Raw genomic sequence first — 57,671 nt, 5'->3', positions numbered from 1 at the left:
CCATTAAAATTGTAGAATTATCATATTCATTTAACGACTTCATACTTTCTAATAAATCTGTCGCTGATTTAGAATCAAGTGCTCCAGTCGGCTCGTCCCCAAATATCATACTAGGACTTGTAACGATCGCACGCGATGCTGCGCAGCGCTGCTTCTGTCCACCAGATACTTGGTATGGGAACTGGCTTAAAATATGATCAATACCGAATTTCTTTGAGATTTCAAGAACGCGGCGATCAATCTCACTCGCTTTCACCTTCGATAATGCAAGAGGTAACGCAATATTCTCTTTCACCGTTAACGTATCTAATAAGTTATAATCTTGGAAGATGAAACCTAAATGATCACGGCGGAATAACGCCAGCTTATCATCATTCATCTTCACGATATCTTTTCCATCAATTAAAATCTCACCGTTCGTCGCATTATCAATTGTAGAAAGAACATTTAAAAGAGTCGTCTTACCCGAACCAGAAGGCCCCATAATTCCAACGAACTCCCCTTCTTTTACTTGTAAGTTAATACCTTTTAAAGCTGCAAATTTATTCCCACCTGTGTCATATACTTTTTCAATATTTTTTGCTTCTAACACTGTTTTCATCTCGACATCCCTCATTTCTTCTATTCTCTATTTTCAACTATATATACTCTCTACTCTTGCCACTATCGATGTTTCTTACACAAACATGACAGTTATGTAAGGCACATAAGTAAAGACATCAGAATTTAACCTAATGTACTAAAGTACTTTGTTACTATAACATTGGGATATCATGCCATCCATTCATTCTCCTTACATGAACATTACATTTTTGTAAGGTAAAAAACTACCTACAAAGTTGTGCACGAAATGTCGGATGGAGCTATTTCATTCCTGATATTCTATATACAAAGGAGGTCATATAATGGATTCACTTAAAAATATGAATGCGGCAATGCAGTATATTGAAGACAACCTTACACACGAAATTGATTTTAAAGAAGTCGCAAAAATAGCTTTCTGCTCCGAATATCATTTCAAAAGAATGTTTTCTTTTCTAGCTGGCATATCACTATCAGAATATATTCGCTGTAGACGTCTTACCCTTGCTGCCTTTGAACTAACAGATAGCAATGCAAAAGTCATTGATGTTGCTATAAAATATGGATACAACTCACCAGATTCATTTACACGTGCATTTCAAAATTTGCACGGAATAACGCCTTCAGAAGCTCGAAGTACTAGTCGTTCTTTGAAAGCTTATTCACCAATGACCTTCCAACTATCCATTCAAGGGGGAAATGAAATGAACTATCGAATTGAAGAAAAAGGGCCATTTCAAATCATTGGTATACAAAAACGAGTACCGATTGTTTTTAACGGTGTAAACGAAGAAATTGCTTCTATGTGGAAAAGTTTAGACAGCCAATCAATCGAAACATTAAAGTCCCTTTCAAATATTGAACCTACCGGAATTATTAGTGCTTCTACGAATTTTTCTGAAGGAAGAATGGAGGAAAAAGGCGAACTCGATCACTATATTGGAGTAGCCACAACGAAAGATTGTCCAAAGCAATTCAAACAACTTGAAGTCGCAGCTTCAACATGGGCTATATTTGAAGCTGTCGGTCCATTTCCTGATGCATTACAAAATATGTGGGGACGTATTTATTCCGAATGGTTCCCTTCTTCGAATTATGAACTAGCGGAAGGACCCGAAATATTATGGAATGAAAGTAAAGACGTATCCTCACCAAATTTCAGAAGCGAGATATGGGTACCTGTTTTAAAAAAGTAATATAAAGTTCTAAAATTTTTCAAAATAAAGAAGCTGCTCTTCCTCTTTAAAGGAAAAGCAGCTTTTTATTTTATACTTCTTCTCGACTCGTTCTTATACAAGAAAATAGTAATCATCGCAAGCACTATAATAACTACCAAAGTAAATACTCTATAGTTCGAGATCGTAGCAGTACCGATTAACAAGGCAGGTATAACAGCCGTAATTAAGCCACCAAACATACCGACAAACGATCCTACACTTTGTTTTACTATTTGAGTTTCTGATACCCAATCATAATAACCAAATCGATTATTAATAAAAATCCCCCATACTGCCGAAAAGAATGAATATGTTATCGGTGTTATTACGATTAAAAGAGAACTCCAAACATCTAGTTTTAACCCTATTATTAGTAATACGGCACTAATAAGTGATGCAGGTATACTTAATGAAAGATTCATAAGAATTTTACTGTCATAAATCATCTTTGGCGCTATAGGCAACGACTTAATAATCCATACATTTTTTCCTTCTAATGACAATGATACACATGTTGTACACGTCATCGAAATCGCTGCTGCAATAGCAAACGGCGCAACCTTTTGCAACAGGGCCTCAATTCCAGGATACGCTATTAATTGACTTGGTCCTACTACAACTATAGCTAGTGCGAAAGCTAGCGCCATCACAACTCCCATTCCGCTATTTACCACATACACTGTAGAAGAAAAGAAACGCTTCAGTTCTTTTTTATACAATGCGGCCAATACACTTTCTTTTCTCATGCTATGAATTTCATAATTTGAAAGCATATGATAAGTGGTAATCTCTGTATTTATTTGCTTATATTTTAACGAAAGGATTTTTACAAAAAGATAATACCAAATAACCGATATCCCAACGAATAGGATGAAAGCTACAATATCAGCATTAACAATTGCTTTTTGAAACATGTTAGCTAATGGATACACTTTAGTTAGTTGCTCTGAAATAATTGCACCTATTCCGTTCATATCATTAAGACTATATTGAGCATTTCCGCTTTTTAGCATAAAGAAACCGAATGTAATAATTACTATAAAACTTAAAGTCGTAGTTATTTTATTCGTATTTTTAAATTTAGAAGCGATTGCCGTAATAGCAGCTCCAAAAATCGCTGCTATTGTTGTTGGAATTAAAGATGCTATAAACATACTGATGAACCACATAAAGTAAAAAGAGACTGATGGCCTCTCATGTATGCCATAAACAACTCCCATTGGTAGCATGATTATGATTGAAAAGATCGTATTCAGCAAATATAAATACAAAAACCTACTTGTAATAACCGTACTTACACGAATCGGTAATGACATTAAAAGATCGTAATCCTTAAAAGCAAAAATCTCTCCATTTGCCTTAAATATAGTGAAAAACAACGTCAATACACTGCTAATAACTAGTGCATAAACTGGGATAATTTCACTTATTCCTAGTCTCACCAATCCATATGCCGAGGCCCCACAATATAGCATTAACATGACACCAACTAAGGCAATAGATGCTGACAGTAAAATCTTATTCTGCTTCTTCTTTTTATCTTTTTCGTATTTAAAAGTATTTAAACCAAGCTGCGTTATCAAGCGGATTTTTAAAAGACCTAGACTACTAATATTCATTAGCAAGCTCCTTCATAAAGAGCTCTTCCAATGATCCTTCCTTTATTAAAGAATTCACTTCCCCTGAAAGTGCTAATTTCCCTCTATTAATCATCGCTATTTTATTACATAACTTCTCCGCCACATCTAAAACATGCGTAGAAAAGAAAATCGCACTTCCCTTTTCACAAAGCTCCTTCATAATACCTTTCAACACTACAGCAGCCTTTGGATCAAGACCAACGAAAGGTTCATCTAAAACTAATAATTTCGGTTTATGCAAAACCGCTGATATAATCGCCACTTTTTGTTTCATACCATGTGAATAAGAAGATATTAAATCACCTAGGTACGGTGTAATCTCAAAAGCATCTCCATACTTTTGTATCTCCTTTTCCCGATCTTTTGCAGACACTTTAAACACATCCGCAACAAAGTTTAAATATTGAATTCCTGTTAATTGCTCATATAAATCTGGATTATCGGGAATATACGCCACTACTCTCTTACATGCAATCGGATCCTTTTTCACTGAATATCCATCAACAAAAATTTCACCCTCTTCAAAATCTATAACTCCAACTAACGACTTAATTGTTGTACTTTTCCCCGCACCGTTATGCCCAATAAATCCAAAGATATCTCCTGCTTGAACAGTAATATTTAACTGATCTACTGCTTTTTTGCCACCTTTGTATGTCTTGCTAAAATTTATAATTTCTAACATGTGATTTCCCCCAAACTATCTCTCGGATAAAAAACAAAATATTCAGATTATCAAGCTTTTAATTTTACTCAGCAAGTTTTGTTTGTTATCCTCACTGAGTATTAGAACCTGTTAACACATAAAAACTATAAATATATAATTTGATTAGTGTAGTTCAATCGCTTATTGCTTACAATTGCATTTCTTTTTTATAAATAACATATGACTTTATCGTTGATATGAAGATGCATACTAATATTATTCCAATCCCCACAAAGATATTGAATGGATCTGGAAGTAACGCTCCCGCATATATACAAAGTGCACCTATTACAAATACCTTCGAAGCAAATCTGTGTGTTTTTCTCCAAACTACAGGATTTTCTAAGGTCCAGTCCATTCGAATGCCTACTAAACCATTTGGCTTCGTTTGTTGCATGTGATTACCTAGTACAAGAAACAACGTTCCAAGTCCGAAATTAAAGGCGATTGAGCCTGAAGCAATATAATTAGACGCTGCTAATAACGCAAATATGTTACAGCCGAATCCTATAAAAAGAATGGCATAGTTAATTGCAGAAAGGACTTTAGCATGCTGTTTATACTTATCTTTTGTTACATCAATATACCCCATAGCTAGCCATATCAAATACAGCAACACCATACTACCTATTGAAAATGAACTCGCTTCTACTTTAGAAAAATATCCATCTACCATTCCTGCAGCATTATAATCACGTGGAATTTGTTTCGGTAAATAAGGCCATACAATGTACCAGCCAATTGCAATTGCAATAATTAAACTCCATGGTAATACGTGTCTTTTCATCCTCTCTCCCCCATAAATTTTATATTAAGCCCCTATCTCTTTCTTATAAGCAACATAGGAATATCCCATCGTTAGTCCTACTGCACCAATAATAATTCCAGCCATTACGAAAGATTTCCATGCTACCGGCGCGAAAACACTTAAAATCATAATGATTCCTAATGCAACAAACACCTTTCCACTAAAACGGTGTGTTTTTCTCCATACTTCTTCGTTACTTAACGTCCACGGTGTTTTTATGCCTACAAAGTAATTTGGTTTACATTGTGGTAAATAGTTTCCGATAACTATGAATAGAATACCAACTAATAATTCAGGCATGCGATTAATGAATAAGTTATATCCTAATCCACTTGTAATAATATCTATATTTCCTACAAATAGTAGCAATAGTATCCCGTTATTCATCATCATAAAAGCTTTAGAAAATTTCTCGTAATTTGCTTTCCTTGGATCAATCTTTGGTATCACATTTAGAAATACATATAACGCAATCATAATTCCAACCATAGAAATCATTCCATATAATTTAGAAGAATAACCATCTACCTTACCACCACTCCAATGTGTCGCGATTGTATCCGGCAAATGTGGCCAAGCAAACGCCCAAGCTATACAAGTTATAAGAATTAATATAATTGCAAAAAGATGCTTTTTCATTTCCCCTCTTCCCCCTTATTTGTAAATGTAAACACCCAAGTCAATAAATCTTGAAAGACAGTTGTGTTCAAAGAGTACACAACGAATTGCCCTCTTTTTTCATCTTGAATAAGTTCAGCATTTTTAAGTGCATTTAAGTGGTGTGAAATACTTGGCTTTGTCATGTTGAACTGTTCAGCAATTTCCCCAGCTGTTAAATCGCCTTCTTTTAATAAGTCTAAAATTTTTCGCCTTGTCGGGTCTGCTAATGCTTTAAATGCTTGATTCAATGTCTTTCTTCCTTTCGATAATTAGACATTTAGATATTTATCTAAATGTTAAAATATTTTCAGTTAATTGTCAATTGTATCCTAGCCCTTTTTACTTTTTCCACTTTTGACCTATATTGTTTACTAGCTTATATTTCAACATAATGAAAAGACGAGAAACACATGATACACTATAGCTACAATTGTTTTTTTAGGAGGAATATACATATGTATAAAATTTTAATCGTTGAAGACGATCCAAATATTTCATCATTACTACAATCTCACATTCAAAAATATGGCTATGATGCTGTTGTTGCGGAGAACTTCGATGATATTATGGAATCGTTTAACGCTGTGAAACCACATCTTGTTTTACTTGATGTAAACTTACCGAAATTCGATGGATTCTACTGGTGCCGTCAAATTCGCCATGAATCTACTTGTCCAATTATTTTCATTTCGGCACGCGCAGGTGAAATGGAGCAAATTATGGCGATTGAAAGCGGTGCGGATGATTACATTACAAAACCGTTCCACTATGACGTTGTAATGGCAAAAATTAAAGGGCAATTACGCCGTATTTACGGTGATTATGCACCAAATATTTCTGAGCGTATCGTTGAAGTTGAAGGACTAAAACTATTCCCTGAGCGTCCAGAAATTCATTTCGGCGCTGAGCAAGTTCTTTTAACGAAGAAAGAAGCAATTTTAGCAGAAATGTTGTTATCTAAATTTCCTCGTACAGCGAGTCGTGAAGATTTACTAGCCGCTCTTTGGGACGACGAAAGCTTCGTTGAGGAAAATACATTAAACGTAAACATCACGCGTCTTCGTAAAAAGTTCAATGAGCTTGGTATTGAAAATGCTATTGAAACAGTACGTGGACTTGGGTATCGTTTTAACGCAACTTGGAGTGAATAAGCATGAAACTATTTTTACGTGATCATTTTGCATTTTTCCTACTATATGTATTAAACTTCGGAATCATTTTCGTTCTTTATGATGCAGTAGACGGATTTCAAAATAATAAGTTTTACTTCATCGTTTTAAGTTTATACTTATTCATCTGTTTCCTCGCTTATCGTTACGTTCGTAACCGTAGAATGTATCACAGATTAAGTGAACCACCAGAGAAACTGGAAGATGCGTTTATTGAAAGAGCGACTGCTCCTATGCCACACGGTGTAAACGAGCTCGTTCGTACGCAATATCGTCTATTCCAAAAAGACCTACAAACATTCGAAGTAAAACAGCAAGAACACCAATTATTTATTAACCATTGGGTACATCAAATGAAAACGCCTGTTTCTGTTATGCAGCTTATGGTGCTTGAAATGGAAGATGAGCATTTAATCCCTAAATTCAAAAAAGAGCTAGAGCGATTAAATCAAGGGCTCGATATGGCTTTATACATGGCAAGATTAAATAACTTCCATGAGGACTTCCATGTTGAGACGATTTCATTAAAAGATGCTGTAACAAAAAATATTAACGGATTAAAAGAACTATTCATTCGAAACGGAGTCTTCCCCGTTTTAGAAGTTCATTCAGATTTAAAAGTTGCTTCTGATGCGAAATGGCTAAAGTTCATTATTTATCAGTTAATGACAAATGCAGTTCGCTACTCTGGTGAGCGCGGAAAGAAAGTTTTCTTATCAGCTTACCGAAACGGAAAAGATATTATTTTAGAAGTTCGCGATGAAGGTGTTGGTATTCCGCAAGAAGATATTCGAAGAGTATTTGAACCGTTTTACACTGGGAAAAATGGTCGCGCATTCGGAGAATCTACTGGTATGGGACTTTATATTGTAAGTAAAATTTGTGATTATTTAGGTCACTCTGTGAAACTAGACTCTGAAGTTGGTAAAGGAACGACGATTAAAATCATCTTCCACAACGCTGCAAATAATCAAGCAGAAAATACGGAGAAGGTGACCGAAGCATGATCGTAACATATGCTAGCAAAATGTATGAGATCTCACTCTCATACATTTTTTGCAATAAAACTACATATCAGCCTTCTATCGGGAGGTACTTATTATGACATTTTGGCAATTCGCATTCAAAAACGTAACGCGCAACTCAAGAGCTTATTTTGCTTACTTTATAAGCAGTTCCTTTTCCATTGCTGTTTTCTTTTCATTCGCTGTTTATTTGTTTCATCCAAAATTACAAAATTCCACTATGATCTCTGAAATTTCAGGATTAATGATTTTTTCAGAAGTTGTTATTGTTTTGTTCTCGTTCTTTTTTTTACTCTATTCAATCGGATCGTTTTTAAAGGTTCGTAAAAAGCAATTTGGGATTTTAACTGTTTTAGGTATATCAAAAAAGCAATTACATCGACTCGTTTTCACTGAAAATATGCTAATTGGTATTTTATCTATCTTTTTCGGTATGCAGTTTGGATTTGTATTTTCACAATTTTTCTTATTAGTGACAGCGAAAATTACACACCTACCAGGGATATATTTATATATACCTACGAATGCTTTCATTTTAACAACGATTGTGTTTCTTGGTCTCTTTATCGCTGTATCTGCATTCACACCAATGCTTATTCGAACAAAAAAAGCAGTGCACCTTTTAAAAACAAACAATGTAAAACAAAAAGAAAGAAAACCATCCATATCCATTTCTCTATTTGGTGCTATCTGTTTATTAGGTGGCTATATTTTAGCTGTAAACCCTAAATATTTTTTCTCAATAAACCCGCAAGTAGGCGTTATATATATGGTTTCAAGTATTTTTGTGATTCCAGCACTTGTTACAATTGGGACATATTTTTTCTTTTCTCAAATTAGTTTCTTACTTATTTATATTTTAAAGAAAAGAAGAAATTTTTATATGAAACGTATTAATATGCTTTGGATTTCGGATTTAGCAAGTCGTATTCGCACGAATATCAATATGCTTTTTATTGTAGCGATGCTATCTACAATAGCCTTCACAATGATTACATTTCTATATGGATTTGGAAAGTTTACAAAGCTAGATGTTACGAGAAGTACACCTTTTCCATTTTCTTATTTTTCATATGACGCAAATCCTTTTGCTAACAAGCATTTAACTTGGCTTGAACAGCAGTTACAAAAAGAAAATTTCTCTTATAAAAAGATAGAAGCTGATTTATATGAAACACCACTGAAAGAAGATGAAGGTATAACGGCTTACAATGACGTCTATGCAATGAAACAAAGTGACTATAATAAACTTGCAGCTTCCCTACGAATGAAACAACTATTCATGAGCGATAACGAAGCATATGTCTTAAGCGATAGCGCTTATTTCACCTTATTTAGCCAATTTGAGCCAAGCTTCAATAGAAAATCCATTACACTTTCTAGCACAAATACGATATTACAAGTAAAGGGCTATGAACAAGCAGGGGCCATTCCATCTAACTTTTCATATCAAACTTTAATTTTACCTGATGTTGTTGTAAACAACTTACCAAGTACAACAAAGCATATATCAGCGTACAATTATAACGTACAAAATTGGGAAAAGACGTATAAAATTGCTAATGATTTTATGAAAAAAATACAAAAAGATCGACAGGAATTCCAATACGAAGGCCCCCTTATCCGCCCCTATGAATCAGCAGACTCATTATATAGAATCACATCAGGAAGTGCTGCATACTTCCTAATCGGGACATTCTTAGGTGTCATTTTCTTTATTGGAGCAGGTAGCGTTCTTTACTTCAGAATGTATACAGATTTAACAAACGAACAAGAAAAATATGTAGCAATTTCAAAAATTGGTGTAACAAATGCAGAGATGAAACGATCTGCAACCATTCAACTTAGCATTTTATTTTTCGTTCCATATGTTATGGCATCCATTCATACAATGTTCGCAACAAAAATGCTTCAAGATGTAATTGATTTATCACTATTCAAAGAAATTTCAGCCGTTCTTATTATTTTTGGCATAGTTGAAATCGTCTTTTTCTTATTCATTCGTTCCTTTTACATGCAAAAGTTATCAGAGTATACGAATGGTTAAGTTTTATGAATATATTAGTACAGGAAAAGGGTATCTCTTATATCCTTTTCTTCTTCACTCTATTAGGAGGTTTAGGTGAATGACATTTTGGCAGTTTGCCTTTAAAAACGTAACAAGGAACGCCAGAGCTTATTTCGCCTATTTTGTAAGCAGTGCGTTTTCCATTGCAATTTTCTTCTCGTTTGCAGTTTATTTATTTCATCCTAAATTGCATATGACAGGCGTGAATGCTGCTCTGAACATATTAATGACAATCTCAGAAGTTGTCATTGTATTCTTTTCATTTTTCTTTTTACTATATTCAATCGGTACTTTCTTAAAAGTACGAAAAAAACAGTTCGGGATTTTAACAGTACTTGGCATATCTCCAAAGCAGTTAAAGAGGCTTGTATTTCTAGAAAACATGTTAATTGGTGGCCTATCAATATTTTTCGGCATTCAATTTGGCCTTGTCTTTTCACAGTTCTTTTTATTAGTTACCGCCAAAATTACGCATGTGCCTGGTTTATATTTATATTGGTGGCCTACAGGTGCTATCATTTTAACTATAATTATCTTTCTTGGACTCTTCATTCTCGTATCATCTTTTACACCGATGCTAATCCGTACGAGAAAAGCTGTACGTCTTTTAAAAGAAGGAACAAAACAAAAAGAAAGAAAAGCATCTGTACTCATCTCTCTCTTTGGTGCGATATGTTTAATATCTGGATATGTTTTAGCAGCAAACCCGCTATATTTTATTTCACTAGGAGATATCGCTGGGCTTTTGTACGCTGCCTCCTGTATATTTGTCATCCCATCACTTGCTGCAGCTGGGACATATTTTTTCTTCTCACAAATTAGCTTCTTACTCATTCGCATATTAAAGACGAGAAGAAAATTTTATATGAAACGTATTAATATGCTTTGGATTTCTGATTTAGCAACCCGTATTCGGACGAATATTAACATGCTCTTTATTGTGACGATGTTATCGACACTCGCTTTCACAATGATTACATTCTTATATGGGTTTGGGAAATTCACAAAGTTTGATGAAATAAGGCAAAACCCTTTCCCGTTTACTTATTTATCACATACTGAAAATACGTTAGCTGATGAACATTTAAATTGGTTAGAACAAAAATTTAACGAAGAGCATTTTACTTATAAGAAATTTAAAACGGATATATATGAAGTATCTTCGGCGGAAGAAAGCCCGCAGCTCTATTATGCAATTAAACAAAGTGACTATAATATACTGGCTAAGGCGTTAAATTGGGAAACTCTCACAGTGAATAAAGACGAGTCTTATATATTAATTAAAGATTTAGATGCTCAAGTCATTGGAACGCTTCATAATAAGGAAAAGAAAAACACTCTTACACTTACTCAAAACTCTTTACCATTGCAGGTTAAAGACTATACAAGTTATAGCCCGTTCCCAATTGGTTTAGTACCTCAATTAATCGTACTATCTGATGAAAATGTAGAAGCATTATCATCTATTTCGAAACAAATGAGTGTATATAGCTTCAAAGTTATGGATTGGGAAAAAGCATATAATATTGGTTCAGCATTTATAACAAAAATCGCTAACGACAATGCGGCGATTCAAGCAGAACATCCACCGTTCCACGCAAGTGAAGCAAGTGACTCTTTATACAACAAGAAACTAAATGTTGCTTCCTTTTTCTTAATCGGAACTTTCCTTGGCGTTATTTTCTTTATTGGTGCTGGCAGTGTTCTTTACTTCCGAATGTATACAGATTTAACAAATGAGCAAGAAAAATATATAACGATTACAAAAATTGGTTTAACAGAAACTGAGATGAAGCAATCTGCTACAATCCAACTTGCTATTTTATTCTTCGTCCCTTACATTATGGCATCCATCCATACGATGTTTGCGACAAAGATGCTACAAGATGTATTAAATCTCTCGTTCTTCGCTGAAATTACAGTCGTGCTTATGATTTTTGGAACGGTTGAAATTCTCTTTTTCCTTTTAATTCGTTCCTTTTATATGCAAAAGTTATCACAACATATTAAGTTTTAATAATAGAAAGGTGATTATTATGGAAGAGGTATTACACATAAAAAACGTCTCAAAAGTGTATGAAGGAAAAGTCCCTCATACTGCTTTAAAAAATATAAATTTACACGTAGATAAAGGTGAATTCGTTGCGATTATGGGACCATCCGGAAGTGGGAAATCCACATTTTTAAACGTTATTTCGACTATCGATTCACCTACTTCTGGAGAAGTCGTTATTAACGGAAAACAACCGCATACATTCCGTAGAGAAAAGTTAGCTATTTTCCGCCGCCAAGAGTTAGGTTTTGTTTTCCAGAACTTTAACTTATTAGATACACTAACAATTGGTGAAAATATCGTATTACCTTTAACGCTAGATAATGTTCCTTTAAAAGAAATGGACGAAAAACTCGATAACATTTCAAAAAAGCTTGGAATTGATCATATTTTGGACAAACGTATTTTTGAAGTTTCTGGAGGACAAGCACAGCGTACTGCAGTAGCACGTGCCGTTATTCATAACCCTTCTCTTTTACTAGCTGATGAACCGACAGGAAACTTGGACTCAAAAGCAGCAATTGATGTAATGGAGCTATTTACGAAATTAAATAAAGAAGAGGATGCCACAATTTTAATGGTTACTCATGATCCGTTTGCAGCAAGTTATTGTAACCGCGTTATTTTCATTAAAGATGGTGGGCTTTACAATGAATTACACCGCGGACTATATCGCGAGAAATTTTATCAAGAAATATTAGATGTTTTAGCATTATTAGGAGGAAGGCGTGGATGACGTTTTGGCAATTTGCATTTAAAAATGTCTCGCGTAATTCTAAAGCATATTTTGCTTATTTTGTAAGTAGTGCTTTTTCTATTATGGTTTTCTTTTCATTTGCTGTTTATACGTATCATCCGCGCCTACAAAATGTTCAGAGCTATCAAGAACGAGATACCCTGATGAACTTAGCTGGTTCAGCACAGTTTGTCATTGTCTTGTTCTCATTCTTCTTCCTGCTTTATTCACTTGGAACATTTTTAAATGTAAGGAAGCAACAATTCGGGGTATTAACCGTTCTTGGTATATCAAAAAAACAATTAAAGCGACTTTTATTTACTGAAAACATGATAATTGGAATACTGGCTATTTTTGTTGGTATACAAGGCGGGCTTGTGTTTTCTAACTTTTTCTTACTAGTTACTTCTAAATTAACAGGTGCGAAAGGCCTCTACTTATATTGGCCTACAAAGGCAATTATCGTTACAACATTAACTTTTATTATTTTATTTTTCATCGTTTCTACATTTACACCGATGTTCATTCGTACTCGTAAAACAATTCGACTAATTAAAGTTACTAAAAAAGAAACGGAAGAAAAAAGACCATCAATAATAATCTCGTTGTTTGCCTTAACTTGTTTAGGACTATGCTATTATATTGCTGGTTATCCGCAAGGCTATGTAACGGAAAAAAATGTACAAAATGGATCTGTATTCTTTATCATATTATCTATTTTGCCACTCGTAGTAATCGGGACATATTTTTTCTTTTCACAAACATTTCTTCTCTTCATCTTCATTTTAAAAAAAAGAAGAAAGTTTTATATGAAACAAATAAATATGTTATGGATTTCAGATTTAGTTGCTCGTACTCGTAGTAATATTAATGTACTTTTTATCGTTTCTATGTTGTCTGCACTTGCATTTACAATTATTATTGGGCTGTTTGCTGCTAATAACAATACAAAGGCATCAGTATTAGAGCGATATCCTGTCCCCTTTACGTATACATCAGAAAGTGAGAATCCCCTAGAACAAAAGCACATTACTACAATTGAAACTGAGCTTACAAATGCTAATTTTCAATACAATAAGTATAAGTTTACAGTTTTAAAAGATACAGCTTTAAAAGATACAGCTTTAAAAGAAGAGATTGCGCTTATGAAAATGAGTGATTATAACTCGATTGCTAAGCAATTACAGAGACCAGAAATAGCTCTTGATTCTACACAAGTTTATATTATTTCTCGTCATTCACCAGCGCTCTTAAATCTTGTATCAAATCCATTTGCAAAACAAGATACAATTGCAATCGGATCTAATAAAAAAGAATTTCATATTAAAGGATTTATTAATAAAGGGATAGAACCATCCTTTGCATTCCCCCATTTAATTGTTGTACAAGATTATGTTTTTGACAATATGATTCCTCATATTGAAACGACCGTAATCTATAACTACTTCGTAGAAAACTGGGAAAATGCAATGGTTCCAACAAAAAATATGTTACGTGCTATTGGTGATGATGCACGTGAGTTCTACGAAAAACATAAAGAAAAGAAAGCGCAAGTTCCTTTCTACATATATACGGCTACTGATGAACTAGTTCACGGTAAAGAAGATGCAATTGCTAATTTCTTTATTTGGGCATTTCTCGGCTTTATTTTCTTTATCGGAGCAGCTAGCGTTTTATACTTCCGTATGTATAACGACTTAACGACTGAAAAACAAAAGTACATTACGATTACAAAACTCGGCTTAACAGAATCGGAAATGTTTCGTTCTGCAACGATTCAGTTAGGAATTTTATTTTTCATTCCTTATATAGTTGCTGGTATTCATACAATATTTGCGATTAAGTTTTTACAAAGCATGTTTTCTTTCTCTTTATTAAAAGAATTAATCATTATACTTACGTTGTTCGGGATTATCGAGATCATTTTCTTCTTCTTAATCCGTTCTCTGTACATTAGTAAATTATCACAGCATATAAAAATATGAATAAAATGGCCTTGTGCATATTGCACAAGGCCATTTTCAATAGTTTTTAAATAATTAGCAGCAATATCCACCATAGCCGCCGCCATAACCGCCGTAACCACCATAACCGCCGCCTCCGCCGAAGCAGCTAGCACCGATAATGATTAATAAAATAAACAATACGATTAGAAGCGCAAAACCGCCTCCGCAGCCACGTCTGCGATCGAAATCATCACATCTGCGGTCGCAATCATCATGTCTGTGTTCACACTTTTCGCCCATTATTCTATTCCTCCTTTAGTATCATTCATAACAAGTTCTTCTTGCTCTAAATGAGGGGATTCCATTTATATTATGTTTTCAGGGCAAATCGGAAGCTTGGCACTCCTAAAAACGGGCTTGTTTCATGAAAAGAGCCCCAACACAAAAAGAGGATACCTTTAAATAGGCACCCCCTTCTTCTAAACAAACATATTAAGTAAAAGCGCAAAGCCGAATGCAATAAATGATAACAATGTCTCCAGCACCGTCCACGTTTTAAACGTTTCTTTTACTGTCAAACCTAAATACTCTTTTACAAGCCAGAATCCTGCATCATTTACGTGAGAAAACATTAATGAACCTGCACCGGTTGCAATAACGAGTAATTCTAAATTTACACCAGACATGTGCTGAATAACCGGTGAAACAATTCCAGCTGCTGTCGTTAATGCTACAGTAGCTGAACCTGTTGCAATTCGGATTAATCCCGCTACCATGAACGCTAAGACGATTGGTGATAATGAAATATGTTCTGCCATTTGAGCGATGGCTGTTCCAACGCCGCTTTCAATTAATATTTGTTTAAATCCACCGCCTGCACCAATTATTAAAATAATGGAACCGACAGGTAGTAAACTTTCATCTGTTAATTTTTTAATCATCTTTTTATTAATTCCTTGTTTTATACCAAGCAAATAAAACGCTGCGAAACATGAAATAAGTAAAGCGATTACCGGACTTCCTACAAATACTAAAAATTCAGTTATTTTTTTCGGTAATGAAATATATGGTGCGACTACTGATAAAATCATTAAAACTACTGGTAATAAAATGATAAAGAATGAAGCTTTACGACTTGGCAAATCAGTAGATACTGTCGTAACTCGAACAAGCTCCGGTTCATTTTCAGGTATAACCCTCTTATGTACCCACTTTGCAAATATCGGTCCTGCGATAATGGATGTTGGTAACGCGATAATTAATGAATACAATAATACCTTCCCTAAATTCGCATTATAAATACCAATTGCTGTCATCGCACCTGGATGCGGAGGCACTAGCCCGTGTACAATCGATAATCCGGCAATAACAGGTAACGCAATTAACAATATATTTTGTTTCGTTGTTTTTCGAATTGAAATAACAAGTGGTAATAAAATGACGATTCCCACTTCAAAAAACACTGGAATACCTATAACAAATCCGGCGAATAACATTGCCCAAGGTAATTTTTTCACCCCGAAGAATCGAATGAAGAAATCCGCTACTTGCATGCCAGCCCCTGAATCGGACATCATTTTCCCTAAAATTGTTCCGAGAGCCAAAATACCAACTAAATGCCCTAGTACACTACCAACACCAGTTTCATAGGCAGTAACAATTTTGGTCAAGTTCAATCCAGACATAATAGCTAAAAATAGACTAGCAACTGTTAAACTAATAAACGCATGCCATTTCCACCATGATACCCCTAAAATAACAATTGCGATCGCAATTAACGTGACGATTAATAAGTATATATCCATATCCCATTCCCCTTCGATATGAAATTTTTTTACAAAAAAAGAGGGAATTGGTCCCTCTTCACTTTTTACACATCATAATTTACAACGTAATGCTGCATTTCCGTATTGTAGTAGCCTTCACTATATTCAATTACTTCGCCAACTTCATCGTAAGAATAGCGCATACGTTTTAATAACGCTGTTCCCTCTTTTTCTCCTAACGCTTCTGCAACGAAATTAGGCGCAAATCCAACAGCGAATTCATCTCTGAAGTTTTCTAAATGTATACCACGGCCCTCGACTAGATCATAAAGCGATTGTAAGTCAAAGTCCGCTAAGTCTGTACTTGCCATTTGTGCTGAGAAATAGTGCGTATAATGAATGTACGGAGTATCATTTAAAGCATATAGACGCTCAATACGAAAACTCTCTTTACCAAACAAACGAAATGGTACTGTTCCTTCTTCATTATGAACCACTTCTGCCTTTAGCAATTTCTTTTGTACTTTATAGCCTTCTTCCACTAACACTTCTGTAAATTTCTTTCCCTTTGAAAGCTTTGTCGCAGAAGTATTTCGAATGACTTTCGTTCCTTTACCACTTTTCTTTTCTAAATATCCTTCTTGAACGAGTTCTTTAATTGCGTTTCGCACTGTAATTTTACTCACTTTGAACTCTTCTTCTAATTGTGGTTCAGAAGGAATATTTGTATGAATGGCATAAACACCATGTAATATTCGATCACGAATAATATTTTTAATTTGTAAATATAATGGACCTCTTTTTCTCGTTACGTTCACCGTTACACCCACTACCTTTCTACATCACCTACTGATGCCGTCATTGCCCGAAGTATATCTTTCTCTGATGACATTGGCGTATCACCGACGATTGTATGTGCAAGCATTCCAGCTGCTGACGCAAATGAAACAGCTTTCTCTGGTGCAAACTCTTCTATCTCGCCATGAATAATTCCGCTCGTATAAGCATCTCCAGCACCTATTCTATCATATACAGAAAACGTAAGTGTTTTGGCAAAAGTGAACGTCCCATCTTTACATATGAATCCGCGAAGTGAGTGTGTATTATCGCTATTAATAGAACGATGTGTCCCAGAAATTGTAGCGATATTATATATTTCAGCGACTTTTGGAATAAGATCAACAAGCTGTGCTTCTCGCTCCGTCTCTTCCGTTTTCATTCCAAGAACGAACATTGCATCTTTTTCGTTCATCATTACAATATCAGCTAGCCCTAACATTTCTTCATAATGCGGTTTCGCCTGTTTATATCCATCTTCTCCCCAAAGCGATGGACGATAATTGCAATCAAAGACAACAGTGCCTCCATTTTCTTTAACTGCCTTCGCCAAAGATTTCATATGATGGCGCACAGTATCATTCATCGCAAGGGTAATCCCGCAAAAATGAACGATATCAATTTCTTTTGCGATTTCTTCAAATTGGTACATCTCTTCACATGCCGTATTGAAACTACTTTCTAATCGGTTCGAATATGTAACGCGGCTTGCGCGTGCTCCAAATCCATTTTCTAAAAAGTACATACCAACATATTTACCGCCTCTTGAAATAAACGGTGCTTGAATGCCTAGTTTTTGAATGTGCGATACCGCCGCATCTCCAACCGAATTTTCCGGTAAAGTTGAAATAAGAAGCCCTTCATGCCCTAGATGAGAAAGTGCTGCTGCAACGTTCACACCTGTACCTGAAAATGAGTAATTTAATGAGTTTGCTTGCGATAGCAATTCATACCCTGGCACTTGCAGGCGCATCATAACTTCACCGAATGCTGCAATTTTCTTACGCATATTGATCAACTAACTTCTTCACGACCGCTAGTAATTCACGAACATCTTCTGTTTTCGTATTGCCAGTTTCTTTATCAATAATAGAAGAGTACACATGCGGGATAACTTGCTCTACGTTTGCTTCTAATGCAATACGTACAATTGTTTCAAAGTTTTCTTTATCAATTCCGCCCGTTGGCTCTAATGCAAATCCTTCTTCCGCACATGCTTTCGCAACAGCGCGATATTCTTCTTCATGCGCTAAACCTTTCATTGGGAAGTATTTCAATGAATTCCCGCCCATATCACGTACAAGTGCGATCGCTGTTTTAATTGGAACGATTGCTTTTTCTTCTCCAGCTGCACTAATTGGACCAGTAGAAATATTTACGTACCCTACTTTTCCTGTTGGTGATACTAAACTATTAATCCAGCTATCTTTTCCGCCAAGATTTGCACGTGTTGCTCCAACTGAAGGGAACACTTGGTTAATATGGCTACCTGGATAATGCTTCGCAATTTCAGCTACAACTGCTGCTTGGCGATTATCTCCTGCTCCTAGTCCGATTGATACAGCGTCATCAATTTCTTTTCCGTATGCTTTCATCGCAGTTACTGCTTCTTCTACTGTTGGATAATCTTTTGATAACACTCCAACGACTACATAACCTTCTGCTGCCTCAAAGATATCTTTCGCATTTCGGGTATTGTTCGCTAATACATTTAATGCTACGCGGCCTTTATAAAAACGTTTTTGAATGTTTGTCATTTTAGTTTCCCCCTACAATTTCTCTCATTTTTTCTTCAATTACATGTATGTCATCACCTTGAAGTGGGCGTGGATCAATATCAAAGAATCCTTGTCTTACTCCGTAATCACGTGTGTAAATTGCGATTTCCCCTTCGCGTAATGCTGTTACAACGTCTTTTGCTGATTTATTTAACTCGTTCTCGTTAATATGAATACGTGCTCTAAAGATTGCTCTTCCTGCCTCATCTTGAACGATCGTTACATTTACACCATTTAATTCTTTTAGCGGCATAAGTACTTGTAATAACTCTTTTTCTTGTTCACTCTTATCTTCTTTTACTCCGTACTCATCAAGCGCTTGAAGTAAACCGAAAGTTGTTTCTTTCCCAACTTTCATACTTCTACCACTGCAATGTAATTGCACTTTCAGCCACTCGATATATTTTCGTTTCCCGCCGACAATACCAGAAGTAGGTCCTTCAATTGCCTTTGAACCGCTATAAATGGCTAGGTCTGAATACTTCACATATTTTTGAATATCTTCTTCTGCTGCTGCATCAACGATAAGTGGTACATTATTTCGCTGCGCTACTTCCCACGCTTCTTCAACAGAAATCATATTTTTTTGCACTGCATGATGTGATTTCACATAAAGAATAGCTGCTGTATTTTCGCCAATTGCATCTTCAATATGCTCCGCTTTCCCTTCATTTGCGTAACCTACTTCAACGAGCTTACCGCCGCCTAAATAAATCATCGTTTCAACAGGAGCACCGTATTGAACGTTATGACCTTTTAACATAATCACTTCGTTTTTCGCGATTACTTCTTGATGAAGTCTTTCACTTTTACGGCGATTTCCTTCTGTAACGATACCAGCGATAGAAAGCGCAATTCCGCTTGATGCTGAATTTACAACAACTGCTGCCTCTGAATCTAGAATTCTCGCAATATGGTCTCCCGCTTTATCTACTAAATCAGCAATTTCTACATAATTTTGTCCACCATGTTTCATCGCATCCATAACTGTATCTGTAGGAGCGGATACACCTAAAATACTCATTCTACCGCTCGCATTAATAACTCTTTTTAATCCGTACTTAGCATTCAATGAATGACCCATTGATTACAACCCCTTTCGTATCAATTCTTATTTCAGCAATGCGCTGATCCCCTTCTGAATCAATTAACGTAATCGGTTCATCTTTCACCGTAAATAAAGTTAAGTTTGCAATATCGCCTTCTTGAATACGACCAAGCTCTGGTTTTTTCAGCCACTCTGCCGCATTTTTCGTAACTGCATCAATTACTTCTTCTAGCGGATAACCTAGGTAAAGGAATTTCGAAAGAACGTTAGCCATACTGTAAACTGGACCGTGTATACGATTCTTCCGGTAAATATCTGTACTAATTGTATTAAGGGCAATGCCGTAACGCTTCGCTGCCTCTGCTACTTTAAAAGAAAAACTAGCATTACCATGCCCAACATCTAAATGAACACCGCGTTTCACTGCATCTAATAAAACAGATATCGGTTTTCCTTCTTCATCAAATAAATTATTTTCTTTCCCGTTTAAGTAATGTGTAATGACATCATCTTTTTCTAAAAGAGGTACAACTTCCTCTATACGCGGAGGAGCTGAACCGATATGTACCATAATCGGTAATGATGTTTCACGAGATAAAGAACGCGCTACGTGCAGCGGTTCAATTCCGCTATCACAAACGACACTTTTACTCATTCTCGCCTTTAATCCAACGATTACATCTTTATACTTTTCTACTGCATCTATTACTTTCTCTTTATCTATCCATTCCATATTGGATAATTCATCAATTCGTTTCAAACCGATGCGAGAAATATTTAAAAAGGCAAATAAATTCGTTTTTGCCTGTTCTCTACTTTGTACTAAATCTGCGATACGATCAGCTCCGCAGCTTCCCGCATCAACAATTGTCGTTACCCCTTGCTTAACGCCAATTTCATCTACCTCATCGCCATACGGATCAAACTCTGGAAAAGCATGAACGTGCAAATCAATCCATCCACTCGATACGTAAGTACCTGAGTAATCAAGAACCTTTTCGCCCTCGCCAAAACCAGCTTTCGTCACCTGTCCGATTTTATTATTTTCAACTACAATGTCAATCTCTTCCCCGTTCACACGCTTCACATTACGTAGCACGAATCGTTCTGTCATTGTATTTCCACCCTTTTCTATAAGAAGCCATAAGAATACGCTTACATTAAAATTTCATTTTATATCTCTTTCACATATTTAGAGTATCACGAAAAAAAAGAAAAGTAAATATAACGTTATAATGTTTAATGGTAAATAAAAAAACAATCCACAAAATGTTGATAGTACAGGAAATTATATCAATGATTCGACAAGGAATATCGATTTACCGACAAAAAACGGCAATCTATTTCTTATATGCCAAAAGACTGACCCAAAACGGACCAGCCTTTTTCTCTATTCTTGAACAGTCACAATAACCCCGTCCATATTGTTCCCCGAAATTTCATATTGCTTATTTACTGGAACATTCACGTTCATACGATCTGAAACTTTATAATAAGAAACCGTATATTTCTTACCTTCAACCTCAGTTGAAACTTCTTTTTCCTCTTTTAAGAAGTCCAAATATTCCTCTAACGTAATCTTCTTTTTTTGCATAATTGCGCTATGTGGTAAGCCGACATAACGTATGTGCCACGGCTCATATTGAATGCCCGTAATATCACTTTTATTTTTCGGATAACGTAAAACAAATCCGTGCTTCCATACGTTCTCTTCAATCCATTTTCCTTCAGGAGCTTTCTCCATTTTCTTTTGAGTAGACCCAACGTCGAGTGATAACCCTAAATTATGTTCACTATATCCTGCTGGAAGTGCATAATCAGATCCCATTTCTTTATATAATTTACTTTGTTCTTGAAAATCTCGGTAACCGCTACTCATTAAGAAATGCTGTACTCCATCTTTCCCAGCTGCATCGACAACGTTCAAAAACTTTTTTACAACACCCTTTGATAAGCGAAGATTTCTATCAAATATTACATAGCCTCTTACTAATTCACTATTGTGATTTACATTTATAATATCGGACCTAACACTATCTTTTTTAACCGGGTAATCTTTATTAACTAATAATAGATCACCTTTATAAATTTGTTCCTCTGTAACCTCTATCTTTTCAGTGTTCGCGGCTTTTACTTTGTTATCTTTTTCTGCAATTTTAACATCGATCTCCTTTTGAAATACTGGTAATATATAAAAGCCTACACATGCTGTACATACTATAAAAAGAGAAATAAATACCCACTTTTTCATTTCTAGTTCCTCCTTAACGTAACTTACGTATAGAATAGAAAAAACTATTAAAATAAAAAGTGGGGTAAAGTTTAAATTTTTATTAAATTGCTTTGCTCTCTTCTTTTGGTAATCTCACTTCAAATATCGTTCTAATTACGTTACTTTCAGCAGAGATTGTCCCATCATGCTGTTCGATAATATTTTTTGCGATAAATAGCCCAAGGCCTGTTCCGCCCTGTTGCTCTGACCTCGCCTTATCACCTGTATAAAACATATCAAATAAATATGGTAAATCCTCTTCTGGAATGCTATCTCCGTAATTAATAATTTGTACAACTACCTCTTCATGATCAATATATCCGTTCACATCAACAAACTTTCCATCGTATCCATAGCGAATCGCATTCGTTAAAAGATTTTCAAATACTCGAGCTAACAATTTCCCGTCACCGTTAATAGGTAAATGCGAATCCATATTCAATCTCGCTTCTAAACCTTTTTTTTCTAATAACGGATATAATTCTTCATCTAACTGTATAAGTAATTCACTTATATCAATTGGTCTTTTTTCAATTTGCAACATGCCATAATTCATTCTCGTTATTTCAAATAATTCATCAATTAAGATTTCAAGCCTTTCGGATTTCGTAAAAGCAATTGTGGAAAAATGTTTAATTTGTTCCTTCGTCAAATTCTCATCTTTAAGAATTAAATCTAAATACCCTAAAACAGATGTTAGCGGCGTTCTTAAATCATGAGCTAAGTTGACAATGAGCTGATCTTTACTACTTTCCGCAAAGTCTCCTCGTTCAACCGCTTCTTTTAATTTTTCACTTGCTACATTAATTTCGCGTGCGATATATCCAAACTCATCATTTGATGAAACACGAACTTGATTTGAAAAATCTCCGTTCGCAAGATGATGAATCCCGTTCGAAATCTCATCAAAATATTTTAAATACGGTCTAGTAAGAAAGAAGAAAAACATAATGGACAGAGGAATAAATACAATTAAAAAGAAATTAATGTCCCCAATTTGTCTTACCATTGAACGAAATTGGGCTAAAGGATCCTCATAACGAACTGCTAATTTATAATAGAGACGTAGCCCCTCATAAATTAAATACGTTACGCCACCAGCTAATATCATACTTAACGCAAATAGCATAATCATCTTCGAGCGAAAGCTTCTCATCGTTTTAGCCATTGAAAGTATAACCTACCCCCCACACTGTTTTTATTAACTTATCCTTTCTTTTATCTTCCCCAAGCTTTTTTCGCAAAGTACGGATATGTACCATAACTGTATTTCCACTTTCGTAATACCCTTCAGCCCATACTTGCTGAAAAATATTTTCCACACTGTACACTTTCTTCGGATGACTTGCTAATACATATAAAATATCAAATTCTTTTGGTGTTAATTCAATTGGCTCTCCGTACACATTTACTGTTCTTCGCTCAGGATCAATAGCGACTCCGCCTATTTCTAAAGCAGATTTATTCTCCGCTACTTTCGGCTGATTTAACGTAAGAAATCGGCGTAATTGTGCATTTACACGTGCGACTAATTCAATCGGTGTGAAAGGCTTTGTCATATAATCATCTGCACCTAATACAAGACCTGTCACTTTATCAAAATCAGATGTTTTCGCACTTAAGAAAATGATTGGCATGTGGTGCTTGCGGCGAATCTGCCTCGTCACTTCATATCCATCCATTTTCGGCATCATAATATCTAAAACCACTAAGTCAATTGGCTGAGTTTGAATAATATGCATGGCTTCTTCTCCATCAGCTGCTTTAACGACGTGGTAACCCTCTTTTTCTAAATGTATCTCAATTAAATCAGCAATTTCCGCTTCATCATCAGCTATTAAAATTGAAATGCGCTTCATTTTAGTCCCCCTACTTTATTCTGTTTTCATACGCTCGATTTTAAACTAGTCTATCCAATTTGTACACTAAGAAAAGGCTACCCGTAAGAGTAACCTTGATAAATGAAATTATATCGGCGATTTTTTAAATATATCGACTTACCGAAAATTAACGACAAAATCATCCCGCTATTTGCAGGTAGTCAGTACTAATAAAAGCTCCCGTTCATCGCTCAAAAATAATCCGCTGCTTTGTTATTTCTTCCAACCTGCCTCGATCTACTTCATACTCACGTTCAATACTTTGCGGTACCCTTACTTTTCCGCCTTCAAGCATCACTTCCGGTGAAATAATATCCCTCTCCCAATGTCTACTAGAAGCAGATATATCTCCAGGAATCGTAAAGTTTGGCAATGAAGCGAGTGCAACATTTTGAGCTCGTGAAATCCCCATTTCTACCATGCCACCGCACCAAACTGGTATGTTATGCTCCATACAATAATTATGGATTTGAACGGACTCTGTTAATCCGCCCACTCGCCCTGGTTTAATATTAACGACGCGGCAACTGCCAAGCGTAATCGCAACACGTGCGTCTTCTAAACTATGGATGCTTTCATCTAAACAAATCGGTGTTTCAATTTTCTTTTGCAACTGTGCATGATCAAGAAAATCATAATCCGCTAACGGTTGTTCAATCATCATAAGTTGGAATTCATCTAGTCGTTTCAACTTCTCCGTATCCGCTAATGTATAAGCTGAATTTGCATCAGCCATTAACGGGATATTCGGAAACTCTTTACGAATTTCTTTCAGTAATTCGTAATCATGTTCTGGCTTTATTTTCACTTTAAAGCGCTCGTATCCTTCTTCCGCGTACTTCTCGATTTGTTTTAGCATAACCGGAATCGTATTGATCCCAATCACAACGCCGACTTCAATTTCAGACCTATTTCCGCCAAGCAATATCGCTAACGACTGCTTTTGACGATTCGCATATAAATCCCAAACAGCACCTTCAATTCCGGCCTTTGCCATTCGGTTTCTCTTTATATGTTGGAACAAAGACGGTACTTCATTCGGATGAGAGATTTCAGCTTTCAATAAATCCGGTAATAAAAAATCCTGAAGTACATGCAGCGCTGTCTTCACCGTTTCTTCCGTATACCACGGTTCAGAAAATGCAACGACTTCACCAAAACCAATGTATCCATCTGTATCTTCTAATTCAATGACGATACTTTCACGCTTTTCATAAGTCCCGTAACTTGCCGCAAACGGGATAATGAGCGGCATTTCCGTTATATAAAGTGTCGCTTTTTTTATTTCCACCTACATCTCCTCCACTAATTGTCTTAACTCTCGTCTTAACAATTTCTTCGAAGCATTTCGTGGTAATTCCTCTAAGAAACATGCTTTCTTCGGCACTTTATATTTCGCTAATTTCTCTTCGCAAAAACGAAGAATTTCTTCTTCTGTTACGTCTCCACTTTTTACAACAAAAGCAGCTGGTACTTGTCCCCAACTTTCGTCAGCCATACCGACAACCCCCGCTTCTACTACCGCCGGATGAGAGAGCAATACTTCTTCAATTTGAGCTGGATATATATTTTCTCCGCCAGAAATAATTAAATCACTGCGTCGATCTAATACGTATAAAAATCCTTCCTCATCTAAATAACCGAGGTCACCAGTATGAAGCCATCCATTTCTGATCGCCTCATGCGTCGCATCTTCACGGTTAAAGTAGCCACCTGTTACGTTCGGTCCTTTTACTACAATTTCTCCTTCAGCACGGGGCGGCACAACTACGCCGTCTTTTTCAATACGAAGCTGACACTGAAATAGTGGTTTTCCGGCTGATCCTACTTTCGTTAACATATAATCTGCTGTTAACGTACAAATTTGCGATGATGTTTCTGTCATACCGTACGTTTGATACACAGGAATTCCTTTTTCCACACATGTTTCTAATAACGGCTTCGGTGCTGGTCCTCCCCCAAGTAACATGCATCGTAAAGAAGATGGATATGTACCTTCGCCAAGTCGTTCTAATAAATCTGTTAGCATTTTAGAAACGACAGAAATAATCGTAACGCCTCTCGTTTGAAGTGCTTTATGAATAAAATTAGCATCATATTTTGGAACGAGTAAAATACGCATACCGTACATAATATTTTTCATTAAAAGAGATAACCCGCCAACGTGGAACATTGGCATACAAGCTAACCAACAATCATCATCACGAAGCCCTAAATTAAGCGAAGAACCGACTGCACTTGCCCAGTGGTTACCGTACGTTAAAACAACGCCTTTCGGTTTCCCTGTCGTCCCTGACGTATAAATAATTGTCATCGCTTCTTCTAAAGAGAATTCTTCTTGTATAAATGCTTCCGCCTTCGGTCCTTGCATCACTTCAGCAAATGAACATACTGGAACATTTTCCGTCTCAAACTCTTGATCCGTCACTAAACAAACAACTTCCGCATCATCCATTTGCCAAAGTAGCTCTTCTCTTGAAAGACGCGTATTTAAAAGCACAGCTACTGCACCTATGTAAGATAGGGCGTGAATAACTGTAATCATCTCCATACCATTTTTCATCAGAACAGCCACCTTTTGCGCCCGCTTCACTCCTACATGCGTGAGGTATTCACAAACAGATACTACTTTTTCATGCAGCTGCACGAAAGTAACCTTCTCCTCTTCAATTTCAATTGCAGTGCGATCAGGTGTTAAAAATGCACGTTGCATTAACCAATTCGGCATCGTCTCCATCACTCATTCTCCTTTCATGAAAGAAAGAGACCTGATATGACATCAAGTCTCTTAGTTGTTTTGTTTCCGGTGTGATCTTTTGGTTGCGTCTCACATTGTGTGCGAGCTGCTTCCGCTTTTCATCACATCCAGCTGCGCCTCCTAGCCCCTTCCGTCTAAGAACCTTCCGCACGAGAAAGTAAAAAACACTTTCTGTGCGAAAGAACCTTAGCCTACGTGGCTAAACAGTCGGCTCCGCTTTTAAAACATCCAGCTACAGCCGCTAGAACAGTCGGTCGTTTCACGCCTTCCTGTGAGGCAAAAAGCGCCTCTTTTTCAGGAGTTCCAACGCCCTCTTGTTCTGAACGAGCTGCTTCCGCTTTTGGTTTCATCCAGCTACAGCCGCTAGAATGTTCGGTGGCTTCACTTCTTCCTACGAGGCAAAAAGCGCCTCTCTGTCAGAAGCTCCATCCCCCTCACATTCTAAGCGAGCCGCTTCCGCTTTTGGTTTGATCACGGGAAACGAGGGAATTGACCGAAGTCCGGAGTGCGTTTTTCTTTGAACGCGTCGCGGCCTTCTTTTGCTTCGTCAGTTGTGTAGTACAATAACGTTGCGTCTCCAGCTAGTTGTTGAATACCAGCTAAACCGTCTGTGTCTGCGTTGAATGCAGCTTTTAGGAAACGAAGTGCCATTGGGCTGTTTGCTAAAATTTCTTGTGACCATTGTACTGTTTCTGCTTCAAGTTCTTCTAATGGTACTACTGTGTTTACTAAGCCCATATCAAGTGCTTCTTGTGCACTATATTGACGGCATAGGTACCAAATTTCACGAGCTTTCTTATGGCCTACCATACGAGCTAAATAACCAGCTCCGTATCCACCGTCAAAGCTTCCTACTTTAGGACCTGTTTGCCCGAATACAGCGTTGTCTGCAGCGATTGTTAAGTCACATACGATATGAAGTACGTGTCCACCACCGATTGCATAACCTGCTACCATTGCGATAACCGGTTTAGGGATTGCGCGAATTAGACGTTGTAAGTCTAATACGTTTAAACGTGGGATTTGGTCGTCACCTACATAGCCACCATGACCGCGAACTTTTTGGTCGCCGCCAGAACAGAATGCACGTCCACCTTCACCTGTTAAAATGATAACGCCAACATTTGCATCATCACGAGCGTGTGCAAAAGCATTGATTAACTCCATTACCGTTTTAGGACGGAATGCATTATGTACTTCAGGGCGGTTAATCGAAATCTTTGCGATGCCATTGTATGTTGAATAAATAATATCTTCGTAATTGCCTTCTTTTACCCATTCAATAGTCATTACTATTACCTCCTTTTATATTTCTGATCTCCGCTATAAGTGCAACTTCCTTCTTGCTGAAAAAAGTATCACTGCATAGTTTTTAGAAATCCCTTTACTATTGTATCAAACTTTTCCGGTTGTTCCACATGAATTGCATGGCCAGCCCCATCAATTTTGACAAATTTCGCATGAGGGATGCATTTTTCGATGTTTTTTAATAGGCGAAAGAACTTTTCATCGCTTTCTCCATTCAGTAAAAGGACAGGCATTTTTAGGTTTTGCAATTCGTTCCACCATGAAGGTTGAGCCCCTGTTCCCATGCCACGAAGACTATTTGCAAGTCCTTTTGGATTATTAGCAAGTCGTTCTTTTCGCACCGCTTCTTTTACGTTTTGCACTAAACGTTTTTGCGTTTCAAATAGCGGAATATTTTCCCACATCGATACAAAACTTCGGATGCCTTCTTGCTCAATTTTATCGGCAAGTCGTTCATCTTTTTCCTTGCGTTCTTTTCGCTCCTTTGCACTCTCAAGTCCAGCTGTACAGTTTTCTAAAAGAAGCGAACGCACATATTCTGGATATAAGCATGCCATCGTAATCGCAAGTCTACCACCCATTGAATAGCCAAGTATGTGCGCATTTTCAATATGAAGATGATCCAGTAGTTCTTTCATTTGCAGTGCCACATTTTGAATATCATAATGCATCACATCTTCAGGACTTTCCGTTTTCCCGTGTCCAACAATGTCTACTAGAATGACTTGAAACTGCTCGCTCCAAGAAGGAATAAAGGAACCCCACGTTTCCATGCTTCCCGTAAAACCATGAAGAAGTAGAAGTGGTTCCCCGCTTCCGGCTACTTCATATTCATACGATACACCTTGCAATGTTACTTTCATTTTGATTCACCTTGCAAAGATGTAGTAATAACGTCCATTGTTTTTGCCCATAGTTCACGATGTAATTTCAAGTTTTCTTCGCGATTCGTACAAATTTCCACGACGTGTAATCCATTCGTTTTCGTTCCAGTTTGTACTTCTTCTCGGAAGTTTTCCCAACCATTTACACGGCTAAATGAACCACCATACATTTTGACAACATGTTCATAGTCAAGCCCAATTGGTGTTCCAAATAATGATTCGAAATGTTCCTTTTTCTCGTATTGTGGTAAGAATGAGAAAATACCTCCACCATCATTATTTACAACAACAATCGTTATATTTAACTCATGTAGTTTCGCGGCTAATAGTCCGTTTAAATCGTGATAAAATGATAAATCACCGATTACTAATACGAGCGGATCACAAATAATACTCGCTCCTAAAGCTGTTGAAATGATTCCATCAATACCATTTACACCGCGGTTCGCCATTACTTGAATGTTTTTATCCGATGTGAAGAAAAATGAATCGGTATCGCGAATTGGCATACTATTACTCGCAAATAACGTTGCCCCTTCTGGTAATACACTTACAATATCCGTAATTACTTTTCCTTCAAATGCCGTTTCATATGTTTCCATCTCACGAAGCGTTTCTCTCGTTTTCTCGTTTATTTGTTTCCACATTCCGAACCAATCATTCTTTTTCATAACTGGCATTTTCTCTAGTAATGCTCTGCAAAATTCACTGTCACTAGCTTGTACAACTTCTGTCGCAACTAGAGCTGGATCTCTCCATTGTCCAGATTCATCGACAACGATATGAACAGCTTTCGTTTGTTTTTTGATGAACTGCGTTAATGCTTTAGAGACAGGCATTCCTCCGAAACGAATTAAAACATTCGGCTTCCACGTTTCTTTTAACAATTCATTTCGTAAAAATGTATCGTAACAATCTATAACCATCGTTTTATCATGATTACCACTACGGAGGTTAGAAAGTGGATCTGCTAAAATTGGATACCCTGTTTTCTCAGCTACTTTCATAACAACTTCTGTTATTTCTGGATGACTGCCGTCTCCACAAATAATAAGCCCCTTTTCCATATGTGAAAGGCGCCCTACAAGAGAATCTACATATTCACTCGGCATCGTCACGTTCCCTTGCTGAACTACTCCTGTATATTCACCACGCCCTTTATCCCATAAACTTTCTAATGAGAAATCCGGTATAAGCGGCTCGCGAACTGGAAAATTAAGATGAACAGGTCCTTGCGGCGCTAGAAGTGCGCTTGCTATCGTACGCTGCGTCGTCATACGGGCGTAATGATACATTGCTTCACTCGCTTCAGGAAGTGCCATCTCTGTAAATTGCTTCACAAAAGTACCGTATAAATTAAATTGATTCATCGCCTGTGGTGCACCCACATCTCTTAATTCATGCGGTCTATCCGCTGTTAATACGATAAGCGGCACTCGTGAATGAAACGCTTCACATACAGCTGGATAATAGTTCGCTGCTGCCGTCCCTGACGTACATAATAGTGCAACAGGACGTTTTTTTGCTTTCGCAATACCGAGCGCAAAAAATCCTGCTGATCTTTCGTCTACATGTAAATATGTTTTCATTCCGTCATGTTGTTCCATTAGTAAGGCAATCGGCGTTGACCGTGACCCAGGACTAATGACAACATCACATACATTTAGACGCGTCAGTTCGTCCACGAATGCGCCTAAATAGTATGATAATGCTTCTATATGATTGTTCATTTCATTAATTCCTCCAAAGCACCAAGCATCGGTCTAAACTTCAAACTTGTTTCTTCATATTCAAGCTGAGCTACTGAATCAATTACGATACCACAGCCGGCAAATAAGGATGCCTTCTCGCCATTTAATAATCCACAGCGAAGTGCAACCGCAAATTCACCATTTCCTTCATCATCTATAAAGCCAATTGGTGCACCATATAACCCTCTATCTAAAAGCTCTACATCACGGATTAATTTCAACGCCTCATGACGAGGTGTACCACCAAGAGCTGGTGTTGGATGTAATTCTTCTACCATCGTTAAAAGACTTGCATCACCTTTTGCTTCTACTGGCGTATATAAATGGATTAAATTTTTCGTCGTTAATAAGCCTGGGCTCTCCGGAATATTAACAGATTCGCAATGCTCACTTAGCACACCTCGAATCATGTTAACTACATAACCGTGTTCAGCCAAATTCTTTTCATCATGAAGAAGCGTCTCACCATTTTGTTTACTTTCTTCTATAGAATTGCCATGACCAATTGAACCAGCAAGGCACATCGATGTAAACTTCTCGCCTTCTTTTCGAATCAATCGCTCAGGTGTCGCCCCTAAGAAGCATGCTCCTTTATAATCAAAAGAAAATACGTAACAATCCGGTTGCCCAATGCGAAGCGCTTCTAAAACAAGAACGGAATCAATATGCTGATCCATCGTTAATTTTAGCTCCCTTGCTAATACAACCTTCTGCACGTTCCCTTGCTTCATTTCATGCTGCACTTTTCCAATCGCATTCATCCAGCCCTTCGGATCAACTTCTACTTTAGAAGTAACTGTTAATTTTGACCCTTCTAGTGCACATTTACTCTCTTGTAAAATTCTCTCTTCTACAGAAATAATTTCGTTATAAAGAGTTTCTGCACAATCTTCAGCTGAAACGAACTGATTAATCGTTAACCACGCCTTTTCATTTTTTACAGTTAATAAAAATGCTGGTAGTGAAAATGTGGTATCATCAAATTCTTTCCAAAGATTCGTTTTTTCTTTTTCTTGGTCAAATGAAAATCCACCAAATAAAAGAGGACCTGTTCCAAATTCGTATCCTTCTCTTTGTACGAATGCTTTCTCTTTTACTTTATCCCACTCGTCACGAGCAGTTTGAAAGCGTTTGTGAGAAGAATTTGCTATAGTGAAAACAGAGCCAATTCCAGCAAATATTACATGCTGAGCTGGGTCTGCAAAATAACATCTATTTTCGAATGCGATCCTTTTTCCTGCTGCATAAAACAGAAGTGGATCCACCCAATCTATTTGTTTTACAAAACTAACTAATGTTTTTTCATCAGTCGCACGCTTAATAGCTGTAACAAGAACTTCTTGTAAGCCTTTTCGTTTCGTTTGAATCACAATTGTCTCCCCCCTATGGGCGAAAAATAGTCATAATTACGCTTGATTTTAAGATACACCTCAAAGGAAAGGCCTGTCAACGTTTAGCATTTCTGAGAAATTCACCTTCTCTTCCTAGAAAATAAACGTTGACACTAAATGATGCTTTTTCTACACTTAATTGTGTACAATATGTGACCAAGGAGGATTCAACATGGAAATGAACGTCGAAACGAATTCCTCTCCTACGGCGCCAAAGCCAAGTAAACAAACAGGCTGGCGAATTTGGTGGAGTTTATTACGTCCCCATACATTAACAGCAGCTTTCGTTCCTGTTTTCATCGGAACAGCTTTTGCAATGCGGGTCGGAGGTATAAATCAAATACATCTTCCTCTTTTCTTTATGATGCTTCTTGCTTGCCTTCTCATTCAAGCAGCAACGAACATGTTTAATGAATACTTTGATTATAAAAGAGGACTCGATCATGAAGGTTCAGTTGGAATAGGCGGTGCTATCGTCCGCGATGGCATTAAACCAAAAACCGTTCTTAACTTAGCATTCGGATTTTTAGGCATCGCAACGCTATTAGGTGTTTATATTTGTATGAACTCTAGCTGGTGGCTTGCTGCAATCGGTCTTGTTTGTATGGCCGTTGCTTACCTTTACACTGGTGGCCCTATTCCAATTGCGTACACACCATTTGGAGAGCTAACAGCAGGATTATTTATGGGTGTCATTATTATTGGTATTTCATTCTTTATCCAAACAGGCGCAGTAACATCAGAAGTGATTTTATTATCTATTCCAAGCTCCATTTTAATTGGTGCAATTTTACTATCTAACAATATTCGTGATTTAGATGGTGATAAAGAAAATGGTCGTAAAACGTTAGCAATTCTCGTTGGACGCGAAAGAGCAGTTGGTGTACTTGCTTCTATGTTTATCGTTGCCTACATTTGGACAATCGCTTTAATCATCGTTAACATCGTATCACCATGGATGCTTATCGTATTCTTAAGTGTACCGAAAGCATTTAAAGCGACGAAAGGCTTTATCGGCAAAAGCATTCCAATGGAAATGGTACCTGCGATGATTTCAACAGCAAAAACAAATACAATTTTCGGTCTCCTAATGGGAATCGGATTATTGCTTGGATACTTCCTATAGAAAGGAGCTGCTTATGCGGCTCCTTTTTTCATATACCGACTTCCCGGCTGAAATTCACCTCATAATTCCTACTCTCAACGCTCATACTATGTAAAGAAACTGAATTGTAGGAAGGTGGACGACTATGTTAACTCCACAACAAATAAATCAATTTAAATCTATTCTAGAAAAACAACAGCAAGAAGTTGAACAAACGATACAAAATCATGAAGATGAAAACCGTGCATCTGAACGTGATTCAGTAGGAGAATTGTCTAGCTATGACAACCATCCAGGTGATATGGCTACAGAATTGTACGAACGTGAGAAAGATTTCGGACTCATCGAATTTTGGCATAAACAGTTAGAAGATACGAAACATGCTCTGCAAAAAATTGAAGCTGGTACGTACGGAATTTGCGAAGTGTCTGGTGAGGAAATTCCATTTGAAAGATTAGAAGCAATGCCAACTGCTACAACGTGTATTCAGCACACTACAAATAAATTAGATATGCAGACGCGCCCAGTTGAAGAAGAGGTGCTAGATCCTTCGTTTCATAAGCACGACGAAGATCATTCTGTAGAGTACGATGCTGAAGATGCTTGGCAAGACGTCGCAAATTACGGAACATCAGAAACACCATCCGATTTAGAAAGACAAGATTCAAAAAACTATAATGGCATGTACGTAAATAGTGAAGAAAATGTTGGGTATGTAGAGGATTTCGAAAACTTTATTGGAACAGATATGTATGGAAAAAACCCACAAGTTTTCGCAACAGAAGAACATGAAGAATATGAACAATTGCTTGATGACTTTGAAGAACGCACCTTTAAAGGTGAATTATCTTCAGATGAGTCTGGTTCTAAAGCATAAAAAAAGCATTCCGAAATTCGGAATGCTTTTTTTCGCTAGCTAATTAGTTTTTTGTAACGTTAGCTGCTTGTGGTCCGCGGTTTCCATCAACGATTTCGAAAGAAACTTCTTGACCTTCTTCTAAAGTTTTGAAGCCGTCGCCTTGAATAGCTGAGAAATGTACGAATACGTCTTCTCCGCCTTCAACTTCGATGAAGCCAAAACCTTTTTCGCCGTTAAACCATTTAACTTTACCTGTTTGCATGTCATGTACCTCCTAAATAAAAATGAAACTATGAATCCACATGAAAAGGTGGATATAAAGGACATGAATGTATAACAAGCTTACAGCCTTTAATACAACGTGCTTTATTTCCGTACCACATTATGTAGCTCAATAGTGTTTTCACTATATCATGCTATATCAAAAACGTCAAATGAGAACACTTTCGTCCCATCGTTTTTTATAATTCTAGTATAACCTTAAATTTTCATTCTATTTTTATTCAAAAATTAATAAAACTACAGTATTCTAATTCCTTTGATTTCTGTACAATATAATTACTACATATGATGAGGTGAAAAAATGCAAGCACATGAAATCGAGTATAAATTATATGGCGATGATATGCAGTTTGTTGAAATTGAATTGGATCCAGAAGAAAGCGTTGTCGCAGAGGCTGGCGCAATGATGATGATGGAAGATCATATCGAAATGGAAACGATTTTCGGTGATGGTTCTGGACCATCTAATGGTCTATTCGGTAAATTAATGGGCGCAGGTAAACGTCTCGTTACAGGTGAAAGTATGTTTATGACTGTATTTACAAATACAGGTCATGGCAAACGACACGTATCATTCGCCGCTCCTTATCCTGGAAAAATTATTCCTGTTGATTTAACAGAATATCAAGGAAAAGTAGTCTGCCAAAAAGATGCATTTCTTTGTGCCGCAAAAGGTGTTTCTATCGGAATTGAGTTTACTAAAAAAATAGGAACTGGCTTCTTCGGTGGTGAAGGTTTCATCATGCAGAAACTTGAAGGTGATGGTCTAGCTTTCATGCATGCAGGCGGAACTGTATATAAGCGTGAATTAAAACCTGGTGAGAAACTTCGCATTGATACAGGTTGTCTCGTTGCAATGACAAAAGACGTTAACTACGATGTTCAATTCGTTGGAAAAGTAAAAACAGCTCTATTTGGAGGTGAAGGTTTATTCTTCGCAACGCTAGAAGGTCCTGGAACGGTTTGGATTCAGTCCTTAACACTTAGCCGCTTAGCAGCACGCCTTACAAGCCCAGCAGCTCAAAACAGCGGTGAAGGTAGCGTTTTAGGCGGACTTGGTCGTTTATTAGATGGAAAAGAGTAAGAAGTGCCCTTATAGGGCACTTTTTATTTAGGTGGACTATACAAACCATTTTGGATCATAAAGTATTTCATCGCTTCATTAAGCCACGCCTCTTCTTCTTCCGTATAAGGAGAAGGCATCATATTATTATATTGTTCTTCTACATTCTCTAATTTACCTAGAGAATACATTGTCTCTTCACCGACATACTTAAGAGTCGCTTTCATATGTTCATCAACCAATTTTTGCACTTCTGAATCCTCAATTTGTCTTCCAAATAACCTTTTCACTTCTTTTGCTAAACGCATAAACTCTTTATCAAGTGCTATGTCCTCTTCTTCCGGCTTATTATATAATCCATCAGCCACTTCTTTTGGTACATATTCTTCAAGCCATAAACGCTGTTCGTTTTCTTTTTGGATACTATTAATTAAGCTCATTAATATATTACTATCTACCTCTTCATCTTCCTCAAGGTATACCATTGTTCGTTCAATCGCCTTTATCGAAACTTCAAGTTGTTTTTTCTTTTCTTCAAAGGCTACTCTTTGATTTTGTAATGTTTCTTTTAAGCTTATATTCAAACTTTTCACATTGAGCATGACACGAATTTCTTCTAAACTATATCCTAATGCTTTAAGACTCACTATTTTTTGGAGCGCTAATATATCTCTATCTTTATATACACGGTGTCCTGAACTTATATTTTTTTCAGGTTTAAGCAGGCCAAGTTCATCGTAATATTGTAGTGTCCGTATTGATATACCTGTTCTCTTTGAAAACTCACCAATTGAATAGCCTTCCTTTTTTCTCACCCTACACTCCTCCTAACAATATGTTTACAAAAATCATACTTCCTCACGTAACTGTAGGTTCAAGCCTTTTTTCAAAAAAGAATGAATCAAGTCCCTCACTGCATATATTGAACTATACCTTTTCTTAAGGAGGGCTTGCTTGATGCGTACTCCTTTATCCTTTGATAAAGATACTGCCATATTGTTAGCATCTTGCTGCGATCTAACGTATGAACAATATAAACAAAATGGGATTTTTGAAATACCTGATGGATTCCAATATGTACAAGGCTTTCAAGGAAAAGCGATTCAAACGATGGAATGGTTTGGGTTCATATTAGAATCTGAAGATACGATTATTGTAGCTTTTAGGGGCACACAAACAGATACAGATTGGATTATCGATTCACTCGTCAACCAAAGACCATACCCATACGCTTTAAATAGCGGAAATGTTCATAACGGCTTTCTTTCAATTTATGAATCTTGCCGGGATTCTATTATGGATATGCTCGTGTCATTACCAGCCCATAAGAAACTTCTTGCAACAGGTCATAGCTTAGGCGGTGCACTCGCTACACTACACACACTAGATGCACGTATAAATACTGCCTTCGCACAGTACGGCCTTTATACCTTTGCCTCTCCAAAAGTTGGAGATATCGCCTTTCGAAATTATTATAAACTGCAAGTAGCTAGTAGCTTTCGTTTTGTCAATTTATTCGATGTCGTTCCTCTTCTCCCTCCAAGAAATGTCCATTTTAATGATAAAGACTGGGAATATGCACACGTCCATCACAACATGACATTTACGAAAAATACAAAATCCATTACGAATAATCATTCCATTACAACATACAAAACATGTCTGACCTCTCATTTTTAACCAGTAAACAATTGGAAAATGAATATTTGTATACTATAATAATCTATGAAATTACTTTCGGATGAGGGGACCTTACATGCTAAAATTTTTCTTTGCACTTTTTCTTATAATAATTTTTTCGTTTACAGGTTTCTTTACATTTTCATACTTTGCGACAGGCGAATATGGCGGAACAGGTATAATATATACCGCTATCCCATTTCTTTCTTAAGCAACATAAGTAAAACGAGCTTAATCTCATTAAGCTCGTTTTATTTTTCTAAGCAAGCGTATCCCTGTTTTAAAAATAAATAAAAGCCCCTTCAACAGGGGCTTTCATCTAAAATAGTTTAACAGTATTACCAATACCCCAAATTTCATTACTGTACTGCAAAATTGTTCGATCACTCGCAAAATGCCCAGATTGTGCAATGTTCAAAATCGACATTTCCAGCCATTTCTCCCTATTTTCATAGGCCCTTCCGACAGCTTCTTGTCTTTCTGCATATGGGCTAAAATCTCGAAGAACGAAGTATTCATCATTTTGAATAACGAGAGAATCATAAATCGCCTCAAATTCAGCTCCCGACTGTGCAAAGAAACCATTCGTTAACTGATCTACTACTTTTTTAATGTGCATATTGTGGTGATAATAGTCACTTGCACGATATCCACCGTTTTGGTAGTAATGAAGGACCTCATCCGCCGTTAAGCCAAAAATGAAGCAGGCATCATCACCGACCCGGTCTTTTATTTCAATATTAGCTCCATCTAACGTTCCGAGTGTAATTGCACCATTCATCATGAATTTCATGTTACCTGTTCCCGATGCTTCTTTACTCGCAGTTGAAATTTGTTCACTTACATCTGCCGCTGGGAATATATCTTCCGCTAAAGAAACTCGGTAGTTTTCTAGAAAGATAACTTTCATAAATTGACTTACGTACGGATCGGTATTTACTTTTCTTGCAAGCTCATTTATTAATTTAATAATTTTCTTCGCATAATAATAGCCAGGTGATGCTTTCGCTCCAAAAATAAAAGTACGCGGATAAAATGTAAAACTAGCATCCTCTTTCAAACGGTTATACAAATATAAAATATGAAGAACGTTTAATAGTTGTCGTTTGTAAGCATGCAACCTTTTCACTTGCACATCAAAAATAGAATTTGGATCAATAGTGATCCCCATTTTATTATGAATGCTCTCCGCTAAAATAATCTTACGCTCTTGTTTTACCCCTGCAAGCTTTTCTTGAAAACTAGTATCATGTATGAAGTTTTGCAGTGCTTGCAGCTTAATTGGCTCTTTCTTCCATTCTTCTCCAATCGCTTCCGAAATAAGATTCGTCAGCTGCGGATTCGCCTTCATTAGCCAGCGCCTATGAGCAATTCCATTCGTTTTATTATTAAACTTATCTGGATAAAATTCATAGAACAATCGCATTTCACGCTGCTTTAAAATTTCTGTATGAATTTTCGCCACACCGTTAACGCTATGGCTACCAACAATCGCTAAATGAGCCATTTTTACAAGGTCATGCGCAATAATGGCCATGTCCTCAATACGCTTCCAATCGTACGAATAACGGTCCCAAAGCTCATGACAGAAACGTTCATTAATTTCTTCAATAATCATATAAATTCTCGGTAATAACGGTTTAAAAATGCGAATTGGCCATTTCTCAAGCGCTTCTGATAACGTCGTATGATTCGTATAGGAAATCGTCTGCGTTGTTATGTGCCAAGCCTCTTCCCATGTCAATTTTTCTTCGTCTAATAAAATACGCATAAGTTCTGGAATTGCTAGAACCGGATGTGTATCGTTTATATGAATCGCGATTTTTTCATGTAACTGACGAAGACTACCGTGTCTCTCCCTATGCATACGAACGATATTTTGCAAACTTGCTGATACGAGGAAATACTGTTGTTTTAAACGAAGTATTTTCCCCTCATCATGCGTATCATCTGGATATAAAAACTCCGATACGGCCTCTGTTTCACGCTTATATTTCAAAATATCTTTACAATTTTGCGGGAAAGGAACTGGCTCCGCATTCCAAAGTCGAAGCGTATTTACAGTACTCGTTTCATACCCTACAACTGGAACGTCATATGGTACTGCCATAATAACTTCTGCATTTGTATGCCTGAACTCTAAACGTCCATCAATTTCTAGTGGTTCAACGTTTCCAAAATAACTTACTTCTACGGCTTGGTCATACCTTCTTACTTCCCAAACGTTTTCATGAAGAAGCCACTGTTCTGGAAATTCTACTTGATAGCCATCAACAATTTTTTGATCAAACAGACCATGCTTATAACGAATACCACAGCCATGTCCTGGTAAGTTTAAAGAAGCGAGTGAATCGAGGAAACAGGCTGCTAAACGTCCAAGTCCGCCGTTACCAAGGCCAGCATCTGCTTCAATCTCTTCTAACTCGTGCAAAGAAATTCCAAGTTCAAAAAGTCCTTTTTCACATACATCTCGAATGCCTAAATTTAATATGTTACTGCCTAGTAAACGCCCAAGTAAAAATTCAATGGATAAATAATACATTTGTTTTTGATCTCCAGAACGATAACTTTCATTCGTTGCAATCCATTGACTATTCATATACTCACGTACCATATGACCGAGCGTATTATACTGATCACGAGTTGTAGAATCTTTGAAACTTTTCCCATACATCGTTTCTAATTTTTCTAGAAAAGCGGATTTGAAGCTTTCAACATGAGTAAACATTTTTTCACCACCTCAATGTTATTCCATGAGACTTTTATACAATTTCTTGTATGCAAGAGCAGATTTCCCCCAGCTATAATCTTCAGTCATCGCTTGCTTTACAAGCTTATCCCATACCGGTTTATCTTGATAAAACTCAATTGCACGAAGAATCGTATGTAACATGTCATGCGCATTAAAATTCGTAAAGCTAAAGCCATTCCCAATTCCAGTGTCCTCATCGTAAGAATGTACAGTATCATTTAATCCGCCTGTTTCTCTTACAATTGGAATCGTGCCATATGCTAGCGCAATAAGTTGTCCAAGTCCACACGGTTCAAACAGCGATGGCATTAAAAACAAATCGCTTCCCGCGTACACTTGGTGCGCTAACGCTTCATTAAACCCAATATATACTTTTACCTTTTCTGGATACTCGTATGCCATCCATTCAAAGAACTGCTCATATTCAGAATCGCCTGACCCCAAAATAATACATTGTACATCTTCTTCCATTATTTCACGGAATACAGTACGTACTAGATCAAGCCCCTTTTGCTTCGTTAATCGTGTTACCATCGAAATAACTGGTGTATCTTCTTTTTCTGGTAAACCAAAATAACGCTGCAATGCGCGTTTATTTTCACTCTTTTCCTCTAATGACTCTGCACTATACTGAGCCATAATATATGGATCTGTTTCTGGATTATATACACTCGTATCAATTCCATTTACAATGCCACTAAGCTTATCGTTATGCTTTCGTAGCAATCCATCTAACTTCTCACCGAAAAACTCATATTGAATCTCTTCTTTATATGTCGGGCTAACCGCTGTAATTTGGTCAGATGCGATAATACCGCCTTTCATAAAGTTCACGTTTCCATAAAACTCAAGCTGTTCACTATGAAAATATTCATGACCAAGCTCCAGTAAGTCGTACATCACTTCAGGAGGAAATACACCTTGGAACTGCAAGTTATGAATCGTATATACCGTTTTAATATGCTCATATAACGGGTTATCTTGATACTTTTCACGAAGTAAGAAATTAACCATAGCTGTATGCCAATCATGGCTATGAAGAACATCTACTTCGAAATCAAGATGCGGAATACACTCTAAAACTGCTTTTGAAAAATAAGAAAAACGCTCCCCATCATCATAATGGCCATATAGAGAATCTCTCTTAAAATAATATTCATTATCTATTAAGTAATACGTAATCCCGTCCTGCTCACCTTTTAAAATCCCGCAATATTGATTTCTCCATCCAAGAGGAACGTTAATTACTTTATGAAGCGTACATCCTTCTCTTAACTCTTTCGGGATAAGACTGTAGTTTGGAAGTATAATGCGAACATTCACTCCTAATTTTTTTAATTCTTTTGGAAGCGCTCCTGCTACATCAGCTAGACCTCCGGATTTAATAAACGGTACACATTCTGATACTGCAAATAAAATATTCACCTGTTGTTCCACTGCACGAAAAGCGTATACATCATAAATCGCTCCTCTTACAGCTTCCTCCCTTCAAGTTTTCATATAGAGTAAAACCTTAATTAGTGGGGGTTTTAAATCCCCCACTAATTATGCACCTGCTATTTACGAATAACTATTGATTGTACTATTTTGTACACTACCTTTTTCTACAACATATGGCTTATCAGCACTTCCTTTTAACACTACGCCGTCGCCAAGTTTCACATCTTTATCAATAATAACACCGTCTATTATACAATTATCTCCAATTTGGCTCTTTTGCATAATAATACTATTACGTACAATTGAACCTTTTCCAATTTTAACAGAACGGGCGACAACACTATTTTCCACTTCCCCTTCAATAATACTGCCGTTTGCAACCATTGTATTTTTCACTACTGCACCCTTCATATAACGAGTTGGTGGCTCATCTTTTACTTTCGTAAAGATCGGTGCTTCTTTCTTAAATAATTGCTTCCAAATAGAAGGCTGCAAAATTTCTAGACTATGTTTATAGTAACTTTCAATCGAATCAATAATAGCTACATACCCTGTATGCTCATACTTAGCAATATGCAGTGATTCCCCTCGCTTTTCTCTCACTACATCAAATAAACTGTATTGCTCCACATCTTTATATGTCTCAAATAAGTCTAGCAATAATTGTTTCTTTAACACATATGTTTGAAGCGAAACCCCTTCATGACAAACTTCAGTAATATCTGCAGACGTATGTATATGTCGCTCTAACACCGCTTGAAAGTTTAACGCTGTTACAAGATGGCTATTCGTAATAACAACATATTCTTCTCTGCTTCTTAGAAAATAATCAATATGTCTTCTAAAATGTGCAAAAGATCCAAATTCGTCATGATCACATTGGCAGTTCGGTGGGAATAAAAACAGGCCATCACGCTTTCTATCTAAATCCCACTGTTTTCCTGAACCGACATGATCCATTAAAGAACGATTTTTATGACTTGTAAAAACCGCCACGCTATGAATATTAGAATTCACCATATTTGAAAGCATGAAATCAATGAGTCGGTAACGGCCTCCAAACGGTAACGCCGCTAATGAACGATGCCCTGTTACTTTCTTTAAGGAAGGAAAACTTCCCGTTGCATTAATAATCCCCAACATTTTTTCTCCCATTCATTTCATCCCCCTTTTCTATTTTCCTTCAGCAATTAGTACTACATCGTCAACATTTTTTTCTGGGCGAATTATTGTCCCATCTTCAATAACCATTTCTGATCCAACAATCGCTCTTTCAATCACAACGTTTTTACCAATCTTTGCCCCAGGCATAACGACGGAATCGATTACCATACTACCTTCTTCTACCGTTACTCCTTGGAATAAAACAGAATGCTTCACGTCCCCTTCAATGACGCATCCTTCATTAATAAGTGACTCTTCTACTTTTGCCTGCTGTGCAATATATTGAGGTGGCTCATTTGGATTCACAGAATAAATGCGCCAATTACGATCGTTCAAGTTCAACGATGTTTCATCACGAAGTAAATCCATATTCGCTTCCCATAAGCTTTTCACCGTTCCAACATCTTTCCAATATCCTTCAAATGGATACGCCATCAACTTCTTCCCTTCATCTAATAAAAGCGGAAGTACATCTTTTCCGAAGTCATTACTAGATTCAGGATTTCTCGCATCCATCTCTAAATATTCTTTTAAAATAGCCCAGTTAAAAATATAAATTCCCATTGATGCAAGATTACTTCTTGGAAATTGCGGTTTCTCCTCAAATTCAACAACTTCCATCTCTTCATTTGTATTCATGATGCCAAAGCGACTTGCTTCATCCCAAGGCACTTCAATAACAGAAATTGAAACGTCCGCTTCTTTCTCAACATGATAATCTAGCATTTTACTGTAATCCATTTTATAAATATGGTCACCAGATAAAATAAGAACATATTCTGGTTCATACTGACTTAAATAGTTTAAGTTTTGATAAATAGCACTTGCCGTACCTGTATACCACTTCACACCTGAAGACTCCGCATAAGGAGGTAACACAGTGACTCCACCGTTTACACGATCAAGATCCCAAGCATTTCCGATTCCAATATAATTATGAAGTTCTAACGGTTGATATTGTGTTAAAATCCCCACCGTTTCAATACCGGAGTTTGCACAGTTACTTAACGTAAAATCAATAATGCGATATTTACCACCAAATGGAACAGCTGGCTTGGCTAAATTTTTTGTTAATGCACTTAAACGACTACCTTTTCCCCCTGCTAGTAACATTGCTACGCACTTTTGTTTTTGAGCCATCTTGTTTTTTGCTCCCCTTTCTCGTCTTCACTGGTCGTAATATGGATACGCCAAATGGTGGAATTGTAATTTCTACATGTGCCTCTTGATTATGGTATGGTTCTAGAATCGTCTTGAGACGTTTCTTATTAACTTGCCCCGATCCGCCATATTGCGCCGAGTCACTGTTTAAAATTTCGTTATAGTACTCGAAATCCGGTACACCTACTTTATAGTTTTCATATGTAGCTTTCGTAAAATTACATACGACAACTAACGCATCTTCCTGCTTATCCCCTTGGCGGATAAACGAGAAAATACTTTGCTCATTATTATTAGCATCAATCCACTGAAATCCTTCAGACGAGTGATCTAACTGCCAAAGTGGTTTTGAGCGCTTATACAATGCTATGAGCTCTTTAAAGTAATCATGCATATTACGATGCATTTCAAAATCATGTAAATTCCAATCTAAATCTTCAAGGTCTTTCCACTCATCAAATTGCCCGAATTCTCCACCCATAAAGAGTAATTTCTTACCTGGATGAGTAAAGAAATATCCATATAATAAACGAAGCTGAGCAAACTTATCCCAGTAATCTCCCGGCATTTTATTTAATAACGACTTTTTCCCATGAACGACTTCATCATGAGAAAGCGGCAATATGAAGTTTTCAGAGTGAGCATATATTAAAGAAAATGTCATTTTCTCATGAATGTATTTCCGGTACTCTGGCGCACATTCCATATATTTCAGCACGTCATTCATCCAACCCATATTCCATTTATAATTGAATCCAAGTCCACCCTCGTATGTTGGAGCTGTTACAAGTGGCCAAGCTGTTGAATCTTCCGCTGTCATAAGAAACTCTTCATCTTCTGCAAACACGGCTTCATTTAACTCTCGTAAGAAAGAAACGGCGTGTTCATTGCTTTGCTCTTTTCCTTCTTTATTCCAGTACAGCATATTCGCAACTGCATCTACTCTGAACCCATCAATATGGAAATACCTCATCCAAAATAACGCATTTGAAATTAAAAAATTACGTACTTCCCTCTTTCCTAAATCAAAATTAACAGTTCCCCATACCTGGTTTTCTTGTACATCTATATCTTTATATTCATAAGTCGGTGTCCCATCAAACAAATATAAACCGTGAGCATCTTTACAAAAATGCCCCGGCACCCAATCTAAAATGACACCGATTCCATATTTATGACATTCATCGACAAAATACATCAAATCATGTGGCGTGCCGAATCTACTTGTCGCTGCATAATATCCTGTTCCTTGATATCCCCAAGAACGATCATATGGATGCTCAACAAGCGGCATAATTTCAATATGTGTAAATTGATGTTCCACCACATACGGAATGAGCTCCTCGGCCATTTCTCTGTAAGAATACAGAGCGCCATCTTCTTTCTTTTTCCAAGAACCGAAATGTAATTCATAAACTGTCATCGCTTCTTTATAAATCGATTTTTTCTTTCTCTTACGAATCCAGTTTTTATCATTCCATTCATATCCCTCTATATCAAAAACTACAGATGCCGTATTTGGTCTTACTTCTGCATATACAGCGTAAGGATCTGCTTTTAAAATAACGGCATCGTCCATCGTTTCAATCGCATACTTGTATATCTCATTCTCTTCAATATGCGGTACAAACAAGGACCAAATCCCCTCTTCTGTCACTTGTAGCATCTTATGTTGCTCATAATCCCATTCATTAAAATTCCCAACAACACTCATTGCTTTCGCATGAGGAGCCCATACTGTGAATCGTACACCTCGCATCCCATCTTCCGTCACAATATGTGCCCCAAAGATGTTATAACTGTCATAGTACTTTTCTGTATGAAACTCATCTCGTTTCACTTCTTCACAATTTATTACATCCAATATGTTCACCTCACTAAGATGACAGAAATTTTTTACTCTTTATCATTTCTGCGAAAAACTGAAATATCCTTGTTATTTTTTAAAAAATATTCGTTTTTTTCTTAAATTTCACTTAAAATTTTCACATTTTCCGTGTAAATTATCGAATTTTGACGAATATTCATTGCAAACGCTTCATTTCCTACTAGCCTTTCATCCTATTATTTATTTCTCAACCTTTATTTCATAAGATTTATCCTATTTTACTCGCTATTTATCACTTAAAATCGTAACAAAATAATCTGTCATAAAAAAAAGTTTCTCAATATTTTTTGTCACAATTTTATTGAAATGGAAAATTCATAAGCATATACTCATTCTCAATAAAGAACATTGAACTTTCGCAAATATAATTCATACTGAAACACTATGTTTACTCTATCGATGCTCCAGGCGAAAGTCTGATAAAAATTAAATTAGGGGGGCTTTCTTATGTCATTAAAACAAAAGGTTGGAATGGGAGTTGTCACAGCTTCACTTGGCTTATCCCTTACATTCGGCGGTGTATTCGCCTATTTCAGTGATTCTGAAACATCTAGTAACTCATTTCAAGCTGGTACACTAGATCTTTCTATTAACCCAAGTGTAATTGTTAATGTGAAAGATTTAAAACCAGGTGATTTGATTGAAAGAAATTTCAAGCTTGAAAACAAAGGAACATTGGATATTGCAAAAGTAGCACTTGAAACATCCTATGAGGTTACAGATGCAAAGCAAAATAATGATGGTGAAGATTTAGGTGATCACATCATCGTCAAATTTTTAGTGAATGATGGAAAACCATCTAATCCAAACGATGATCATGAAATTTTGTGGGAAACAAAACTATCAGACTTAAAAACTATGAAACCTGAAGATGTAGCTACTTCTCTAGAACGTCATAACTTAATAGACGGTATTAAGTCTGGTGAAACAGATTATTTACACGTTCTCTTCTCCTTTGAAGACAACGACCAAGATCAAAATAAATTCCAGGGTGATTCCTTACATCTAAACTGGACATTCCATGCAGAGCAAACACCAGGCGTGGAGAAATAATTTTTAAAATATAAATTATCGGAGGCCTATACATGAAAAAGAAAAATCGTTTTGTTACCGGAATTGTAACGGCTGGCGTTCTATTTTCAACTGCCCTTCCGTTCAATGTACTTGCTGAAAACCCTATTAACCAAATTGACTCTTCAAACGCCCAGTCTTTACTATCAAAACTTTCTAAAGAACAGCGCCAGGCATTACAAACGTTAGATGCCAATCCTGGTTTTACTATTTCACCAGATATTAATACGAGTAGTTCTGAACCAGTAAATATCATTGTAGAATTTCAAACTGCTCCAGTAAAGATTAATGAATTAAAACAAAAAGAAAAAGGGTTACAAGCTGCTCCCGAAAATATAAAAGCACGTATTGATCAAGAACATGAGGAATTCCAAAAAGGATTAAAACGCCTTTATCAATTCTGCTCATCAGTAAAATCAGGGAATTTCCAGTCTGTACAAATTAAACGTTCTTATAAGCATGCTATAAATGGGGTTGCGCTAACGTTACCTGCAAATACAGTGGAAGAATTGTTACGAATTGGCGTTGTAAAACGTATTTGGAAAGATTACGAAGTGAAATTAGATTTACCAAAACAAGCGGAGCAAAAAGCACCTCAAAAACTAACAGATAGCATTCCGCAAATTGGAGTAGACAAGTTACATAGCGAGGGCATTACCGGAAAAGGTATTAAAGTTGGTGTATTAGATACGGGTATTGATTACAATCACCCTGACTTAAAAGACGTGTATAAAGGCTATCGCGCAAAACCGGGTGAAGATTCTAGTAAGGTAGACCCAAACTCTGTAAAAGGTTGGGACTTTATTAATAACGATGCAGATCCGATGGAAACAACTTATACAGAGTGGCAACAATCTGGCGCTCCTGAATTTAATAATCGTGGTTCTTCCTTCTACACAGCACACGGTACTCACGTAGCAGGTATTGTTTCTGCTCAAAAGAAAAATAAATCAGATTCCGCAGTAAAAGGTGTTGCACCTGACATTGAACTTTATAACTATCGTGTACTTGGTCCGTACGGTAGCGGGGATAGTTCAGGTATTATCGCTGCAATTGATAAATCTATTTCTGACGGGATGAACGTTATTAACTTATCGTTAGGTGATGATAGCAACAATCCACTTGATCCAACATCTATCGCTGTCAATAACGCGATGCTTTCCGGTGTCGTTACAGTCGTTGCTGCCGGGAACTCTGGGCCAAATCCAGCAACACTCGGATCACCAGGTGCTTCTCCATTTGCTATTACAGTTGGGGCAAGCGATAGCTCTATTTCCTTACCGAAACTATCAGGGCATGCAGGACAGTTACAATTTTCTAATCTCATTTTATTCGGAAAAAATTTCACTGATAAAATAGAAGATTTCAAAGGACAAACTTTACCTATTGAATCTGTAGGAATCGGTACGCCTGACGAGTTTAGCAAAAAAGATGTAAAAGGAAAAATCGCTCTCGTTGCACGTGGTACACTCTCCTTTGATGAAAAAATTGCGAACGCAAAACAAGCAGGTGCAAAAGCCGTTATTATTTATAACAACGTGGATGGAGAAATTCCTTTCTATGTTGGTGAAAGCACAAAATACATTCCAGCATTCCGCTTAACGAAAGAAGACGGCGAAAAACTAAAAGCTCAAATCGAACAAGGTAGCACATCCTTAACTTTCGATGAGATTAATTACATTCAAACAGAAGGCGATCATCTTGCAGACTTTAGCTCACGCGGCCCTGTTATATCAAATGATGATATTAAACCAGATATTACAGCACCTGGTGTTGCTGTACTTTCAACAGTACCTGAATATATTAACGATCCACAAGAAGGGGAAAATTATGATGTTTCCTATGAGCGCATGCAAGGAACTTCAATGGCTTCTCCTCACATCGCTGGTGTGGCTGCACTTATTTTACAAGAACATCCAGAATACACTCCATTTGATGTGAAAGCTTCCCTCATGAATACTGCTGATGATTTAAAAGAGAAGTATTCCGTATATGAAGTTGGAGCTGGACGAGTAGATGCTTACAACTCCGTTCATACTGAAACGAGTTTTAAAGTGTTAGATACAACAAAAACAATAGTTAATGATGAAGTGATTGAAGTACCAGAAGAAACTGGATCAATTGCATTCGGGAAGTACTATCAAAAAGATGGGGAATCAATTGAACAAAAACGAAAAATTAAAATTGAGAATCGTAATAAACAGGAGAAAAAAGAATTTAAAACAGAAATTTCTTATACACCAGCATCTTCCACTATTAACGATGCTATCGCAAGCGGTGTAAAAGTTTCTACTTCTGAAACAATAACAATTGATGCTGGTAAATCAGATGAAATTGAAGCAAAAATTAATATTCCAGCTGGTGCAAAGCAAGGCCGATATGAAGGGTATATTCATATTACAAACACGAAAAATAAAGAAGAAACGTATCAAATTCCGTTCTCTATTCGTGTATCAGAGCCTGGTATTGAAAATGCACTATTATCAAGAAAAACAATCTCAACTGATACATCTAAATTCAATCCATACCGTGAATCATATGTTCACGGGGCGTTCCAATTAAACAGCGAACTTGAAACGTTAGATCTTATCGTGAAAGACTCAAAAACAAATAAAGCGCTCGGCTTCATCGGAACATTAAACACGAGTGGACTACAAACGGATGTGTATTACTACTTAGATTCATTCTTTAACGGCAGAGTGTATCCTTTTACAAATGATCCTGCAAAACCAATTGGTGATGAGAAAATCGACTTACCAGAAGGAGATTACACAATTGAATTTGTTGGCTATGATAAAGCCGGGAAGGCACGTGTGAAAGGTGATTATGTCGTAATTGATAATACACCGCCAGAAGTGAAATTAACTGGATTACAGCCTGGTATTTATGAATTAAATGAAGAAAACTATACAGTAGAAGACGGTAAAAAAGCACTATGGATTAAGGGAAATGTGTATGATTCAAACGTTGACTACTTAAAAGGAAAAGGGTTAAACATTACGCAAGAAGCGAACGGGGTTATGTACTATGACTATTCCCCATACTTGCATAAGTTTTTACCGATTACTGAAAATGGCGACTTTAAAGTTGGTATTACACCTGACTCCTTCAGAACGGAAGGCCCAATGAACACAGGCGTATATATTTTCGATTATGCAACTGCAGGCCCCAACTATCCAAGCGGTGTAAATAACTATTGGTTCATCCCGCAAGGTGCTCAATATGCGAAAGCTAGTTATGATAAAAAAGAATTATATAAAAATGATGAATTCACTGTGACACTAGATGCTAAACATGTGAAACAATTTGTATCTGGAGAATTTAACGTGAAATTCCTAGAGAAGAACTTCAAATTTGCAAATGCGAAATTGAATCCTGCTTTTGAAAAACTCCTTTCTGAAAAAGGTGTAACTGCAAAAGTAAATGAGCCGAAATTAGAAGAAGGTTCTGTTACAGTAGGCGGAGCTATTGATGATAAAAACTTCGCTGGATTAGACGGTGATTTCCCATTCATTGATGTAACTTTCAAAGTAGAAAATGATGAATTTTATGAAGCAAATGCTCAGTTAGATTTACCAGTGTTCGTTTACTGGAAACAAGGTGAATCAGAGCCAAACAGAATGCGTATACTGCAAGATCAAACATTCTCAGTTATGTCTTTAAACTCACTAGTAGAAGGAAATATTAAACCTGGTGCATTCGTAAATGAACGTGGATATTTAGATGAAAAGTTTGATTATACGAAACTTGGCGTAAAAGTATATGCAACTGATTCTTACCGTCATAAATTTGAAGGCTCACTGGATAAATACGGATACTTCAAATTAAATGGACTTCCTGTTAATAAACGTGACTATAACTTATACGTAGAAGTTCCAGGGCATTTAACAAGCCGCCTAACAACGAAATTAGGTACTGAAAAAGATGGTAAGCTGCTTGGCCAGTATTATTACGCACGACCTGATGAAAACCTTGCAGGTGATGTAAATGGAGATAAAGTCATTGATATTAAAGATGCTGAAATTATCGCTAGCAACTATGGTAAAAAAGGACTATCGGTGAAAGACGGCGACCTTAATAATGACGGCATCGTCGACGAAAAAGACATTCGCTTCGTTGAAAAGAACTTCTTGAAAAAAGGACCGGATGCAGCAAAATCACAAACACCTGTAGAAAAATCAAAAAGCGGTACACTCGCAGATATTTTAAAGAAATTAGGATTAACACCGAAAAAATAACACATAAAAGCACTCTATTCGAAAATAGAGTGCTTTTTTCTATAAATGACCCTTATCCAGCAAAAGGGGTATATTGGGGATATACAAGGGAAACCGGAAAAGGAATTTATATTAAATTATATAAAAACTCAGAGGTAGGAAGCAGTTTCCCGCCTCTGAATTATTTAGCAATTATTATAGTACTGGTGCCATTGTTTCTTTTAATACTTTTACAGAATGAGCGAACTTCACTTTTTCTTCTTCGTTTAATTCAAGTTCTACGATTTCACGTACACCTTCGCGGTTAATAACAGCTGGAACACCTACGTAAGCATCTTTCTCACCATATTGACCTTCAAGGTATGCAGATACAGTTAATACGCTGTTCTCGTTACTTAAGATCGCTTTAGTTACACGAAGTAGTGACATACCGATTCCGTAGTAAGTTGCGCCTTTACGCTCAATAATGTGGTAAGCTGCATCGCGTACATTTTCAAAGATTTTATCTAAATCTTCTTGGTTATACTGTTCGTTGTTCGCTAAGATTGTTTCTAGTTTTTGTACACCTACAGTAGCGTGGCTCCATACTGGAAGTTCAGTGTCACCGTGCTCACCAACGATGTAAGCATGAACGTTACGTGGATCTACATCTAAGTAGTCACCTAACATGTAACGGAAACGAGCAGAGTCTAAAGTAGTACCAGAACCGATTACGCGCTCTTTCGGTAAACCAGATTCTTTCCAAGTTACGTAAGTTAAAATATCAACTGGGTTAGTTGCAATTAAGAAGATTCCATCGAATCCGCTATCCATAATACCACGAACGATTTGTTTAAAGATCTTTGTATTTTTCTCAACTAAGTCTAAACGAGTTTCGCCTGGCTTTTGTGGTAATCCAGCAGTGATAACTACTAAATCTGCATCTTTACAATCTGCATAGCTACCGCTCCAAACTTTTGTTGGTGCTGGAGAGAATGGTACCGCATGGCTTAAGTCCATTGCTTCTCCTTCTGCTTTTGCTTCATTAACATCTACTAGTACGAATTCTTCAGCTACACCTTGGTTGATCATTGAGTAAGCATAACTACAACCTACAGCTCCTGTTCCTACTAATACTACGCGATTGATACCTTTTTTCATGTTAATTTCCCCTTTCAATTGTTTACATCTATTTTTTATTATTGTTTAAGTAATTAATTAAAATACTAATTTAATGTTGTTTAACTTCTTTACATACATATTGTAGCACGGATCATTGTGAATTCATTCACAAATTATGACCTATTTGTGAACTTTTTCACATAGAGTGTAAAATGATTAGATCAAGTGTGGAATCAATACCAATGAAGATGTTTTATAAAGATTGTGAATCGAAATAAACAAGTTTAATTACCACTTTAAAAATGTTTTTACCCCTCTCCATTTTTAGCAACGTACAGATAATATCATTTCATCAATAGAAGAAATAAAAGAGTAGCCTCAAACTACTCCTCATGCGGTAACACACTATATAAACGAAGCTGGGCATTTCTTCCCTGATGCCCTAGCATATGGGAATCTATTCTACAAACCATTTTCCAAGATACAAGTAAGCAAAACGTAACATATTAAACTTCCAGCTGATCTACTATGAGAAGAATAAATACAACAACAATATCTACCCCAGCTAAAATACCAAAGTAAAATCCCTCAACGTTGAAGAAAAATGCAACTGGTGGAAACAATATTGTTTCTACTCCAAATAGAATAACTACTACACCTACTCGTCTTGCTAACACCCTTTCATTCTTTGGATGGAATACAGTATTATATCCTGCAATGAAAGGTGTTCTTTCTTTTTTCAATATATTACTTCCTATCCATATAAATAAACAGCCTGCTAATGCGAAAAGGAGCAAATAAATTAACATGAGCTGTATCACCTCCATTTTGGCAATTACTGTATATTAATAAAGAAATATCCGTTAAAATCATGCATTCTTTTCTAATAATAAACCATTCAATATAAGTGATAGGCTATGTAAAGCTTTAGACAACTGTGCCTCGGCATCTTCAGAATTCGCGATCCAACAAGCAAGGTCCACTAGTCCGCCATTTATGAATCTTGCTAAAGCTTCACAGTCCGTCTTTTCAATAATACAATCCTTCATTAGTTGCTGAAGTATCTCCGCCATCGTCGCTAAACATTGTGACTGTGATGATTGATAATAACTAGTTCCTAATACTGCTGGTGCATCTCGAAGTACGATTCGCTGAATTTCTGGATCAAGTGCCATCGTTAAATAAGCTCGACAGCGCCCAACAAATCCTTCCCAATTACCTTCCGCCTCATCTGATACTTTCCGTAATTTATTATCCATTTCCATATCAATTTCTTTTACAACTGCTTCTAGCAATCCTTTTTTATCGCCAAAATGATGATAAATTGCACCACGCGTTAAACCGACAGATGCAGTAAAATCATCCATAGATGTGTTTACATATCCAACTGTACCGAAAGCCTCTCTTGCTGCACTCAGCAATTTAGCGCGTGTTTCAATGATCATTTCTGCTCTTGTTTTTTTAACCATCTTTTCCTCCTACTTCTATTCATTCCCTTTATTCAAAATGAATCCCATTATAGTATCGTTCTCTATATAAAAGAATAACTCCTTTTAACGTTAGCTCTCCATCCAGAGATAAAACATTTCAATTGACATACGCACCGTATGTTAATATGATATTGACATACGGTACGTATGTCAATTTTTTCTAGCTTACAAGATAATATAACTTCTTACTTATACCCTAAATTGACTCACTGTCCCTTTTTATAGAAGGTATTAACGACACAGAGGAGGAGTTAAAAGAATGAAGAATGTATATGTAAACGTCAAATACTTTGGTGATTATTATGTTTAATTCCTACCGTGAGATTTTCAGTGCTTCTGGTACAAAAGGATTCTCATTAGCAGGCTTTATAGCTCGGATGCCCATATCAATGATGGGGATTGGTATTGTTACAATGTTATCTCAGTTACGTGGTGACTATTGGCTTGCCGGAGCCGTTGCAGCCACCTTCACATTATCATCAGCTTTACTAGCTCCTCATATTTCTCGTATGGCTGATCAATTAGGGCAATCTCGTATACTTCTTCCGACTACAGGTATCAGTGTTTTCTTTACGATTCTCTTACTTCTATGTACGAAATATGAGGCTCCTTATTGGACGCTATTTCTATCCGCCTTATGTGCGGGTTGTATGCCAAACATGTCGGCCATGGTACGTGCACGTTGGACTAAACTATACCGTGGATCTCATAAATTGCATACAGCATTTTCCTTCGAATCGGTCGTCGATGAACTTTGCTTCATCATTGGTCCTGTATTATCCGTCAGTTTAAGTGTTATGTTCTTCCCAGAAGCAGGACCACTTTTATCATGTGTTTTTCTTACAATCGGGGTATGCCTATTCACCATGCAAAAAAGCACAGAACCACATGTACATCCCCACGACATTACAAACAAAGGAACAGTATTTAAAATTGGTACATTACGAGTGCTTGTATTCACACTCATCGCTATAGGTACTATATTTGGCACAATAGATGTAGTTAGTGTGGCTTTTGCTGAGCATCAAGGAAACACAGTAGCTGCTAGCTTTGTGCTTTCCGTCTATGCAATCGGTTCATGCCTGGCAGGTCTTATTTTCGGCACTCTTAAACTCAGTACTCCACCATATAATCAATTTTTAATAGCAGTCACACTATCAATGGTAACAATGCTGCCACTAGTTTTCGTAAACACTATTGCTTGGCTAGTAGTTATTGTTTTCTTTGCAGGCTTATCTGTTGCCCCTACTATGATTATTACTATGGGACTGGTGGAAAAAATCGTACCTGAATCAAAAATAACCGAAGGAATGACCTGGGCAATTACAGGACTTGGTATTGGAGTCTCTCTAGGATCAGCGGTAGCTGGTTTAATTATTGATACCTTTGGAGCTCGCGCAGGATTTAGTGTGGCTATTATTGCAGGAGGCCTTGCCTTAATTATTGCACTTTTAGGATACAAAACTCTCCACTCCGCATATAGTCATGCTGTTATGAAACCGGATGGGCATTCAGCAGAGAATTAAAACATATTCAAAAAATAGGATTACCTCTTCTTATGCATAAGAAGAGGTAATCCCATTTAAATTAATATAACTTTTTTGTATCGTATCTTGAACGATATTCTCTGCTTCTGCTCGTGTTACTCCAATTTTAAGCAAATATCTATAAATACTTTTTGATGTTTCTATAATGACCTTTTCATACTCCATCGCTCTCTCCTTTCTATTAGTTAGACGCTTCAAATAGAAAAAAGTATACAAAAATCTATAAAAAAAAGCAGACTATCAAAAGTCCACTTTTATACAACAAAAAAGAGATAGCAGATTATGCTATCTCTTTTAGTATGACCCGTACGGGATTCGAACCCGTGTTACCGCCGTGAAAGGGCGGTGTCTTAACCACTTGACCAACGGGCCAAAATCTGGCAGAGAAGAAGGGATTCGAACCCTCGCACCGCGTTCGCGATCTACTCCCTTAGCAGGGGAGCCCCTTGAGCCACTTGGGTACTTCTCTATAATATGGCTCCGCAGGTAGGACTCGAACCTACGACCGATCGGTTAACAGCCGATAGCTCTACCACTGAGCTACTGCGGAATAATTATGGTGGGCCTAAATGGACTCGAACCATCGACCTCACGCTTATCAGGCGTGCGCTCTAACCAGCTGAGCTATAGGCCCATAAAAAGCGGGTGAAGAGAATCGAACTCTCGACCAGAGCTTGGAAGGCTCTTGTTTTACCACTAAACTACACCCGCATTAAATTAAAAATGGTGAGCCATGAAGGATTCGAACCTTCGACCCTCTGATTAAAAGTCAGATGCTCTACCAACTGAGCTAATGGCTCATTTTGAAAGTGGTGCCGGCTAGAGGACTTGAACCCCCAACCTACTGATTACAAGTCAGTTGCTCTACCAATTGAGCTAAGCCGGCTTGCGATTTCAAAATGGTGGCTCGGGACGGAATCGAACCGCCGACACGAGGATTTTCAGTCCTCTGCTCTACCGACTGAGCTACCGAGCCTTTATGTAAAAAAATGGCGGTCCCGACCGGGGTCGAACCGGCGATCTCCTGCGTGACAGGCAGGCATGTTAACCACTACACCACGGGACCATTTGGTTGCGGGGACAGGATTTGAACCTGCGACCTTCGGGTTATGAGCCCGACGAGCTACCGTACTGCTCCACCCCGCGATGATATAATATTTAATTTAGAAAAAATGGAGGAGGTAGAGGGATTCGAACCCCCGCGCGACTCTCGCCGCCTGTCGGTTTTCAAGACCGATCCCTTCAGCCGAACTTGGGTATACCTCCGAGATATGAACTTTGAGTGGTGGACCTTGTAGGACTCGAACCTACGACCGGACGGTTATGAGCCGTCTGCTCTAACCAGCTGAGCTAAAGGTCCTTTATGGTAGCGGCGGAGGGGATCGAACCCCCGACCTCACGGGTATGAACCGTACGCTCTAGCCAGCTGAGCTACACCGCCATAAGTTATATTCAAATAAGTGGAGCCTAGCGGGATCGAACCGCTGACCTCCTGCGTGCAAGGCAGGCGCTCTCCCAGCTGAGCTAAGGCCCCATATTTTGAAAATATCGGGAAGACAGGATTTGAACCTGCGACCCCCTGGTCCCAAACCAGGTGCTCTACCAAGCTGAGCCACTTCCCGTTAATAAAAAACGCGCCCGAGAGGAGTCGAACCCCTAACCTCTTGATCCGTAGTCAAACGCTCTATCCAATTGAGCTACGGGCGCATATGGTGCCGAGGGCGGGGGTCGAACCCGCACGGTGGTCACCCACCGCAGGATTTTAAGTCCTGTGCGTCTGCCTGTTCCGCCACCCCGGCATGTCATACTGAAAATTGGAGCGGAAGACGGGATTCGAACCCGCGACCCCAACCTTGGCAAGGTTGTATTCTACCACTGAACTACTTCCGCAAGACATGTTTGAGTTATTTTATTAAAGTGCGGGTGAAGGGAGTCGAACCCCCACGCCAAAGGCGCTAGATCCTAAGTCTAGTGCGTCTGCCAATTCCGCCACACCCGCATATTATAATTTAAAAAGAAAAAATGGGGCGACTGATGGGAATTGAACCCACGAGTGCCGGAGCCACAATCCGGTGCGTTAACCACTTCGCCACAACCGCCATGATTTTCTGGTGCCGACTAGAGGACTTGAACCCCCAACCTACTGATTACAAGTCAGTTGCTCTACCAATTGAGCTAAGTCGGCTAAATGGTGGAGGATGACGGGATCGAACCGCCGACCCCCTGCTTGTAAGGCAGGTGCTCTCCCAGCTGAGCTAATCCTCCGAATTGCCTGGCAACGTCCTACTCTCACAGGGACAAGGTCCCAACTACCATCGGCGCTAGAGAGCTTAACTTCCGTGTTCGGTATGGGAACGGGTGTGACCTCTCTGCCATCATTACCAGACTGTATTCATTTAAGACAAGAATTATCATAACTTATTCGACATTTAAAGTCAATAAGTTTTTTATATTCTTTCAAAACTAGATAACATTGCTTCATATTATATGGTTAAGTCCTCGATCTATTAGTATTCGTCAGCTCCACATGTCACCATGCTTCCACCTCGAACCTATCAACCTGATCAT

The 57,671-nt window shown here is 37.4% G+C and carries 48 protein-coding genes, 22 tRNA genes and 1 rRNA gene (1 of these 71 running past the window's edge); 14 read left to right on the top strand and 57 right to left on the bottom strand.

All coding sequences use genetic code 11. From position 1 onward, the window contains the following. Positions 1-601, bottom strand: partial view of an ABC transporter ATP-binding protein gene (locus tag ABH959_RS22385; RefSeq protein WP_000859658.1) — the 5' portion only. Its footprint begins 170 nt before the window's first position; 601 of the gene's 771 nt are visible here — the first part of the coding sequence; the start codon lies at positions 599-601; its stop codon lies beyond the left edge, outside the window. Between the two features lie 304 nt (positions 602-905). Here ABH959_RS22385 and ABH959_RS22380 point away from each other — a divergent pair, with 304 nt between their 5' ends. Continuing rightward, positions 906-1,778, top strand: coding sequence for an AraC family transcriptional regulator (locus ABH959_RS22380; protein ID WP_404493173.1), 873 nt, complete (start codon positions 906-908; stop codon positions 1,776-1,778). A gap of 65 nt (positions 1,779-1,843) precedes the next feature. On the opposite strand, the gene ABH959_RS22375 is transcribed toward ABH959_RS22380, so the two are convergent. The 5 genes from ABH959_RS22375 to ABH959_RS22355 all read right to left on the bottom strand — a co-directional run bounded on the left by ABH959_RS22375 (position 1,844) and on the right by ABH959_RS22355 (position 5,861). Further along, positions 1,844-3,418: a permease gene (locus tag ABH959_RS22375; RefSeq protein WP_404493172.1), complete on the bottom strand. Its 1,575-nt coding sequence runs from the start codon at positions 3,416-3,418 to the stop codon at positions 1,844-1,846. After that, the gene (locus ABH959_RS22370) at positions 3,408-4,124 is read right to left on the bottom strand and encodes an ABC transporter ATP-binding protein (protein ID WP_002167491.1); all 717 of its coding nucleotides are present in this window, start codon (positions 4,122-4,124) and stop codon (positions 3,408-3,410) included. The genes ABH959_RS22375 and ABH959_RS22370 overlap by 11 nt, the downstream gene beginning before the upstream one ends. 169 nt (positions 4,125-4,293) lie before the next feature. Then, positions 4,294-4,932, bottom strand: a complete 639-nt coding sequence (locus ABH959_RS22365; protein ID WP_404493171.1) for an SdpI family protein — start codon at positions 4,930-4,932, stop codon at positions 4,294-4,296. 24 nt (positions 4,933-4,956) lie between these two features. Further along, positions 4,957-5,592, bottom strand: coding sequence for an SdpI family protein (locus ABH959_RS22360; protein ID WP_002143549.1), 636 nt, complete (start codon positions 5,590-5,592; stop codon positions 4,957-4,959). Continuing rightward, complete coding sequence (locus ABH959_RS22355) at positions 5,589-5,861, bottom strand: autorepressor SdpR family transcription factor (protein WP_001070538.1); 273 nt, start codon at positions 5,859-5,861, stop codon at positions 5,589-5,591. The genes ABH959_RS22360 and ABH959_RS22355 overlap by 4 nt, the downstream gene beginning before the upstream one ends. Before the next feature lie 207 nt (positions 5,862-6,068). On the opposite strand from ABH959_RS22355, the gene ABH959_RS22350 reads away from it, so the two are divergent. The 6 genes from ABH959_RS22350 (at position 6,069) to ABH959_RS22325 (ending at position 14,649) form a co-directional block, all read left to right on the top strand. Beyond that, entirely contained in the window at positions 6,069-6,764 is a 696-nt protein-coding gene (locus tag ABH959_RS22350) for a response regulator transcription factor (protein WP_000276730.1), read from the top strand. A gap of 2 nt (positions 6,765-6,766) precedes the next feature. After that, positions 6,767-7,789 carry a sensor histidine kinase gene (locus ABH959_RS22345; RefSeq protein WP_002015836.1) on the top strand — a complete coding sequence of 341 codons (1,023 nt, stop codon included), beginning with the start codon at positions 6,767-6,769 and terminating at the stop codon, positions 7,787-7,789. A gap of 94 nt (positions 7,790-7,883) precedes the next feature. After that, complete coding sequence (locus ABH959_RS22340) at positions 7,884-9,854, top strand: FtsX-like permease family protein (protein ID WP_113938192.1); 1,971 nt, start codon at positions 7,884-7,886, stop codon at positions 9,852-9,854. 79 nt (positions 9,855-9,933) lie between these two features. After that, positions 9,934-11,892 (top strand): FtsX-like permease family protein, encoded by a 1,959-nt coding sequence (locus ABH959_RS22335; RefSeq protein WP_016127570.1) that lies wholly within the window; start codon positions 9,934-9,936, stop codon positions 11,890-11,892. 19 nt (positions 11,893-11,911) lie between these two features. Beyond that, positions 11,912-12,664 (top strand): ABC transporter ATP-binding protein, encoded by a 753-nt coding sequence (locus tag ABH959_RS22330; protein ID WP_002164884.1) that lies wholly within the window; start codon positions 11,912-11,914, stop codon positions 12,662-12,664. Beyond that, positions 12,661-14,649, top strand: coding sequence for an FtsX-like permease family protein (locus ABH959_RS22325; RefSeq protein ID WP_404493170.1), 1,989 nt, complete (start codon positions 12,661-12,663; stop codon positions 14,647-14,649). Before ABH959_RS22330 ends, ABH959_RS22325 begins: the two co-directional genes overlap by 4 nt. 54 nt (positions 14,650-14,703) lie before the next feature. Here ABH959_RS22325 and ABH959_RS22320 read toward each other — a convergent pair whose 3' ends face one another. The 17 genes from ABH959_RS22320 to ABH959_RS22240 all read right to left on the bottom strand — a co-directional run bounded on the left by ABH959_RS22320 (position 14,704) and on the right by ABH959_RS22240 (position 32,262). After that, complete coding sequence (locus tag ABH959_RS22320; protein ID WP_328070736.1) at positions 14,704-14,910, bottom strand: YjcZ family sporulation protein; 207 nt, start codon at positions 14,908-14,910, stop codon at positions 14,704-14,706. A gap of 179 nt (positions 14,911-15,089) precedes the next feature. After that, a complete protein-coding gene (gene gntP, locus ABH959_RS22315; protein WP_404493169.1) occupies positions 15,090-16,415 on the bottom strand; it encodes a gluconate permease GntP in 1,326 nt (441 codons plus the stop codon). A 65-nt stretch (positions 16,416-16,480) separates the two neighbouring features. After that, positions 16,481-17,206, bottom strand: a complete 726-nt coding sequence (locus ABH959_RS22310; protein WP_404493168.1) for a GntR family transcriptional regulator — start codon at positions 17,204-17,206, stop codon at positions 16,481-16,483. Continuing rightward, positions 17,206-18,222 (bottom strand): sugar kinase, encoded by a 1,017-nt coding sequence (locus ABH959_RS22305; RefSeq protein ID WP_404448431.1) that lies wholly within the window; start codon positions 18,220-18,222, stop codon positions 17,206-17,208. The genes ABH959_RS22310 and ABH959_RS22305 overlap by 1 nt, the downstream gene beginning before the upstream one ends. After that, entirely contained in the window at positions 18,215-18,970 is a 756-nt protein-coding gene (dagF, locus tag ABH959_RS22300; protein WP_002191030.1) for a 2-dehydro-3-deoxy-phosphogluconate aldolase, read from the bottom strand. The genes ABH959_RS22305 and dagF overlap by 8 nt, the downstream gene beginning before the upstream one ends. 1 nt (position 18,971) lies before the next feature. Next, the gene (locus tag ABH959_RS22295) at positions 18,972-20,075 is read right to left on the bottom strand and encodes a DgaE family pyridoxal phosphate-dependent ammonia lyase (protein ID WP_002129640.1); all 1,104 of its coding nucleotides are present in this window, start codon (positions 20,073-20,075) and stop codon (positions 18,972-18,974) included. After that, on the bottom strand, positions 20,053-21,153 hold the full coding sequence (locus ABH959_RS22290) for an amidohydrolase/deacetylase family metallohydrolase (RefSeq protein WP_404493167.1): 1,101 nt from the start codon (positions 21,151-21,153) through the stop codon (positions 20,053-20,055). Before ABH959_RS22290 ends, ABH959_RS22295 begins: the two co-directional genes overlap by 23 nt. Positions 21,154-21,429: 276 nt before the next feature. Next, positions 21,430-22,290, bottom strand: coding sequence for a M15 family metallopeptidase (locus ABH959_RS22285; RefSeq protein WP_113938198.1), 861 nt, complete (start codon positions 22,288-22,290; stop codon positions 21,430-21,432). Between the two features lie 82 nt (positions 22,291-22,372). Then, entirely contained in the window at positions 22,373-23,479 is a 1,107-nt protein-coding gene (locus ABH959_RS22280; protein ID WP_002164874.1) for a HAMP domain-containing sensor histidine kinase, read from the bottom strand. Then, positions 23,472-24,170 (bottom strand): response regulator transcription factor, encoded by a 699-nt coding sequence (locus ABH959_RS22275; RefSeq protein ID WP_113938199.1) that lies wholly within the window; start codon positions 24,168-24,170, stop codon positions 23,472-23,474. Before ABH959_RS22275 ends, ABH959_RS22280 begins: the two co-directional genes overlap by 8 nt. 205 nt (positions 24,171-24,375) lie before the next feature. After that, complete coding sequence (menC, locus tag ABH959_RS22270; protein ID WP_002129645.1) at positions 24,376-25,482, bottom strand: o-succinylbenzoate synthase; 1,107 nt, start codon at positions 25,480-25,482, stop codon at positions 24,376-24,378. Next, positions 25,483-26,928 (bottom strand): o-succinylbenzoate--CoA ligase, encoded by a 1,446-nt coding sequence (locus ABH959_RS22265; RefSeq protein WP_113938200.1) that lies wholly within the window; start codon positions 26,926-26,928, stop codon positions 25,483-25,485. It lies immediately after the preceding gene. Positions 26,929-27,140: 212 nt separating this feature from the next. Further along, entirely contained in the window at positions 27,141-27,299 is a 159-nt protein-coding gene (locus ABH959_RS22260; RefSeq protein WP_404493166.1) for a hypothetical protein, read from the bottom strand. Positions 27,300-27,420: 121 nt separating this feature from the next. Then, a complete protein-coding gene (gene menB / locus ABH959_RS22255; RefSeq protein WP_002089233.1) occupies positions 27,421-28,239 on the bottom strand; it encodes a 1,4-dihydroxy-2-naphthoyl-CoA synthase in 819 nt (272 codons plus the stop codon). Between the two features lie 68 nt (positions 28,240-28,307). After that, positions 28,308-29,120 carry a 2-succinyl-6-hydroxy-2,4-cyclohexadiene-1-carboxylate synthase gene (menH, locus tag ABH959_RS22250; protein ID WP_002129651.1) on the bottom strand — a complete coding sequence of 271 codons (813 nt, stop codon included), beginning with the start codon at positions 29,118-29,120 and terminating at the stop codon, positions 28,308-28,310. Continuing rightward, positions 29,117-30,871, bottom strand: coding sequence for a 2-succinyl-5-enolpyruvyl-6-hydroxy-3-cyclohexene-1-carboxylic-acid synthase (gene menD / locus ABH959_RS22245; protein ID WP_404457755.1), 1,755 nt, complete (start codon positions 30,869-30,871; stop codon positions 29,117-29,119). The genes menH and menD overlap by 4 nt, the downstream gene beginning before the upstream one ends. Next, positions 30,868-32,262 (bottom strand): isochorismate synthase, encoded by a 1,395-nt coding sequence (locus ABH959_RS22240; protein ID WP_404493165.1) that lies wholly within the window; start codon positions 32,260-32,262, stop codon positions 30,868-30,870. The genes menD and ABH959_RS22240 overlap by 4 nt, the downstream gene beginning before the upstream one ends. A gap of 193 nt (positions 32,263-32,455) precedes the next feature. On the opposite strand from ABH959_RS22240, the gene ABH959_RS22235 reads away from it, so the two are divergent. After that, complete coding sequence (locus ABH959_RS22235; protein WP_404493164.1) at positions 32,456-33,409, top strand: 1,4-dihydroxy-2-naphthoate polyprenyltransferase; 954 nt, start codon at positions 32,456-32,458, stop codon at positions 33,407-33,409. Positions 33,410-33,533: 124 nt separating this feature from the next. Further along, positions 33,534-34,265 (top strand): yteA family sporulation protein, encoded by a 732-nt coding sequence (locus tag ABH959_RS22230; RefSeq protein WP_404493162.1) that lies wholly within the window; start codon positions 33,534-33,536, stop codon positions 34,263-34,265. 43 nt (positions 34,266-34,308) lie between these two features. Here the strand turns inward: ABH959_RS22230 and cspD are convergent, their stop codons facing one another. After that, positions 34,309-34,509 carry a cold-shock protein CspD gene (gene cspD, locus ABH959_RS22225; RefSeq protein WP_001193051.1) on the bottom strand — a complete coding sequence of 67 codons (201 nt, stop codon included), beginning with the start codon at positions 34,507-34,509 and terminating at the stop codon, positions 34,309-34,311. A 321-nt stretch (positions 34,510-34,830) separates the two neighbouring features. Between cspD and ABH959_RS22220 the strand changes: the two genes are divergently transcribed. Beyond that, complete coding sequence (locus ABH959_RS22220) at positions 34,831-35,613, top strand: TIGR00266 family protein (protein WP_002015806.1); 783 nt, start codon at positions 34,831-34,833, stop codon at positions 35,611-35,613. 23 nt (positions 35,614-35,636) lie between these two features. Here ABH959_RS22220 and ABH959_RS22215 read toward each other — a convergent pair whose 3' ends face one another. Then, positions 35,637-36,407, bottom strand: a complete 771-nt coding sequence (locus tag ABH959_RS22215) for a MerR family transcriptional regulator (RefSeq protein WP_404493161.1) — start codon at positions 36,405-36,407, stop codon at positions 35,637-35,639. Between the two features lie 142 nt (positions 36,408-36,549). On the opposite strand from ABH959_RS22215, the gene ABH959_RS22210 reads away from it, so the two are divergent. After that, complete coding sequence (locus ABH959_RS22210; RefSeq protein WP_404493160.1) at positions 36,550-37,272, top strand: lipase family protein; 723 nt, start codon at positions 36,550-36,552, stop codon at positions 37,270-37,272. A 319-nt stretch (positions 37,273-37,591) separates the two neighbouring features. Here the strand turns inward: ABH959_RS22210 and glgP are convergent, their stop codons facing one another. From glgP to glgB, 5 genes are all read right to left on the bottom strand, one after another. Then, entirely contained in the window at positions 37,592-40,000 is a 2,409-nt protein-coding gene (gene glgP, locus ABH959_RS22205) for a glycogen phosphorylase (RefSeq protein ID WP_404493159.1), read from the bottom strand. An 18-nt stretch (positions 40,001-40,018) separates the two neighbouring features. After that, positions 40,019-41,449, bottom strand: a complete 1,431-nt coding sequence (gene glgA / locus ABH959_RS22200; protein WP_404491851.1) for a glycogen synthase GlgA — start codon at positions 41,447-41,449, stop codon at positions 40,019-40,021. 135 nt (positions 41,450-41,584) lie between these two features. Next, the gene (gene glgD, locus ABH959_RS22195) at positions 41,585-42,619 is read right to left on the bottom strand and encodes a glucose-1-phosphate adenylyltransferase subunit GlgD (protein ID WP_404448447.1); all 1,035 of its coding nucleotides are present in this window, start codon (positions 42,617-42,619) and stop codon (positions 41,585-41,587) included. An 18-nt stretch (positions 42,620-42,637) separates the two neighbouring features. Continuing rightward, positions 42,638-43,768, bottom strand: coding sequence for a glucose-1-phosphate adenylyltransferase (gene glgC, locus ABH959_RS22190; protein ID WP_404448449.1), 1,131 nt, complete (start codon positions 43,766-43,768; stop codon positions 42,638-42,640). Continuing rightward, entirely contained in the window at positions 43,716-45,653 is a 1,938-nt protein-coding gene (glgB, locus tag ABH959_RS22185; protein ID WP_404448451.1) for a 1,4-alpha-glucan branching protein GlgB, read from the bottom strand. The genes glgC and glgB overlap by 53 nt, the downstream gene beginning before the upstream one ends. A 471-nt stretch (positions 45,654-46,124) precedes the next feature. On the opposite strand from glgB, the gene ABH959_RS22180 reads away from it, so the two are divergent. Next, positions 46,125-46,730, top strand: a complete 606-nt coding sequence (locus tag ABH959_RS22180) for a TasA family protein (RefSeq protein ID WP_404493158.1) — start codon at positions 46,125-46,127, stop codon at positions 46,728-46,730. Between the two features lie 32 nt (positions 46,731-46,762). After that, positions 46,763-50,986 carry a S8 family serine peptidase gene (locus tag ABH959_RS22175; protein WP_404493157.1) on the top strand — a complete coding sequence of 1,408 codons (4,224 nt, stop codon included), beginning with the start codon at positions 46,763-46,765 and terminating at the stop codon, positions 50,984-50,986. A gap of 174 nt (positions 50,987-51,160) precedes the next feature. Here ABH959_RS22175 and ABH959_RS22170 read toward each other — a convergent pair whose 3' ends face one another. From ABH959_RS22170 to ABH959_RS22160, 3 genes are all read right to left on the bottom strand, one after another. Next, positions 51,161-52,105: an L-lactate dehydrogenase gene (locus ABH959_RS22170; protein ID WP_002089250.1), complete on the bottom strand. Its 945-nt coding sequence runs from the start codon at positions 52,103-52,105 to the stop codon at positions 51,161-51,163. A 467-nt stretch (positions 52,106-52,572) separates the two neighbouring features. Further along, entirely contained in the window at positions 52,573-52,875 is a 303-nt protein-coding gene (locus ABH959_RS22165) for a hypothetical protein (RefSeq protein ID WP_016120972.1), read from the bottom strand. 60 nt (positions 52,876-52,935) lie between these two features. Then, positions 52,936-53,535 carry a TetR/AcrR family transcriptional regulator gene (locus ABH959_RS22160; protein ID WP_113938210.1) on the bottom strand — a complete coding sequence of 200 codons (600 nt, stop codon included), beginning with the start codon at positions 53,533-53,535 and terminating at the stop codon, positions 52,936-52,938. Between the two features lie 323 nt (positions 53,536-53,858). On the opposite strand from ABH959_RS22160, the gene ABH959_RS22155 reads away from it, so the two are divergent. Further along, positions 53,859-55,082, top strand: a complete 1,224-nt coding sequence (locus tag ABH959_RS22155) for an MFS transporter (RefSeq protein ID WP_113938211.1) — start codon at positions 53,859-53,861, stop codon at positions 55,080-55,082. A 30-nt stretch (positions 55,083-55,112) separates the two neighbouring features. Here ABH959_RS22155 and ABH959_RS22150 read toward each other — a convergent pair whose 3' ends face one another. The 24 genes from ABH959_RS22150 to rrf all read right to left on the bottom strand — a co-directional run bounded on the left by ABH959_RS22150 (position 55,113) and on the right by rrf (position 57,489). Next, positions 55,113-55,268 (bottom strand): hypothetical protein, encoded by a 156-nt coding sequence (locus tag ABH959_RS22150; protein WP_181777957.1) that lies wholly within the window; start codon positions 55,266-55,268, stop codon positions 55,113-55,115. Positions 55,269-55,403: 135 nt separating this feature from the next. Further along, positions 55,404-55,475 (bottom strand) — tRNA-Glu (locus ABH959_RS22145). 6 nt (positions 55,476-55,481) lie between these two features. Further along, positions 55,482-55,572 (bottom strand) — tRNA-Ser (locus ABH959_RS22140). A 6-nt stretch (positions 55,573-55,578) separates the two neighbouring features. Next, positions 55,579-55,653: transfer RNA gene (locus tag ABH959_RS22135), tRNA-Asn, on the bottom strand. Between the two features lie 7 nt (positions 55,654-55,660). After that, positions 55,661-55,737: transfer RNA gene (locus ABH959_RS22130), tRNA-Ile, on the bottom strand. 6 nt (positions 55,738-55,743) lie between these two features. Further along, positions 55,744-55,814 (bottom strand) — tRNA-Gly (locus ABH959_RS22125). Positions 55,815-55,827: 13 nt separating this feature from the next. Then, positions 55,828-55,903, bottom strand: a tRNA-Lys gene (locus ABH959_RS22120). Between the two features lie 10 nt (positions 55,904-55,913). After that, positions 55,914-55,989, bottom strand: a tRNA-Thr gene (locus tag ABH959_RS22115). Between the two features lie 14 nt (positions 55,990-56,003). Further along, positions 56,004-56,079: transfer RNA gene (locus tag ABH959_RS22110), tRNA-Phe, on the bottom strand. Positions 56,080-56,093: 14 nt separating this feature from the next. Continuing rightward, positions 56,094-56,169 (bottom strand) — tRNA-Asp (locus ABH959_RS22105). 3 nt (positions 56,170-56,172) lie between these two features. Then, positions 56,173-56,249, bottom strand: a tRNA-Met gene (locus ABH959_RS22100). Between the two features lie 27 nt (positions 56,250-56,276). After that, positions 56,277-56,369 (bottom strand) — tRNA-Ser (locus ABH959_RS22095). Between the two features lie 17 nt (positions 56,370-56,386). Beyond that, a tRNA-Ile gene (locus ABH959_RS22090) sits at positions 56,387-56,463 on the bottom strand. 4 nt (positions 56,464-56,467) lie between these two features. Further along, positions 56,468-56,544 (bottom strand) — tRNA-Met (locus ABH959_RS22085). 20 nt (positions 56,545-56,564) lie between these two features. Next, positions 56,565-56,637: transfer RNA gene (locus ABH959_RS22080), tRNA-Ala, on the bottom strand. Between the two features lie 14 nt (positions 56,638-56,651). Then, positions 56,652-56,725: transfer RNA gene (locus ABH959_RS22075), tRNA-Pro, on the bottom strand. Positions 56,726-56,736: 11 nt separating this feature from the next. Then, positions 56,737-56,810, bottom strand: a tRNA-Arg gene (locus ABH959_RS22070). Positions 56,811-56,813: 3 nt separating this feature from the next. After that, positions 56,814-56,902: transfer RNA gene (locus ABH959_RS22065), tRNA-Leu, on the bottom strand. 16 nt (positions 56,903-56,918) lie between these two features. Next, positions 56,919-56,993: transfer RNA gene (locus ABH959_RS22060), tRNA-Gly, on the bottom strand. A gap of 28 nt (positions 56,994-57,021) precedes the next feature. After that, positions 57,022-57,102, bottom strand: a tRNA-Leu gene (locus tag ABH959_RS22055). A 24-nt stretch (positions 57,103-57,126) separates the two neighbouring features. Further along, positions 57,127-57,202, bottom strand: a tRNA-His gene (locus ABH959_RS22050). Positions 57,203-57,212: 10 nt separating this feature from the next. Beyond that, positions 57,213-57,288, bottom strand: a tRNA-Thr gene (locus ABH959_RS22045). 4 nt (positions 57,289-57,292) lie between these two features. After that, positions 57,293-57,368: transfer RNA gene (locus ABH959_RS22040), tRNA-Val, on the bottom strand. 5 nt (positions 57,369-57,373) lie between these two features. Next, positions 57,374-57,489, bottom strand: a 5S ribosomal RNA gene (gene rrf / locus ABH959_RS22035). Positions 57,490-57,671: the final 182 nt, after the last annotated feature.

Source organism: Bacillus sp. RC51 (assembly GCF_044908115.1).
Lineage (GTDB): Bacteria > Bacillota > Bacilli > Bacillales > Bacillaceae_G > Bacillus_A > Bacillus_A mycoides.
This window is presented reverse-complemented; position numbering and strand designations above follow the sequence as displayed.

Bases quoted from the DNA above. Each gene is read 5' to 3' on its own strand.
- ABH959_RS22335 (WP_016127570.1), top strand. From the start codon at position 9,934: ATGACATTTTGGCAGTTTGCCTTTAAAAACGTAACAAGGAACGCCAGA.
- ABH959_RS22340 (WP_113938192.1), top strand. From the start codon at position 7,884: ATGACATTTTGGCAATTCGCATTCAAAAACGTAACGCGCAACTCAAGA.
- ABH959_RS22295 (WP_002129640.1), bottom strand. From the start codon at position 20,075: ATGGGTCATTCATTGAATGCTAAGTACGGATTAAAAAGAGTTATTAAT.
- ABH959_RS22290 (WP_404493167.1), bottom strand. From the start codon at position 21,153: ATGACAGAACGATTCGTGCTACGTAATGTGAAGCGTGTGAACGGGGAA.
- gntP (WP_404493169.1), bottom strand. From the start codon at position 16,415: ATGGATATATACTTATTAATCGTCACGTTAATTGCGATCGCAATTGTT.
- cspD (WP_001193051.1), bottom strand. From the start codon at position 34,509: ATGCAAACAGGTAAAGTTAAATGGTTTAACGGCGAAAAAGGTTTTGGC.
- ABH959_RS22150 (WP_181777957.1), bottom strand. From the start codon at position 55,268: ATGGAGTATGAAAAGGTCATTATAGAAACATCAAAAAGTATTTATAGA.
- ABH959_RS22365 (WP_404493171.1), bottom strand. From the start codon at position 4,932: ATGAAAAGACACGTATTACCATGGAGTTTAATTATTGCAATTGCAATT.
- ABH959_RS22305 (WP_404448431.1), bottom strand. From the start codon at position 18,222: ATGCGTAAGAAAATTGCAGCATTCGGTGAAGTTATGATGCGCCTGCAA.
- ABH959_RS22170 (WP_002089250.1), bottom strand. From the start codon at position 52,105: ATGAAAAAAGGTATCAATCGCGTAGTATTAGTAGGAACAGGAGCTGTA.
- ABH959_RS22285 (WP_113938198.1), bottom strand. From the start codon at position 22,290: ATGAAAAAGTGGGTATTTATTTCTCTTTTTATAGTATGTACAGCATGT.
- ABH959_RS22235 (WP_404493164.1), top strand. From the start codon at position 32,456: ATGGAAATGAACGTCGAAACGAATTCCTCTCCTACGGCGCCAAAGCCA.
- ABH959_RS22180 (WP_404493158.1), top strand. From the start codon at position 46,125: ATGTCATTAAAACAAAAGGTTGGAATGGGAGTTGTCACAGCTTCACTT.
- menH (WP_002129651.1), bottom strand. From the start codon at position 29,120: ATGAAAGTAACATTGCAAGGTGTATCGTATGAATATGAAGTAGCCGGA.
- ABH959_RS22230 (WP_404493162.1), top strand. From the start codon at position 33,534: ATGTTAACTCCACAACAAATAAATCAATTTAAATCTATTCTAGAAAAA.
- ABH959_RS22155 (WP_113938211.1), top strand. From the start codon at position 53,859: ATGTTTAATTCCTACCGTGAGATTTTCAGTGCTTCTGGTACAAAAGGA.
- ABH959_RS22275 (WP_113938199.1), bottom strand. From the start codon at position 24,170: ATGAAGCGCATTTCAATTTTAATAGCTGATGATGAAGCGGAAATTGCT.
- ABH959_RS22165 (WP_016120972.1), bottom strand. From the start codon at position 52,875: ATGTTAATTTATTTGCTCCTTTTCGCATTAGCAGGCTGTTTATTTATA.
- ABH959_RS22175 (WP_404493157.1), top strand. From the start codon at position 46,763: ATGAAAAAGAAAAATCGTTTTGTTACCGGAATTGTAACGGCTGGCGTT.
- ABH959_RS22210 (WP_404493160.1), top strand. From the start codon at position 36,550: ATGCGTACTCCTTTATCCTTTGATAAAGATACTGCCATATTGTTAGCA.
- ABH959_RS22320 (WP_328070736.1), bottom strand. From the start codon at position 14,910: ATGGGCGAAAAGTGTGAACACAGACATGATGATTGCGACCGCAGATGT.
- ABH959_RS22360 (WP_002143549.1), bottom strand. From the start codon at position 5,592: ATGAAAAAGCATCTTTTTGCAATTATATTAATTCTTATAACTTGTATA.
- ABH959_RS22220 (WP_002015806.1), top strand. From the start codon at position 34,831: ATGCAAGCACATGAAATCGAGTATAAATTATATGGCGATGATATGCAG.
- ABH959_RS22260 (WP_404493166.1), bottom strand. From the start codon at position 27,299: ATGAAACCAAAAGCGGAAGCAGCTCGTTCAGAACAAGAGGGCGTTGGA.
- menB (WP_002089233.1), bottom strand. From the start codon at position 28,239: ATGACTATTGAATGGGTAAAAGAAGGCAATTACGAAGATATTATTTAT.
- ABH959_RS22350 (WP_000276730.1), top strand. From the start codon at position 6,069: ATGTATAAAATTTTAATCGTTGAAGACGATCCAAATATTTCATCATTA.
- ABH959_RS22330 (WP_002164884.1), top strand. From the start codon at position 11,912: ATGGAAGAGGTATTACACATAAAAAACGTCTCAAAAGTGTATGAAGGA.
- ABH959_RS22325 (WP_404493170.1), top strand. From the start codon at position 12,661: ATGACGTTTTGGCAATTTGCATTTAAAAATGTCTCGCGTAATTCTAAA.
- ABH959_RS22280 (WP_002164874.1), bottom strand. From the start codon at position 23,479: ATGGCTAAAACGATGAGAAGCTTTCGCTCGAAGATGATTATGCTATTT.
- ABH959_RS22370 (WP_002167491.1), bottom strand. From the start codon at position 4,124: ATGTTAGAAATTATAAATTTTAGCAAGACATACAAAGGTGGCAAAAAA.
- menD (WP_404457755.1), bottom strand. From the start codon at position 30,871: ATGAACAATCATATAGAAGCATTATCATACTATTTAGGCGCATTCGTG.
- glgD (WP_404448447.1), bottom strand. From the start codon at position 42,619: ATGGGAGAAAAAATGTTGGGGATTATTAATGCAACGGGAAGTTTTCCT.
- glgC (WP_404448449.1), bottom strand. From the start codon at position 43,768: ATGGCTCAAAAACAAAAGTGCGTAGCAATGTTACTAGCAGGGGGAAAA.
- dagF (WP_002191030.1), bottom strand. From the start codon at position 18,970: ATGACAAACATTCAAAAACGTTTTTATAAAGGCCGCGTAGCATTAAAT.
- ABH959_RS22375 (WP_404493172.1), bottom strand. From the start codon at position 3,418: ATGAATATTAGTAGTCTAGGTCTTTTAAAAATCCGCTTGATAACGCAG.
- ABH959_RS22265 (WP_113938200.1), bottom strand. From the start codon at position 26,928: ATGGAGACGATGCCGAATTGGTTAATGCAACGTGCATTTTTAACACCT.
- glgP (WP_404493159.1), bottom strand. From the start codon at position 40,000: ATGTTTACTCATGTTGAAAGCTTCAAATCCGCTTTTCTAGAAAAATTA.
- ABH959_RS22345 (WP_002015836.1), top strand. From the start codon at position 6,767: ATGAAACTATTTTTACGTGATCATTTTGCATTTTTCCTACTATATGTA.
- ABH959_RS22380 (WP_404493173.1), top strand. From the start codon at position 906: ATGGATTCACTTAAAAATATGAATGCGGCAATGCAGTATATTGAAGAC.
- ABH959_RS22160 (WP_113938210.1), bottom strand. From the start codon at position 53,535: ATGGTTAAAAAAACAAGAGCAGAAATGATCATTGAAACACGCGCTAAA.